Source organism: Kitasatospora sp. NPDC001547, from assembly GCF_042894165.1.
In the GTDB taxonomy this organism is placed as follows: Bacteria; Actinomycetota; Actinomycetes; order Streptomycetales; family Streptomycetaceae; genus Kitasatospora.
This window is the reverse complement of sequence record NZ_JBIAVL010000015.1, coordinates 125609-182140: the sequence shown is the minus strand read 5'-3', so window position 1 is coordinate 182140 and position 56532 is coordinate 125609. Positions and strand designations below refer to the sequence as shown.

The 56532-nt window shown below is 72.8% G+C and carries 51 protein-coding genes and 1 pseudogene (2 of these 52 only partly in view); 19 read left to right on the top strand and 33 right to left on the bottom strand.

Annotation, left to right across the window (positions count from 1 at the left end):
* The 3 genes in view from zwf to pgl are tightly spaced (each overlapping or abutting the next) and all read left to right on the top strand, a layout consistent with a single transcriptional unit that may run on beyond the window.
* Nucleotides 1-1359, top strand: the 3' portion of a protein-coding gene (gene zwf, locus ACFY0X_RS26090; RefSeq protein ID WP_387758004.1) for a glucose-6-phosphate dehydrogenase. It extends 198 nt beyond the left edge of the window; only the last 1359 of its 1557 coding nucleotides appear in the window; its start codon lies beyond the left edge, outside the window; it ends in the stop codon at nucleotides 1357-1359.
* The gene (gene opcA / locus ACFY0X_RS26085; RefSeq protein WP_387758002.1) at nucleotides 1356-2465 is read left to right on the top strand and encodes a glucose-6-phosphate dehydrogenase assembly protein OpcA; all 1110 of its coding nucleotides are present in this window, start codon (nucleotides 1356-1358) and stop codon (nucleotides 2463-2465) included. Before zwf ends, opcA begins: the two co-directional genes overlap by 4 nt.
* A complete protein-coding gene (pgl, locus tag ACFY0X_RS26080; RefSeq protein WP_387758000.1) occupies nucleotides 2462-3250 on the top strand; it encodes a 6-phosphogluconolactonase in 789 nt (262 codons plus the stop codon). Before opcA ends, pgl begins: the two co-directional genes overlap by 4 nt.
* Before the next feature lie 85 nt (nucleotides 3251-3335).
* Here the strand turns inward: pgl and ACFY0X_RS26075 are convergent, their stop codons facing one another.
* The 11 genes from ACFY0X_RS26075 to uvrA all read right to left on the bottom strand — a co-directional run bounded on the left by ACFY0X_RS26075 (nucleotide 3336) and on the right by uvrA (nucleotide 16401).
* Nucleotides 3336-3623: an RNA polymerase-binding protein RbpA gene (locus ACFY0X_RS26075; protein ID WP_223245297.1), complete on the bottom strand. Its 288-nt coding sequence runs from the start codon at nucleotides 3621-3623 to the stop codon at nucleotides 3336-3338.
* A gap of 205 nt (nucleotides 3624-3828) precedes the next feature.
* Entirely contained in the window at nucleotides 3829-4065 is a 237-nt protein-coding gene (secG, locus tag ACFY0X_RS26070; protein WP_380668215.1) for a preprotein translocase subunit SecG, read from the bottom strand.
* A gap of 87 nt (nucleotides 4066-4152) precedes the next feature.
* Complete coding sequence (gene tpiA, locus ACFY0X_RS26065; RefSeq protein ID WP_387757999.1) at nucleotides 4153-4938, bottom strand: triose-phosphate isomerase; 786 nt, start codon at nucleotides 4936-4938, stop codon at nucleotides 4153-4155.
* A 6-nt stretch (nucleotides 4939-4944) separates the two neighbouring features.
* Nucleotides 4945-6156 carry a phosphoglycerate kinase gene (locus ACFY0X_RS26060; RefSeq protein WP_387757997.1) on the bottom strand — a complete coding sequence of 404 codons (1212 nt, stop codon included), beginning with the start codon at nucleotides 6154-6156 and terminating at the stop codon, nucleotides 4945-4947.
* A 154-nt stretch (nucleotides 6157-6310) separates the two neighbouring features.
* Nucleotides 6311-7318, bottom strand: coding sequence for a type I glyceraldehyde-3-phosphate dehydrogenase (gene gap / locus ACFY0X_RS26055; RefSeq protein ID WP_030238422.1), 1008 nt, complete (start codon nucleotides 7316-7318; stop codon nucleotides 6311-6313).
* A gap of 348 nt (nucleotides 7319-7666) precedes the next feature.
* A complete protein-coding gene (whiA, locus tag ACFY0X_RS26050) occupies nucleotides 7667-8647 on the bottom strand; it encodes a DNA-binding protein WhiA (RefSeq protein ID WP_049649611.1) in 981 nt (326 codons plus the stop codon).
* Nucleotides 8638-9735 (bottom strand): uridine diphosphate-N-acetylglucosamine-binding protein YvcK, encoded by a 1098-nt coding sequence (gene yvcK / locus ACFY0X_RS26045; protein ID WP_387758043.1) that lies wholly within the window; start codon nucleotides 9733-9735, stop codon nucleotides 8638-8640. The genes whiA and yvcK overlap by 10 nt, the downstream gene beginning before the upstream one ends.
* A 63-nt stretch (nucleotides 9736-9798) precedes the next feature.
* Nucleotides 9799-10683, bottom strand: a complete 885-nt coding sequence (rapZ, locus tag ACFY0X_RS26040; RefSeq protein ID WP_037830760.1) for an RNase adapter RapZ — start codon at nucleotides 10681-10683, stop codon at nucleotides 9799-9801.
* 118 nt (nucleotides 10684-10801) lie between these two features.
* Nucleotides 10802-12841: an excinuclease ABC subunit UvrC gene (gene uvrC, locus ACFY0X_RS26035; protein WP_387757995.1), complete on the bottom strand. Its 2040-nt coding sequence runs from the start codon at nucleotides 12839-12841 to the stop codon at nucleotides 10802-10804.
* A gap of 84 nt (nucleotides 12842-12925) precedes the next feature.
* Nucleotides 12926-13369: a Rieske (2Fe-2S) protein gene (locus tag ACFY0X_RS26030; protein ID WP_387757993.1), complete on the bottom strand. Its 444-nt coding sequence runs from the start codon at nucleotides 13367-13369 to the stop codon at nucleotides 12926-12928.
* 122 nt (nucleotides 13370-13491) lie between these two features.
* Nucleotides 13492-16401 carry an excinuclease ABC subunit UvrA gene (gene uvrA / locus ACFY0X_RS26025; RefSeq protein WP_387757992.1) on the bottom strand — a complete coding sequence of 970 codons (2910 nt, stop codon included), beginning with the start codon at nucleotides 16399-16401 and terminating at the stop codon, nucleotides 13492-13494.
* A gap of 267 nt (nucleotides 16402-16668) precedes the next feature.
* Here uvrA and ACFY0X_RS26020 point away from each other — a divergent pair, with 267 nt between their 5' ends.
* The gene (locus tag ACFY0X_RS26020) at nucleotides 16669-17403 is read left to right on the top strand and encodes a maleylpyruvate isomerase family mycothiol-dependent enzyme (protein ID WP_387757990.1); all 735 of its coding nucleotides are present in this window, start codon (nucleotides 16669-16671) and stop codon (nucleotides 17401-17403) included.
* Nucleotides 17404-17448: 45 nt separating this feature from the next.
* Nucleotides 17449-18102 carry an MBL fold metallo-hydrolase gene (locus ACFY0X_RS26015; protein ID WP_387757989.1) on the top strand — a complete coding sequence of 218 codons (654 nt, stop codon included), beginning with the start codon at nucleotides 17449-17451 and terminating at the stop codon, nucleotides 18100-18102.
* 123 nt (nucleotides 18103-18225) lie between these two features.
* Here the strand turns inward: ACFY0X_RS26015 and ACFY0X_RS26010 are convergent, their stop codons facing one another.
* From ACFY0X_RS26010 to zapE, 6 genes are all read right to left on the bottom strand, one after another.
* Nucleotides 18226-19206, bottom strand: coding sequence for a TerC family protein (locus ACFY0X_RS26010; RefSeq protein ID WP_387757987.1), 981 nt, complete (start codon nucleotides 19204-19206; stop codon nucleotides 18226-18228).
* A 252-nt stretch (nucleotides 19207-19458) separates the two neighbouring features.
* Nucleotides 19459-20037: a TerD family protein gene (locus ACFY0X_RS26005; RefSeq protein WP_387757985.1), complete on the bottom strand. Its 579-nt coding sequence runs from the start codon at nucleotides 20035-20037 to the stop codon at nucleotides 19459-19461.
* A 278-nt stretch (nucleotides 20038-20315) separates the two neighbouring features.
* Complete coding sequence (gene uvrB, locus ACFY0X_RS26000; protein WP_387757983.1) at nucleotides 20316-22406, bottom strand: excinuclease ABC subunit UvrB; 2091 nt, start codon at nucleotides 22404-22406, stop codon at nucleotides 20316-20318.
* A 44-nt stretch (nucleotides 22407-22450) separates the two neighbouring features.
* Complete coding sequence (locus ACFY0X_RS25995; protein ID WP_387757981.1) at nucleotides 22451-22759, bottom strand: helix-turn-helix domain-containing protein; 309 nt, start codon at nucleotides 22757-22759, stop codon at nucleotides 22451-22453.
* Nucleotides 22756-22902 (bottom strand): hypothetical protein, encoded by a 147-nt coding sequence (locus ACFY0X_RS25990; RefSeq protein WP_387757979.1) that lies wholly within the window; start codon nucleotides 22900-22902, stop codon nucleotides 22756-22758. The genes ACFY0X_RS25995 and ACFY0X_RS25990 overlap by 4 nt, the downstream gene beginning before the upstream one ends.
* Nucleotides 22903-22965: 63 nt before the next feature.
* Nucleotides 22966-24009 carry a cell division protein ZapE gene (gene zapE / locus ACFY0X_RS25985; RefSeq protein ID WP_387758041.1) on the bottom strand — a complete coding sequence of 348 codons (1044 nt, stop codon included), beginning with the start codon at nucleotides 24007-24009 and terminating at the stop codon, nucleotides 22966-22968.
* A gap of 110 nt (nucleotides 24010-24119) precedes the next feature.
* On the opposite strand from zapE, the gene ACFY0X_RS25980 reads away from it, so the two are divergent.
* The 4 genes from ACFY0X_RS25980 to msrB all read left to right on the top strand — a co-directional run bounded on the left by ACFY0X_RS25980 (nucleotide 24120) and on the right by msrB (nucleotide 27391).
* Nucleotides 24120-24905, top strand: a complete 786-nt coding sequence (locus tag ACFY0X_RS25980) for a pyrimidine reductase family protein (protein ID WP_387757977.1) — start codon at nucleotides 24120-24122, stop codon at nucleotides 24903-24905.
* A 56-nt stretch (nucleotides 24906-24961) separates the two neighbouring features.
* Nucleotides 24962-25423, top strand: a complete 462-nt coding sequence (locus tag ACFY0X_RS25975) for an indole-3-glycerol phosphate synthase (protein WP_387757975.1) — start codon at nucleotides 24962-24964, stop codon at nucleotides 25421-25423.
* A 109-nt stretch (nucleotides 25424-25532) separates the two neighbouring features.
* Nucleotides 25533-26942 carry a UDP-N-acetylmuramate--L-alanine ligase gene (gene murC / locus ACFY0X_RS25970; RefSeq protein ID WP_387757973.1) on the top strand — a complete coding sequence of 470 codons (1410 nt, stop codon included), beginning with the start codon at nucleotides 25533-25535 and terminating at the stop codon, nucleotides 26940-26942.
* A gap of 41 nt (nucleotides 26943-26983) precedes the next feature.
* Complete coding sequence (gene msrB / locus ACFY0X_RS25965) at nucleotides 26984-27391, top strand: peptide-methionine (R)-S-oxide reductase MsrB (RefSeq protein WP_387757971.1); 408 nt, start codon at nucleotides 26984-26986, stop codon at nucleotides 27389-27391.
* On the opposite strand, the gene ACFY0X_RS25960 is transcribed toward msrB, so the two are convergent.
* The 9 genes from ACFY0X_RS25960 to ACFY0X_RS25920 all read right to left on the bottom strand — a co-directional run bounded on the left by ACFY0X_RS25960 (nucleotide 27338) and on the right by ACFY0X_RS25920 (nucleotide 35668).
* Nucleotides 27338-28150, bottom strand: coding sequence for an RNA-guided endonuclease InsQ/TnpB family protein (locus ACFY0X_RS25960; RefSeq protein WP_387757970.1), 813 nt, complete (start codon nucleotides 28148-28150; stop codon nucleotides 27338-27340). The genes msrB and ACFY0X_RS25960 overlap by 54 nt on opposite strands.
* Nucleotides 28065-28661 (bottom strand): RNA-guided endonuclease InsQ/TnpB family protein, encoded by a 597-nt coding sequence (locus tag ACFY0X_RS25955; RefSeq protein ID WP_387757968.1) that lies wholly within the window; start codon nucleotides 28659-28661, stop codon nucleotides 28065-28067. The genes ACFY0X_RS25960 and ACFY0X_RS25955 overlap by 86 nt, the downstream gene beginning before the upstream one ends.
* Nucleotides 28662-28809: 148 nt before the next feature.
* Nucleotides 28810-30003: a cytochrome P450 gene (locus ACFY0X_RS25950; protein WP_387757966.1), complete on the bottom strand. Its 1194-nt coding sequence runs from the start codon at nucleotides 30001-30003 to the stop codon at nucleotides 28810-28812.
* The gene (locus ACFY0X_RS25945; RefSeq protein ID WP_387757964.1) at nucleotides 30000-30557 is read right to left on the bottom strand and encodes an ATP/GTP-binding protein; all 558 of its coding nucleotides are present in this window, start codon (nucleotides 30555-30557) and stop codon (nucleotides 30000-30002) included. Before ACFY0X_RS25945 ends, ACFY0X_RS25950 begins: the two co-directional genes overlap by 4 nt.
* A gap of 100 nt (nucleotides 30558-30657) precedes the next feature.
* Nucleotides 30658-31011, bottom strand: a complete 354-nt coding sequence (locus tag ACFY0X_RS25940; protein WP_387757962.1) for a DUF742 domain-containing protein — start codon at nucleotides 31009-31011, stop codon at nucleotides 30658-30660.
* Entirely contained in the window at nucleotides 31008-31439 is a 432-nt protein-coding gene (locus ACFY0X_RS25935) for a roadblock/LC7 domain-containing protein (protein ID WP_387757960.1), read from the bottom strand. The genes ACFY0X_RS25940 and ACFY0X_RS25935 overlap by 4 nt, the downstream gene beginning before the upstream one ends.
* Nucleotides 31436-33385, bottom strand: coding sequence for an ATP-binding protein (locus tag ACFY0X_RS25930; RefSeq protein WP_387757958.1), 1950 nt, complete (start codon nucleotides 33383-33385; stop codon nucleotides 31436-31438). The genes ACFY0X_RS25935 and ACFY0X_RS25930 overlap by 4 nt, the downstream gene beginning before the upstream one ends.
* 88 nt (nucleotides 33386-33473) lie before the next feature.
* Nucleotides 33474-34484, bottom strand: coding sequence for an MBL fold metallo-hydrolase (locus ACFY0X_RS25925; protein ID WP_387757957.1), 1011 nt, complete (start codon nucleotides 34482-34484; stop codon nucleotides 33474-33476).
* Nucleotides 34485-34732: 248 nt separating this feature from the next.
* Nucleotides 34733-35668, bottom strand: a complete 936-nt coding sequence (locus tag ACFY0X_RS25920) for a GNAT family N-acetyltransferase (protein WP_387757956.1) — start codon at nucleotides 35666-35668, stop codon at nucleotides 34733-34735.
* 292 nt (nucleotides 35669-35960) lie between these two features.
* On the opposite strand from ACFY0X_RS25920, the pseudogene ACFY0X_RS25915 reads away from it, so the two are divergent.
* The 4 genes and pseudogenes from ACFY0X_RS25915 to ACFY0X_RS25900 all read left to right on the top strand — a co-directional run bounded on the left by ACFY0X_RS25915 (nucleotide 35961) and on the right by ACFY0X_RS25900 (nucleotide 39986).
* Nucleotides 35961-37348 (top strand): annotated as a pseudogene (locus ACFY0X_RS25915) (DUF692 domain-containing protein).
* A gap of 31 nt (nucleotides 37349-37379) precedes the next feature.
* Nucleotides 37380-38444 (top strand): TIGR04222 domain-containing membrane protein, encoded by a 1065-nt coding sequence (locus ACFY0X_RS25910; RefSeq protein ID WP_387757955.1) that lies wholly within the window; start codon nucleotides 37380-37382, stop codon nucleotides 38442-38444.
* 135 nt (nucleotides 38445-38579) lie between these two features.
* Nucleotides 38580-39362: a TIGR04222 domain-containing membrane protein gene (locus tag ACFY0X_RS25905; RefSeq protein ID WP_387757954.1), complete on the top strand. Its 783-nt coding sequence runs from the start codon at nucleotides 38580-38582 to the stop codon at nucleotides 39360-39362.
* Between the two features lie 69 nt (nucleotides 39363-39431).
* Nucleotides 39432-39986 carry a hypothetical protein gene (locus ACFY0X_RS25900; protein ID WP_387757953.1) on the top strand — a complete coding sequence of 185 codons (555 nt, stop codon included), beginning with the start codon at nucleotides 39432-39434 and terminating at the stop codon, nucleotides 39984-39986.
* 83 nt (nucleotides 39987-40069) lie between these two features.
* Here ACFY0X_RS25900 and hemQ read toward each other — a convergent pair whose 3' ends face one another.
* The 3 genes from hemQ to ACFY0X_RS25885 are packed head-to-tail and all read right to left on the bottom strand — an operon-like array spanning nucleotide 40070 to nucleotide 42847.
* Nucleotides 40070-40795: a hydrogen peroxide-dependent heme synthase gene (hemQ, locus tag ACFY0X_RS25895; RefSeq protein WP_387757951.1), complete on the bottom strand. Its 726-nt coding sequence runs from the start codon at nucleotides 40793-40795 to the stop codon at nucleotides 40070-40072.
* Complete coding sequence (gene hemG / locus ACFY0X_RS25890) at nucleotides 40792-42222, bottom strand: protoporphyrinogen oxidase (RefSeq protein ID WP_387757949.1); 1431 nt, start codon at nucleotides 42220-42222, stop codon at nucleotides 40792-40794. The genes hemQ and hemG overlap by 4 nt, the downstream gene beginning before the upstream one ends.
* A 34-nt stretch (nucleotides 42223-42256) precedes the next feature.
* Entirely contained in the window at nucleotides 42257-42847 is a 591-nt protein-coding gene (locus tag ACFY0X_RS25885) for a Uma2 family endonuclease (RefSeq protein WP_387757948.1), read from the bottom strand.
* Nucleotides 42848-42902: 55 nt separating this feature from the next.
* On the opposite strand from ACFY0X_RS25885, the gene ACFY0X_RS25880 reads away from it, so the two are divergent.
* Nucleotides 42903-43343: a DUF523 domain-containing protein gene (locus ACFY0X_RS25880; protein ID WP_387757946.1), complete on the top strand. Its 441-nt coding sequence runs from the start codon at nucleotides 42903-42905 to the stop codon at nucleotides 43341-43343.
* Nucleotides 43344-43426: 83 nt separating this feature from the next.
* On the opposite strand, the gene hemE is transcribed toward ACFY0X_RS25880, so the two are convergent.
* Nucleotides 43427-44530: a uroporphyrinogen decarboxylase gene (gene hemE / locus ACFY0X_RS25875; RefSeq protein WP_387757944.1), complete on the bottom strand. Its 1104-nt coding sequence runs from the start codon at nucleotides 44528-44530 to the stop codon at nucleotides 43427-43429.
* Between the two features lie 146 nt (nucleotides 44531-44676).
* On the opposite strand from hemE, the gene ACFY0X_RS25870 reads away from it, so the two are divergent.
* From ACFY0X_RS25870 to ACFY0X_RS25850, 5 genes are all read left to right on the top strand, one after another.
* Nucleotides 44677-45339 (top strand): DUF3000 domain-containing protein, encoded by a 663-nt coding sequence (locus ACFY0X_RS25870; RefSeq protein ID WP_387757943.1) that lies wholly within the window; start codon nucleotides 44677-44679, stop codon nucleotides 45337-45339.
* Between the two features lie 342 nt (nucleotides 45340-45681).
* Complete coding sequence (locus tag ACFY0X_RS25865; protein WP_387757942.1) at nucleotides 45682-46407, top strand: LuxR C-terminal-related transcriptional regulator; 726 nt, start codon at nucleotides 45682-45684, stop codon at nucleotides 46405-46407.
* 187 nt (nucleotides 46408-46594) lie between these two features.
* On the top strand, nucleotides 46595-47842 hold the full coding sequence (locus tag ACFY0X_RS25860; protein WP_387757940.1) for a ribonuclease D: 1248 nt from the start codon (nucleotides 46595-46597) through the stop codon (nucleotides 47840-47842).
* 281 nt (nucleotides 47843-48123) lie between these two features.
* The gene (locus tag ACFY0X_RS25855) at nucleotides 48124-49341 is read left to right on the top strand and encodes a thiolase family protein (protein WP_387757939.1); all 1218 of its coding nucleotides are present in this window, start codon (nucleotides 48124-48126) and stop codon (nucleotides 49339-49341) included.
* 2 nt (nucleotides 49342-49343) lie between these two features.
* Complete coding sequence (locus tag ACFY0X_RS25850; RefSeq protein ID WP_387757937.1) at nucleotides 49344-51491, top strand: 3-hydroxyacyl-CoA dehydrogenase NAD-binding domain-containing protein; 2148 nt, start codon at nucleotides 49344-49346, stop codon at nucleotides 51489-51491.
* Nucleotides 51492-51666: 175 nt separating this feature from the next.
* Here ACFY0X_RS25850 and ACFY0X_RS25845 read toward each other — a convergent pair whose 3' ends face one another.
* The 3 genes from ACFY0X_RS25845 to ACFY0X_RS25835 form a co-directional block, all read right to left on the bottom strand.
* Nucleotides 51667-53193 carry an ArnT family glycosyltransferase gene (locus tag ACFY0X_RS25845; protein ID WP_387757936.1) on the bottom strand — a complete coding sequence of 509 codons (1527 nt, stop codon included), beginning with the start codon at nucleotides 53191-53193 and terminating at the stop codon, nucleotides 51667-51669.
* A 208-nt stretch (nucleotides 53194-53401) separates the two neighbouring features.
* A complete protein-coding gene (gene dxs / locus ACFY0X_RS25840; protein WP_387757934.1) occupies nucleotides 53402-55309 on the bottom strand; it encodes a 1-deoxy-D-xylulose-5-phosphate synthase in 1908 nt (635 codons plus the stop codon).
* Between the two features lie 299 nt (nucleotides 55310-55608).
* Nucleotides 55609-56532, bottom strand: partial view of an ROK family protein gene (locus ACFY0X_RS25835; protein WP_387757932.1) — the 3' portion only. It continues 255 nt past the right edge of the window; 924 of the gene's 1179 nt are visible here — the last part of the coding sequence; the start codon falls outside the window, past its right edge — the gene reads right to left on this strand; its stop codon occupies nucleotides 55609-55611.

Here is a 56532-nt window from a genome sequence, read left to right as displayed (position 1 = left end):
TCCCTCGTCGGCTTCGCCCGCCGCGAGTGGGACGACGAGGACTTCGCCAAGGAGGTCCACGACGCCGTCCGGGACCACGCCCGCACCCCGTTCCGGGAGGAGGTCTGGCAGCAGCTCGCCAAGGGCATGCGCTTCGTCCACGGGACCTTCGACGACGACGAGGCCTTCGACAAGCTGCGCGAGACCATCGAGGACCTGGACAAGGCCCAGGGCACCGGCGGCAACTTCGCCTTCTACCTGTCCGTGCCGCCGAAGTTCTTCCCGACCGTCGTCCAGCAGCTCAAGAAGCACGGCCTGGCCGACCCTCCGCAGGGCTCCTGGCGCCGCGCGGTCATCGAGAAGCCCTTCGGGCACGACCTGGAGAGCGCGCAGGAGCTCAACAAGGTCGTCCACGAGGTCTTCCCCCGGGACGAGGTCTTCCGGATCGACCACTACCTGGGCAAGGAGACGGTCCAGAACATCCTGGCGCTGCGCTTCGCCAACCAGATGTTCGAGCCGATCTGGAACCGGTCGTACGTCGACCACGTGCAGATCACCATGGCCGAGGACATCGGCATCGGCGGCCGGGCCGGCTACTACGACGGCATCGGCTCCGCCCGTGACGTGATCCAGAACCACCTGCTCCAGCTGATGGCGCTCACCGCCATCGAGGAGCCGGCGTCCTTCCACCCCAAGGCGCTGGTGGCCGAGAAGCTCAAGGTGCTCAGCGCCGTCAAGCTCCCGGCCGACCTCGGCCGGCACACCGTGCGCGGCCAGTACGCCTCCGGCTGGCAGGGCGGCGAGGAGGTCGTCGGCTACCTGGACGAGGACGGGATCGACCCGGAGTCCAAGACCGACACCTACGCGGCCATCAAGCTGGAGATCAACAACCGCCGCTGGGCGGGCGTCCCGTTCTACCTGCGCACCGGCAAGCGCCTGGGCCGCCGGGTCACCGAGATCGCGGTCGTCTTCCAGCGGGCCCCGTACCTGCCGTTCGACTCCTACGCGACCGAGGAGCTGGGGCAGAACGCCCTGGTCATCCGGGTCCAGCCGGACGAGGGCGTGACGGTGCGGTTCGGCTCCAAGGTGCCGGGCACCTCCTTCGAGGTCCGGGACGTCACGATGGACTTCGCCTACGGCGAGTCCTTCACCGAGTCCAGCCCGGAGGCGTACGAGCGGCTCATCCTCGACGTGCTGCTCGGCGACGCCAACCTGTTCCCGCGCCACCAGGAGGTCGAGCTCTCCTGGCAGATCCTCGACCCGATCGAGAAGTACTGGGACGCCCACGGCAAGCCCGCCCAGTACGCGGCGGGGACCTGGGGCCCCGTCGAGGCGGACGAGATGCTCGCACGAGACGGCAGGAGCTGGCGCCGGCCATGAAGATCGACCTCACCAACACGACGTCCAGCAAGATCAACGCCGCGCTGATGGAGGCGCGCCGGGCCCGCGGTTCCGGCGCCGCCGGCATGGTGCTCACCCTGGTGATCGTGACCGACGAGGGCAGCGCCTACGACGCCCTCAAGGCCGCCAACGACGCCTCCCGCGAGCACCCGATGCGCACCCTCGCGGTGATCAAGCGCGCCGGGCGCTCGCCCCGGGCCCGCGCCGAGACCCGGCTGGACGCCGAGATCCTGGTCGGCTCGGACGCCGGCTCCGGCGAGACGGTCGTCCTGCGGATGCACGGCGAACTCGCCGCGCACGCCCAGTCGGTGGTCCTGCCGCTGCTGCTGCCGGACGCCCCGACCGTCGTCTGGTGGCCGGACAACGCGCCGCTGCACCCGGCGCAGGACCCGCTGGGCTCGATCGCCCAGCGCCGGATCACCGACGCCGTCACCGCCGAGTCCCCGGTCGGCCAGCTCGCCCAGCGCGCCCAGAGCTACACCCCGGGCGACACCGACCTGGCCTGGACGCGGATCACCGGCTGGCGCTCGATGCTGGCCGCCGCGCTGGACCAGCGGCCGTCCACCATCGTCTCCGCGGTGGTCGAGGGCGAGTCCTACAACCCCAGCGTCGAGCTGCTCGGCCTGTGGCTGAACAACCGGCTGCGCGTGCCGGTCGAACGGGTCGTCACCAACGGCCCGGGCATCACCGCGGTGCACCTGCGCACCAAGGACGGGGACATCACCCTGGACCGCCCGGACGGCCTGCTGGGCACGCTCTCCATGCCCGGCTCGCCGGACCGTCAGGTGGCGCTCAAGCGGCGCGAGACCTCGGAGCTGATCGCCGAGGAGCTGCGCCGGCTGGACCCGGACGACATCTACGCGACGGCCGTGCGCACGCCCGTCGACCGGCTGGACGAGCCGGCCAACGCGGAGACCGAGGCGGCCGAGAAGGTCGCCCGGGAGGTCTCCGAGGAGGCCGAGGACGCCGTCGAGCGGGCCGCCGAGGCCGCCGTGGCCAACCCGGACCGGGTCACCGTCGAGGCGACGGACAAGAAGCCCGCCCGGAAGGCCGCCGGCAAGCGCGGCAGCAAGGAAGGCGCATGACCAACGCGACCCCGCAGCTGGTCGTCCACCGGGACAAGGAGCTGATGGCCCAGGCGGCCGCGGCCCGGCTGATCACCCGGATCGTGGACGCCCAGGCCGCCCGCGGCAGCGCCTCGGTGGTGCTCACCGGCGGTCGCAACGGCAACGCCCTGCTGGCCGCGATCGCCGCCTCCCCGGCGCGCGACGCGGTCGACTGGGCCCGGCTGGACCTCTGGTGGGGCGACGAGCGCTTCCTGCCCGCCGCCGACCCGGACCGCAACGCCGTCCAGGCCCGCGCCGAGCTGCTGGACGCCGTCCCGCTCGACCCGGCGCGGGTGCACGAGATGCCCGCCTCGGACGGGGTGGACGGCTCGGACGTGGAGGCCGCCGCCGCCCGCTACGCCGAGGACCTGGCGAAGGCGGCCGGCCCGGCCGACCGGCTCGGCGTCCCGGCCTTCGACGTGCTGCTGCTCGGCGTCGGCCCGGACACCCACGTCGCCTCGCTCTTCCCCGAGCACCCGGGCGTGCGGGAGACCGAGCTGACCGTGATCGGCGTGCGCGGGGCCCCCAAGCCCCCGCCGACCCGGATCTCGCTCACCCTCCCGGCGATCCGCACCGCCCGCGAGGTCTGGCTGCTGGCCGCCGGCGAGGACAAGGCGGGCGCGGTCGCGCTGGCCCTGTCCGGCCCCGGCGAGCTCCAGGCGCCCGCCTCCGGCGCGTACGGCCGCAGCCGCACCCTGTGGCTGCTGGACCGCGCCGCCGCGGAGCGGATCCCGCCGCAGCTCTACCCGCCGGCCTCGGCCTGACCGGTACCGGCAACGCCGAAGGGCGCCACCGTCGTCGGACGGTGGCGCCCTTCGTGCTGTCGTGCCCGGACCGTTCGGCAGGTGCTCAGATCTCGCCGCGGAGCTTCGCCAGCGCCTCGGCCAGGATCGCCTCGCCGTCGGCGTCGGTGCGCCGCTCGCGGACGTAGGCGAGGTGGGTCTTGTACGGCTCGTTGCGCGAGGGCGCCGGCGGGTTGTGCTGGTCCTGACCGGCCGGGAAGCCGCAGCGCGGGCAGTCCCACGTCTCCGGGATCGCCGCTTCGGCCGCGAAGCTGGGACGGGTCTCGTGCTTGTTCGCGCACCAGAAGGAGATCCGGTTGCGCGGGGCGGACTCGCCGCGTTCCGCCTCGCCCATCGGGCCGGCCCCGACCCTGCTGCCACGGATGGCATTGCCACTTGCCACGGTCTGACTCCCTGCGTACTGGTGCGCCGACCCGCCGCGGTGCGCGTCGGTGGCGAAAGTCGTCCTAGTGTAAGCAGGTGTTAAGCATCCGCCACCATCGCCTCCGCACCCGACCGCTCCAGGATAGGCGCTCGGGCTACGGGGCGTCAGGAATACGTCAGACCGAGGACTTCATCAGCAGGCCAAGCACGATGATGGACGCGAACCATCCCACGCCCACGACGATGGTGATGCGGTCCAGGTTGCGCTCGGCCACCGCCGAGCCGCCGCCGGTGGACATCGCGCCACCGCCGAACATGTCCGACAGGCCGCCGCCCTTCCCCTTGTGCAGCAGCACCAGCAGGATCATCAGCAGACTGAAGATGATCAGGGCAATCGAGAACCCGAGAACCACGACGGGACCAACTCTCTCGTATCTTCGGCGAAGGGGCCGGGCCGCGTACGGCGGTCCGGCCCCAAAGCCTACGTTGCTGCGGCGGCGTTAGCCTACTGCCTGCTCACGGTAGCGCACGATCTTGACGAACTCGTCGGCGTCCAGCGAGGCACCGCCGACCAGGCCGCCGTCGATGTCGGGCTTGGCCATCAGGCCGGCCGCGCTCGACGACTTCACCGAGCCGCCGTACAGCACCCGGACCTTGCCGGCCAGCTCGGCGTCGTACAGCTCGGCGATCCGCCCGCGGATGGCGGCGCAGACCTCCTGCGCGTCCTCCGGGGTGGCCACCTCGCCGGTGCCGATCGCCCAGACCGGCTCGTAGGCGACCACGATCGACTCGGCCTGGTCGGCCGGGACGTCGGCCAGGGCGCCGTCCAGCTGGGCCAGGGTGTACTCGACGTGGGTACCGGCCTTGCGGATCTCCAGCGGCTCGCCGACGCACAGGATCGGGGTGACCCCGGCGCGGTAGGCGGCCTTCACCTTGGCGTTGACGATCTCCTCGTTCTCGCCGTGGTACTGGCGGCGCTCGGAGTGCCCGATCACCGCGTAGGTGCACTGGAGCTTGGCCAGCATCGGCCCGGAGACCTCACCGGTGTAGGCCCCGCCGTCGTGCTGCGAGATGTCCTGCGCGCCGTACTTGATCTTCAGCTTGTCGCCGAAGACCAGGGTCTGCACCGAGCGCAGGTCGGTGAACGGCACCAGGACGGCGACCTCGACGGCCTCGTAGTCCTTGTCGGCCAGCGCGAAGGCCAGCTTCTGGGTGTGCTGGATGGCCTCGAGGTGGTTGAGGTTCATCTTCCAGTTGCCCGCCATCAGCGGGAGACGGTCGGTCATGTGTTTTCAGTCCTCCAGAGCGGCGAGGCCGGGGAGGGTCTTGCCCTCCAGGTACTCCAGGCTGGCACCGCCGCCGGTCGAGATGTGCCCGAACTTCGTCTCGTCGAAGCCCAGGATGCGGACGGCCGCGGCGGAGTCGCCGCCGCCGACCACGGTGAACGCGTCGCTGTCGATCAGGGCCTGCGCGACGGCCTTGGTGCCGTCCGCGTAGTCCGGGTGCTCGAAGACGCCCATCGGGCCGTTCCAGAACACCGTGCCCGCGTCGGCCAGCTTGGCCGCGTACAGCTCGCGGGTCTCGGGGCCGATGTCCAGGCCCTCCTGGTCGGCCGGGATGGCGTCCGAGGCGACGGTCGAGGGGTTCGCCGGGGCCTTGGTCTTGAGGTCCGGGAAGTCGGCGGAGACCAGGACGTCCTTCGGCAGCACGAACTCGACGCCGCGCTGCTCGGCCTCGGCCAGGTAGCCGAGGACGGTCGGGATCTGGTCCTCCTGCAGCAGCGAGATGCCGACCTCGTGGCCCTTGGCCTTGAGGAAGGTGTACGCCATGCCGCCGCCGATCAGGATCCGGTCGGCCTTCTTCAGCAGGTTGTCGATCACACCGAGCTTGTCGGAGACCTTGGCGCCGCCGAGCACCACCACGTACGGACGGGCGACGTCCTCGGTGAGCTTCTTCAGCACGCCGACCTCGGTGGCGATCAGGTCGCCGGCGGCGTGCGGCAGCAGGGCCGGCAGGTCGTAGACCGAGGCGTGCCTGCGGTGCACGGCGCCGAAGCCGTCGCCCACGTACAGGTCCGCGAGCGCGGCCAGCTGCTCGGCGAAGGCCTTGCGCTCGGCGTCGTCCTTGCTGGTCTCGCCGGCGTTGAAGCGCAGGTTCTCCAGCAGCGCGACCTCGCCGTCGCCCAGCGCGGCCACGACGGCCTCGGCGCTGTCACCGACGGTGTCGGTGGCGAAGGCGACGTCCTTGCCGAGGATCTCGCCGAGGCGCTCGGCGGCCGGGGCGAGCGAGAACTGCGGGTCCGGCGCGCCCTTGGGGCGGCCGAGGTGCGAGGCGACGACGACCTTCGCACCGGCCGCGGCCAGCTTGGCGATGGTCGGCGCGACGGCGCGGATCCGGCCGTCGTCGGTGATCGTGTCGCCGTCCAGCGGCACGTTCAGGTCGGCGCGCACGAAGACGCGCTTGCCTTCGACACCGGCTTCGATGAGCTCTTCGATGGTCTTCACGGGGATTCGGTTTCTCCTGGGGAGATGGTTGATGCGCAGTGAGGCGGCACGGCGCAGGGGCCGCCTGAGAAGTCCTTGAGCGCGGAACGAGGGCCCGGTCGGCACCGTACGCCGTCCGGGCCCTCGCCCCTACATCACGTCAGCTCCCGCAAGGTCAGAGCTGCCCGCCGACGAGGGTGACCAGGTCGACGACGCGGTTCGAGTAGCCCCACTCGTTGTCGTACCAGCCGAGCACCTTGACCTGGTTGCCCTGCACCATGGTGAGCTGCGAGTCGAAGATGCAGGAGGCCGGGTCGTTCACGATGTCGGAGGAGACGATCGGGTCCTCGGTGTAGGCCAGGATGCCCTTGAGCGGGCCCTCCTGCGCGGCCTTCTGGAAGGCCGCGTTGACCTCGTCCTTGGTGACCTCGCGCTCCAGGGTGACGACCAGGTCCGTGATGGAACCGGTCGGGACCGGGACGCGCAGCGAGGTGCCGTCCAGCTTGCCCTTCAGCTCCGGCAGGACCAGGGCGGTCGCCTTGGCGGCACCGGTCGAGGTCGGGATGATGTTCTGCGAGGCCGCACGAGCACGGCGCAGGTCCTTGTGCGGGAAGTCCAGGGTGACCTGGTCGTTGGTGAACGCGTGGACGGTGGTCATCAGACCCTTGACGATGCCGAAGCTCTCGTTCAGCACCTTCGCCATCGGCGCCACGCAGTTGGTGGTGCAGGAGGCGTTGGAGATGACGTGGTGGTTGGCGGCGTCGTACTTCTCGTCGTTGACACCCAGGACGATGGTGACGTCCTCGTCGGTGGCGGGCGCCGAGATGATGACCTTCTTCGCGCCGGCGGCGAGGTGCTTCTTCGCGGCCTCGGCCTTGGTGAAGATGCCGGTGGACTCGACGACGATGTCGGCGCCCAGGGCGGCCCACGGGAGGTTCGCGGGGTCACGCTCGGCGGTCACCTTGAAGGTGTGGCCGTCGACGGTGATGCTGTCCTCGGTGTGCGAGACCTCGCCCGGGAAGGTACCCAGGGTGGTGTCGTACTTGAGCAGGTGAGCCAGGGTCTTCGTGTCGGTGAGGTCGTTGACACCGACGACCTCGATGTCCGCGCCCTGAGCCTTGACCGCGCGGAAGAAGTTGCGGCCGATGCGGCCGAAGCCGTTGATGCCTACCCGGATCGTCACGAACCGATCTCCTCGTTAGGTACGCCGGGGCAGGGCCCCGACGGGGGTGAGATTTGGGAAGTCCCCGACCGCCTATGACCCTACCCCTCCCGGGCCTGGGACGGCACATCGCGCCGCCTGCTGAGACTGGGCGTGGCGCGGCCGAAACCCGATTTCAGGCCGACCGGCCCTGAGCCGCCGGGCAGTTGGTCCCGGACCAGTGGTCTCTACCAATTCGGGAGTACCGGCGGGCTCGGAAGCCCGTTCGGGAGCCGTTCCGCGGGACCCTCCGGGAGCCGTCCGGGAACGCCGACGGCCGGCGCCCCGGGAGCGGGACGCCGGCCGTGGTCTCGTCACGGAGCGTGAACGTCAGTTCATCGCCATCTCGTCGGTGAGGCTGGCCTCGGTGCTCGGCAGGCCGAGCTCGGAGGCGCGCTTGTCGGCCATCGCCAGCAGCCGGCGGATCCGGCCGGCCACCGCGTCCTTGGTCAGCGGCGGGTCGGCGAGCGCGCCCAGCTCCTCCAGCGAGGCCTGCTTGTGCTGCATCCGCAGCTGGCCGGCCGCGGCCAGGTGCTCGGGCACCTCGTCGCCGAGGATCTCCAGCGCGCGGGCCACCCGGGCGCCGGCCGCCACCGCGGCGCGGGCCGAGCGGCGCAGGTTGGCGTCGTCGAAGTTGGCCAGCCGGTTGGCGGTGGCGCGCACCTCGCGCCGCATCCGGCGCTCCTCCCAGGCGAGCACCGACTCGTGCGCGCCGAGCCGGGTCAGCAGGGCGCCGATCGCGTCGCCGTCCCGGATCACCACCCGGTCCACGCCGCGCACCTCGCGGGCCTTGGCCGGGATGCCGAGCCGGCGGGCGGCGCCGACCAGGGCGAGGGCGGCCTCGGAGCCGGGGCAGGTGATCTCCAGCGAGGAGGAGCGGCCCGGCTCGGTGAGCGAGCCGTGTGCCAGGAAGGCCCCGCGCCAGGCCGCCTCGGCGTCGCAGGTGGCGCCGGAGACGACCGCCGGGGGCAGGCCCCGGATCGGACGGCCGCGGCCGTCGACCAGCCCGGTCTGGCGGGCGAGCAGCTCGCCGTCCTTGACCACCCGGACCACGAAGCGGCTGCCGCGGCGCAGCCCGCCGGGGGCCATCACCACCAGGTCCGAGGAATGCCCGAAGATCTCCAGCAGGTCCTTGCGCAGCCGCCGCGCCGCCGCGCCGGTGTCCAGCTCCGCCTCGATCACGATGCGGCCGCTCACGATGTGCAGCCCGCCCGCGAACCGCAGGATCGCCGACACCTCCGCCTTGCGACAGCAGGCCCGGGTGACCGGGAGCCGGCTGATCTCGTCCTTCACCGCTGGAGTCATCGCCATGGCCCGATCCTTCCATGTGTCCGGAAAATCCGGTCGTACGCTGCCGCCAACAGCTCGGGGTCGTGTCGCGGCGTCCCGTCGGTGCGGGCCACCGAGCCGAGCACCAGAGCGGCGCCCATCCGTTCGGCGGCCTTCTCCAGGCCGTCCAGGTCGGCCTGGCCGAAGGCCCCGCCGGTGACGGCGCGCTCGTCCACCAGGATCGCATCCACCGCGAGGCCGGGGGCGTGGTCGGCGATGACCTCCAGATGGCGCTGCGGGGTGAAGCCCTCGGTCTCCCCGGGCTGGGGGGCCAGGTTCAGGGTGAGCAGGCGGCGGGCGCGGGTCTCGGTGAGCGCGGCGGCGAGCTCGGGCACCAGCAGGTGCGGCAGCACGCTGGTGAACCAGGAGCCGGGGCCGAGCACCACCCAGTCCGCCTCCCGGACGGCGGTGACCGCCTCCGGGACGGCGGGCGGCTCGTCCGGCAGCAGCCGGATCGACTGCACGGTGCCCGGCGTCACCGCGACGTCGGCCTGGCCGCGGACGGCCGTGACCTCGCCGGGGCGGGCCGGGTCGTGGCCGCGGACGGTCGCCTCGATGTCCAGCGGCACCGCCGACATCGGCAGCACCCGGCCCTGCACGTTGAGCAGCCGGCCGACCCAGTCCAGCGCCGCCACCGGGTCGCCCAGCTTCTCCCAGAGCGCGACGATCAGCAGGTTGCCGACCGCGTGGCCGCCGAGCTCGCCGTTGCCGGTGAAGCGCTGCTGGATCACCTCGGACCAGGTGCGGCCCCAGTCGTCGTCCCCGCACAGCGCGGCCAGCGCCTTGCGCAGGTCGCCCGGGGGCAGCACGCCCAGCTCCTCGCGCAGCCGCCCGCTGGAGCCGCCATCGTCGGCGACCGTCACCACGGCGGTGACGTCGCTGGTGAGCCGGCGCAGCGCGGACAGCGAGGCGGACAGGCCCTGTCCGCCGCCGAGCGCGGTGATCCGGGGAGCCGGATTGGCGCGGGAGGGACTGCTGCGCGGGCGGCCCGGCGCCGTGGGCCGGGCCGGGCTCCCGGCCCGGTCACCGGTCCTGCTCTGCGGCTGCCGCCCGGGCACGTATCCCGCCACACTCACCTCGCGTTCCTCGGCCCGCCGACCACTCCGCCGGCGGGCCCGGCAGGGAGGCGGCGGTTACTCCCGTCCCATGTCACGGTGAACGAGCACCGTCTCGACTCCGTCGGCGATGAGACGCTTGGTCAGACGCTCGGACATGGCGACGCTGCGGTGCTTGCCACCGGTGCAGCCTACGGCAAGCGTCATGTAGCGCTTCCCCTCGCGGCGGTACCCCTCGGTCACGATCCGGAGTAGCTCGGCGTAACCGTCCAGGAACTCGTTGGCTCCGGGCTGCTGGAAGACGTAGTCGGCGACGTCCGCGTCGGTGCCGGTGCGGGCCCGCAGTTCGGGCACCCAGTGCGGGTTGGGCAGGAAGCGGCAGTCCACCACGAGGTCGGCGTCGACCGGCAGGCCGTACTTGAAGCCGAAGGACATCACGGTGGCGCGCAGCTCGGGCTCGTCGTGGTCGGCGAACTGGGCGTCCAGCTTGGCGCGCAGCTGGTGCACGTTGAGGTTGGAGGTGTCGATCACCAGGTCGGCCTCGCCGCGCAGGTCGCGCAGCAGGTCGCGCTCCTGGGCGATGCCGTCCACGATCCGGCCGTCGGCCTGCAGCGGGTGCGGGCGGCGGACGCTCTCGAAGCGGCGCACCAGCGCCTCGTCGGAGGAGTCCAGGAAGACGACCCGGAGCCGGACGCCGCGCTTCTCCAGCTCGTCGAGCGAGGTGAGCAGGTCGTCGAAGAACTGCCGGCCGCGGACGTCCACGACCACGCCGATCCGGGCGACGTTGCCCTGGGAGCGGGCGCCCAGGTCGACCATGGTCGGGATCAGGGCCGGCGGCAGGTTGTCCACCACGAACCAGCCGAGGTCCTCCAGGCACTTGGCGGCGGTGGAGCGGCCGGCTCCGGACATGCCGGAGATGATCACCAGCTCCGGCGCGTTCTCGGCCACGTCTGACACGGTCACTTCGGTTCCCCGCTCTCGGTCTTTCTGCTGGGGAGAACGCGCACGGCTCGGCCGCCCTTCCCCGGCCCGGGCAGGCGGGCGGGGCCGGGGCGCACCGGCTGACGGGCGGCGTCGGCCGTCATGGCGTCTCCTGGGATGGTGCGGTCTGGGGTGCTGCTGCCATCGGCTCGGTGGTCTCGACGACCCCGTCCTCGATGATCTCGCCGGTCGCGGTGTTGACCGCGGGTGCGGCGGGTGTACGGGACGACAACGCCTCCGCAACAGTCTGCGCGGTGCGGCGTCCGATGCCGGGTACCTCGCAGAGCTCGTCCACGGTGGCGGCCCGGAGCTTCTTCAGCGAGCCGAAGTGCTTGAGCAGCGCCCGGCGGCGAGTCTCGCCGAGGCCCGGGACGGAGTCCAGTTCCCCGGCGGTGAGTCGCTTGGAACGCTTGTTGCGCTGATAGCTGATCGCGAACCGGTGCGCCTCGTCGCGGACCCGCTGGAGCAGGTAGAGGCCCTCGCTGGAGCGCGGCAGCACCACCGGGTCGTCCTCGCCGGGCAGCCAGACCTCCTCCAGGCGCTTGGCCAGGCCGCACAGCGCGACGTCGTCGATGCCGAGCTCGTCCAGGGCGCGCCTGGCGGCGGCGACCTGCGGCTGGCCGCCGTCGACGACCAGCAGTTGGGGCGGGTAGGCGAAGCGCTTGGGGCGGCCGTCCTCGCCCCGGGCGCCGCCGTCGCCGGTGTCGGCGTCGTCCTCCTCGGGGACGGCCCACTCGCCGGTCTGCTCGCGTTCCTGGAGGTAGCGGCGGAAGCGCCGGCTGATCACCTCGTGCATCGAGCGGACGTCGTCCTGGCCCTCGAAGCCCTTGATCTGGAAGCGCCGGTACTCGCTCTTGCGGGCCAGGCCGTCCTCGAAGACGACCATGGAGGCGACCACGTCCTCGCCCTGGAGGTGGGAGATGTCGAAGCACTCGATGCGCAGCGGGACGGAGTCCAGCTGCAGCGCGTCGGCGATCTCCTGGAGGGCGCGGCTGCGGGTGGTGAGGTCGGAGGCGCGCTTGGTCTTGTGCAGCGCGAGCGCCTGCTGGGCGTTGCGCTGCACGGTGGCCATCAGGTCCTTCTTGTCGCCGCGCTGGGGGATGCGCAGGTCGACCTGGCTGCCGCGCAGGCCGCCCAGCCACTCGCGGACCGGCTCCACCGGCTCGGGCAGGGCCGGGACGAGCACCTCGCGCGGGACGGACTCGCCGCCGCCGTAGAGCTGCTGGAGGGCGTGCTCGACCAGGCCGGCGGTGTCGACGTCCTCGACCTTGTCGGTGACCCAGCCGCGCTGGCCGCGGACCCGGCCGCCGCGGACGTGGAAGATCTGCACGGCGGCTTCGAGTTCGTCCTCGGCGAGGGCCAGCAGGTCGGCGTCGGTGGCGTCGGCGAGCACGATGGCGTTCTTCTCCATCGCGCGCTTGAGGGCGCCGATGTCGTCGCGCAGCCGGGCCGCCTTCTCGTACTCCAGCTCGGCGGCGGCCTCCTGCATCTCGGCCTCCAGCCGGCGCAGGTAGTTGCCGGTGCGCCCGGCCATGAAGTCGCAGAAGTCCTCGGCCAGCGCCCGGTGTTCGTCCGCGGAGACCTTGCCGACGCAGGGCGCGGCGCACTTGCCGATGTAGCCGAGCAGGCAGGGCCGGCCGACCTGGCGGGCGCGCTTGAAGACGCCGTTGGAGCAGGTGCGGACGGGGAAGACGCGCAGCAGCAGGTCGACCGTCTCGCGGATCGCCCAGGCGTGCCCGTACGGTCCGAAGTAGCGCACGCCCTTCCGGTGCGCCCCGCGCATCACCTGGACCCGCGGGTACTCCTCGTTGAGGGTGACGGCGAGTTCCGGATAGCTCTTGTCGTCGCGGTACTTGACGTTGAACCGCGGGTCGAACTCCTTGATCCAGGAGTACTCCAGCTGGAGCGCCTCGACCTCGGTGCCGACCACGGTCCACTCCACCGAGGCCGCGGTGGTGACCATGGTCGCGGTGCGCGGGTGCAGCCCGGCCAGGTCCTGGAAGTAGGACGACAGCCGCGGCCGCAGGCTCTTGGCCTTGCCGACGTAGATGACCCGGCCGTGGGCGTCGCGGAACCGGTAGACGCCGGGGGAGGTCGGGATCGCACCGGGCGCGGGGCGGTAGGTGCTCGGGTCAGCCATGGGACCACCGTACCGAGTGGGGGCGGGGCCGCGGGGCGGAGATCGTCAGGGGGGACCGTGGCGGTCGGGAGGCGGTCAACTGGCTCAGCTCGGGGTCACCTTGAGGTTGCCGCCCTCGACCGTGACGGTGTACGCGGGCAGCGGGGTCGGGGCCGGACCGTCCTGCACGGCGCCGTCCGCGATGGCGAACCGGCTGCCGTGGCAGGGGCACTGGATCTGGGCGTTCTTCACCTGGTCCACGACGCAGCCGGCGTGGGTGCACTTGGCGCTGAACGCCTTGTACTGGCCGGCGGTGGGCTGGGTCACCACGATCTTCTGCTCGCGGTAGACCTTGCCGCCGCCCTCGGGAACCGCCGAGGCCGGGCCGAGGTCGACCGGGCCCTTGGGGGCGCCGGCGCCGGAGGAGGAAGAGGAGGACGAGCCGCAGCCGGCGACCGCGACGGTGCCGCCGGCCGCCAGGACGGCCGCGGCCCCGCAGAGCAGGGTGCGACGGGAGGCGGTGGGGCTGGTCTCGGGGGCCTCGGACATCGGTGCGCTCCTACGGTTGCTGCGGCTGCGAGGGACCACGGAAGTCTATGCCGCACCACGCCGCCGCTCCCGGGCCACCCGGACGGTACGGGTGGCGGGAGCGGCGGGGCGGTCGGACGGGACTACTTCTTGACGGCGGCCGCGCGCTTGCGCGGCGCCTTCTTCGCCGGGGTGGCCGGGGCGTCCGCGAAGCCGACCGGCAGGATGTCCCGCAGGAACTTGCCGGTGTGGCTCTCCGCGACGGCGGCGATCTGCTCCGGGGTGCCCTCGGCGACCACCGTGCCACCGCCGGAGCCGCCTTCGGGGCCCATGTCGACGACCCAGTCGGCGGTCTTGATCACGTCGAGGTTGTGCTCGATGACGATCACCGTGTTGCCCTTGTCCACCAGCCCGCTGAGCACCTTGATCAGCTTGCTGATGTCCTCGAAGTGCAGGCCGGTGGTGGGCTCGTCCAGCACGTAGACCGTCCGCCCGGTGGAGCGCTTCTGGAGCTCCGAGGCGAGCTTGACGCGCTGCGCCTCGCCGCCGGACAGGGTGGGCGCGGACTGGCCGAGCCGGACGTAGCCGAGGCCGACGTCGTTGAGCGTCCGCAGGTGGCGGGCGATCGCCGGGACGGCCTCGAAGAAGTCCAGCGCCTCCTCGATCGGCATGTCCAGCACCTCGGCGATGGACCTGCCCTTGTAGTGGACCTCCAGCGTCTCCCGGTTGTACCGGGCGCCGTGGCAGACCTCGCACGGCACGTAGACGTCCGGAAGGAAGTTCATCTCGATCTTGATGGTGCCGTCGCCGGAGCAGTTCTCGCAGCGGCCGCCCTTGACGTTGAAGGAGAACCGGCCGGGCAGGTAGCCGCGGACCTTGGCTTCCTGCGTCTCCGCGAAGAGCCGGCGGACGTGGTCGAACACCCCGGTGTAGGTGGCCGGGTTGGAGCGCGGGGTGCGGCCGATCGGCGACTGGTCGACGTGCACCACCTTGTCCACCTGGTCGGTGCCGGTGATCCGGGTGTGCCGGCCGGGCACGCTGCGGGCGCCGTTCAGCTCCCGGGCGAGGTGGGTGTACAGGATGTCGTTGACCAGCGTCGACTTCCCGGAGCCGGAGACGCCGGTGATCGCGGTGAAGGTGCCGAGCGGGAAGCCGACCGTGACGTCCTTGAGGTTGTGCTCGCGGGCGCCGTGGACGGTCAGCTGGCGCTTCTTGTCCCGCTCGCGGCGGGCGTCCGGGATCGGGATGAAGCGCTTGCCGGAGAGGTACTGGCCGGTCAGCGACTCCTTGTTGGAGAGCAGCTGCTTCAGCGAGCCGGAGTGCACCACCTTGCCGCCGTGCTCGCCGGCGCCCGGGCCGATGTCGACCACCCAGTCCGCGGTCTTGATGGTGTCCTCGTCGTGCTCGACGACGATCAGGGTGTTGCCGATGTCGCGCAGCCGCACCAGCGTCTCGATCAGCCGGTGGTTGTCCCGCTGGTGCAGGCCGATGGACGGCTCGTCCAGCACGTACAGCACGCCGACCAGGCCGGAGCCGATCTGGGTGGCCAGCCGGATGCGCTGGGCCTCGCCGCCGGACAGGGTGCCGGCCGCGCGGTCGAGCGAGAGGTAGTCCAGGCCGACGTCGACCAGGAAGCGCAGGCGCTCGTTGACCTCCTTGAGGACCCGCTCGGCGATCTGCTTGTCCCGGGCGTTGAGCTTCATCGCGCCGAGGAACTCGGAGCAGTCGCTGATCGACATCGAGGAGACCTCGGCGATCGACCTGCCCTCGACGGTGACCGCGAGCACCACCGGCTTGAGCCGGGTGCCCTGGCACGTCGGGCAGGGCACCTCGCGCATGTAGCCCTCGAAGCGCTCGCGGCTGCTGTCGCTCTCCGCCTCGGTGTGCCGGCGCTGGATGAACGGGATCGCGCCCTCGAAGCCGGTGCTGTACGAGCGCTCCCGGCCGAAGCGGTTGCGGTAGCGGACCTCCACCTGGTGCTTGTGCCCGTACAGCAGCGCCTTCCGGGCGCGGGCGGGCAGCCCGGCCCAGGGGATGTCGGTGCGGAAGCCGAGCTCCCCGGCCAGCGCGTCGATCAGGCGCTGGAAGTACTCCTTGGCGTGCCCGGCCGACCACGGGTGGATCGCGCCCTCGTCCAGCGAGCGCTCGACGTCCGGGACGACCAGCTCCGGGTCGACCTCCATCCGGTTGCCCAGGCCCGAGCAGTCCGGGCAGGCGCCGAACGGCGAGTTGAAGGAGAACGAGCGCGGCTCCAGCTCCTCGAACGACACGTCGTCGTACGGGCAGTAGAGGTGCTCGGAGTACATCCGCTCGCGCTCCGGGTCGTCCTCGGGGAGGTCGACGAAGTCGAGCACGACCATGCCGCCGGACAGCCGCAGGGCCGTCTCCACCGAGTCGGTGAGCCGCCGCTTGGCGCTGTCCTTGACGGTGAGGCGGTCGATCACCACCTCGACGGTGTGCTTCTCCTGCTTCTTGAGCTTCGGCGGCTCGGCGAGCTGGACCGTCGCGCCGTCGACGCGGGCGCGGGAGTAGCCCTTGGACTGGAGGTCGGCGAAGAGGTCGACGAACTCGCCCTTGCGCTCGCGCACCACCGGGCTCAGCACCTGGAAACGGGTGCCCTCGGCGAGCTCCAGCACCTTGTCCACGATCGCCTGCGGCGACTGCTTGGCGATCGGGCGGCCGCAGTGCGGACAGTGCGGCTTGCCGATCCGGGCGAACAGCAGGCGCAGGTAGTCGTAGACCTCGGTGATGGTGCCGACGGTCGAACGGGGGTTGCGGTTGGTGGACTTCTGGTCGATCGAGACGGCCGGGGAGAGGCCCTCGATGAAGTCCACGTCGGGCTTGTCCATCTGCCCGAGGAACTGACGGGCGTAGGAGGACAGCGACTCGACGTAGCGGCGCTGGCCCTCGGCGAAGATCGTGTCGAAGGCGAGCGAGGACTTGCCGGAGCCGGAGAGGCCCGTGAAGACGATGAGGGAGTCGCGGGGCAGGTCGAGCGAGACGTTCTTGAGGTTGTGCTCACGAGCACCGCGGACGATGAGGCGGTCGGCCACTGCTTCTGGCGCCTTTCTCCGGGGCAAGACGGCTTGCGATGAGAGTCGGTACTTCTTCCAGCATGCGGCAGCCAGCCTATAGCTCAGACGTTCGAATATCGACTCTGTCCAGCGGAGACCACCCGAACGAGTGAGGACGACCCCTGGACCGTCCGTATCCGGACCGAAAAAGGCCCTGCTCAGCGGCCGGATTCGGCGGTAGCGTCGCCTGGTCAACGAGCGAGGCCCCCACGGGCAACGCGCCGTCCCGCACAGAAGGCAGATTCGATGACCGACTCGCACTCCGCCGCCGCGCTGGCCGCCGGACGACTGGACCTGGTCGAGGCAAGCACCCGGCGCATGCTGGACACCGTCTCCGCGCTGAAGCCGGAGGCCGTCGCCGAGCCCTCCGCGCTCCCCGGCTGGACCCGCGGCCACGTGCTGGCCCACCTCGCCCGCAACGCCGACTCGCTGGTCAACCTGCTGACCGGCGTCCGCACCGGCACCGACATCCCGCAGTACGCCAGCGAGCAGGCCCGCGACCAGGGCATCGAGGACGGCGCCGGCCGCCCGCTGGACGTCCAGCTCGCCGACCTGCGGGAATCCCACGAGGCCTTCGCGGCGGCCGCCGCGCTGCTGCGCGACGAGGACTGGGCCGCCGAGGTGCGCCACCGCTCCGGCGCCGTCTTCCCGGCCGCGGACCTCGTCTGGAAGCGCCTCGCCGAGATCGAGTACCACGTCGTCGACCTCGGCGCCGACTACACCTTCGCCGAGTGGCCCGAGCCGTTCGCCGTGGCCGAGTTCGACCGCCTCGCCGACAAGCTGCACGGCACCGACCTGCCCGCCGTCCGGCTGGTCGCCGAGGACACCGGGCACCGCGGCCAGATCGGCACCGGCGAGCCCGCCCTGACCGTCGAGGGCCCGGTCCGCGCCCTGACCGCCTGGCTCTCCGGCCGCTCCGCCGGGGACGGCCTGCGCCGCACCCCCGACACCGCCCTGCCCCAGCTTCCCCCGCTGGGCTGACGGCGCGAGGATGATCCCAGGAGCCACTGCAGAGGGAGCGAACGGATGACGTACCACGGAGCGGTCAAGGTCGGCGGAGCGCCGGACGTGCGGGAGCTGGCCCACCTGATCATCACCAAGGTGGCCGTCGGACCGTACGACAACAACGCCTACCTGCTGCGCTGCCGGGCCACCGACGAACAGCTCCTGATCGACGCGGCCGCCGACGCCCCGACCCTGCTGGAGACCGTCGGCGACGACCTCGCGACGGTCGTCACCACCCACCGGCACCACGACCACTGGGGGGCGCTGGCCGAGGTGGTCGCCACCACCGGCGCCCGGACGGCCGCCGGCCAGTACGACGCCGAGGGCATCGAGGTCCCCACCGAGCTGCTGCTCGCGGACGGCGACGAGCTGCGGGTCGGCGACGTGGCGCTGACCGTGCGGCACCTGGTCGGCCACACCCCCGGCGCGATCGTGCTCGTCTACGACGACCCCCAGGGCCACCAGCACGTCTTCACTGGCGACTGCCTCTTCCCCGGGGGCGTGGGCAACACCTGGGGCGACCCGGAGGCGTTCCGGACGCTCTACCGCGACGTCACCGAGAAGATCTTCGACGTCCTGCCCGACGAGGCCTGGGTCTACCCCGGCCACGGCAACGACACCACCCTCGGAGCCGAGCGCCCGCACCTCGCCGAGTGGCGCGAGCGCGGCTGGTAGGCCGCGCCGCCGAACGGCCGGGGCCCCCGGGACCGGAAGCGGTCACGGGGGCCTCGGCGGTGCCGGGCGCCGGCGCCGGGCTCGGGGCACCGGCGCCGGGCGTCAGGCGTCAGGCGTCAGGCGTCAGGCGTCGAGCTTCTCGCGCTCGGCCTGCTCGGCCTTCTTCGACGCCCGCAGGCTGGTGAAGGTGGTGATCGCCAGGACCACCACGATGAAGGCCAGCGAGAACGGGATGCCGATCTCCGGGGCCCACTCCGCGCCCGCCTCGTGCGCGGCGTGCAGCACCAGCTTCACGCCGATGAAGCCGAGGATCACCGACAGGCCGTACGACAGGTGGACCAGCTTCTTCAGCAGGCCGCCGATCAGGAAGTACAGCTGACGCAGCCCCATCAGGGCGAAGGCGTTGGCGGTGAAGACGATGTACGGGTCCTGGGTCAGGCCGAAGATGGCCGGGATCGAGTCCAGCGCGAACAGCACGTCGGTGGTGCCGATCGCCAGCATGACGATCAGCATCGGGGTGATCAGCCGACGGCCGTTCTCCCGGACGAACAGCCTGGTGCCGCGGTAGTCCTCGGTGGCCGGGAAGCGGCGGGTGATCGACTTGAGCAGGCGGTTCTCCTCGAACTCCTCCTCGCCCTCCTCCTCGGCGCGGGCCTCCTTGATCAGCTTCCAGGCCGTCCAGATCAGGAAGCCGCCGAAGATGAAGAACACCCAGGAGAACTCGGAGACCAGCGCGGCACCGCCGGCGATGAACACCGCCCGGAGCACCAGCGCGATGATCACACCGAACATCAGCACGCGCTGCTGGTAGATCCTGGGCACCGCGAACTTGCCCATGATCAGGATGAACACGAAGAGGTTGTCGACACTGAGCGACTTCTCGGTGATGTACCCGGCGAAGAACTCGCCCGTCGGCTCCGCGCCGGAGTGCCACCAGAGGAAGCCGCCGAAGAGCACCGCCAGGGCGACCCAGACGGCCGTCCAGATCCCGGCCTCCTTGATCGAGACCTCGTGCGGCTTGCGCCCTCCGATGAAGAAGTCGGCCACGACCAGTGCGATCAGCACCAGGATCGTGGAGACCCACATGGTTACGGAAACGTCCACTACTGCTCCTCCGGCAGGTAGGCGAGACAGTCATCGTCACTGCCGGAGGTCTCTTCCGCCCATCGGGCCAGCGCCCCGGGGTGCCGCGACGGGCATCCGTGATGACGGGGTCGGCTGTCGAGGAATACTCCCCTCCGCTGTCAACGAGAGTAACAGGAGCTCCAAGGAAAGGTAAAGAAGGTAAAGACCGCGGAGCTGCCGGGGCCGGCCCGCGGGAACCACCCGGGCTGACGGGCCACCCGGGCGGCACGGCTACAGGAACGGGTCGATCGCCGGCAGCAGGTCCTGGAAGGTCCGCCCCTTGGCCGGCGCGCCGATCGCCTGCATCTCCCAGCCGCCGTTGCCGTCCCGGACCACCTTGGCCATGATCTGCCCCGTGTGCGGCCCGCCGCCGGCCAGCTCGTAGCGGGCCAGCTCCAGGCCGGTGGTCTCGTCCACCAGCCGGCAGTGCGCCCGCTCCACCTCGGCGAAGGTCTGCCCGGTGTACGAGCTCACCGTGAACACCACCTGGGTGATGTTCACCGGCACGTGCACCAGGTCGACCAGGATCGCCTCGTCGTCCTCGGCCCCGGAGCCGCCCTCCAGGTTGTCGCCGGTGTGCCGGACGGAGCCGTCGTCGCTCTCCAGGTGCGAGAAGAACACCACGTCGGACGGCGTCTTCTCGGCGTACAGCAGCGCCGAGGCGTCCAGGTCGATCTTCCGGGTGCGGCTGCCGAACAGCCCGCGCTTGGGGGCGGCCTGCCAGCCGAGGCCCATCCGGACCACGGTCAGGGCGTCGCCCTGACCCTTCTGGAGGCTGACCCGCTGCCCCTTGGCCAGGTTCACCGACACGACGTTGCCCTCTCTGCCGGCCGCGCGGTCACACCCGCGCGGCTCCACGGTGGAACACCCCGTCGCCGTCCCCCGGCTGAGGCCCCCTCTGCGTACGGCCCGCAACCCCGTCCCGAGGGCACGATGCCGCAGGCCAGCCTAGGGCCTGCGGCACCCCGGCCTCTCCCGGGTTTCCCCGTTTGTGGCAAGGCTGAGACACCCGCGGACTTGACCGGTGCCATTCCGGCCAGTGCCGGTCGCCGCGCGGGTCTCCCCTCCGGCGCGCCCCTCCGGTGCGACTACGCCACACCGGCCTCGCGCATCTGCCGCAGCTCCTTCTTCAGTTCCTTGACCTCGTCGCGCAGCCGGGCCGCGACCTCGAACTGGAGGTCGGCGGCGGCCGTGTGCATCCGCTCGGTCATCTCCTGGATCAGGTCCGCCAGCTCGGCGGCCGGGAGGGACTTGGCCGGCTTGCGCTCCCCGCCCAGCGCCGGCACCGGGGCCTTGCCCTTGCCCTGGTTGCGGTACCCGGTGGAGAGCAGCTCGTCGGTGTCCACGTCCTCGCGGGCGAGGGTGTCCAGGATGTCGCCGATCTTCTTGCGCAGCGGCTGCGGGTCGATCCCGTGCTCCTTGTTGTAGGCCTGCTGCACGGCCCGGCGGCGGTTGGTCTCGTCGATGGCCTTCTCCATCGCGGGGGTGATCTTGTCCGCGTACATGTGGACCTGGCCGGAGACGTTGCGGGCGGCGCGGCCGATCGTCTGGATCAGCGAGGTGCCGGAGCGCAGGAAGCCCTCCTTGTCCGCGTCCAGGATCGCCACCAGCGACACCTCGGGCAGGTCCAGGCCCTCGCGCAGCAGGTTGATGCCGACCAGCACGTCGTACCGGCCCGCCCGCAGCTCGCGCAGCAGCTCCACCCGGCGCAGGGTGTCCACGTCGCTGTGCAGGTACCGGACCCGGATGTCCAGACCGAGCATGTAGTCGGTGAGGTCCTCGGCCATCTTCTTGGTCAGCGTGGTGACCAGGACGCGCTCGTCCCGCTCGACCCGCTTGCGGACCTCGTGCACCAGGTCGTCGATCTGGCCCTCGGTCGGCTTGACGATCACCTCGGGGTCGATCAGGCCGGTCGGGCGGATGATCTGCTCGACCTGGCCGTCGCCGCGCGACAGCTCGTACGGGCCCGGCGTCGCCGACAGGTAGACGGTCTGGCCGATCCGCTCCAGGAACTCCTCCCACTTCAGCGGGCGGTTGTCCATCGCGGAGGGCAGCCGGAAGCCGTGCTCGACCAGGGTGCGCTTGCGCGAGGCGTCGCCCTCGTACATCGCGCCGATCTGCGGGACGGTGACGTGCGACTCGTCGATGACCAGGAGGAAGTCCTCCGGGAAGTAGTCGAGCAGGGTGTTCGGCGGGGAGCCCGGCTCGCGGCCGTCGAAGTGCATCGAGTAGTTCTCGACGCCCGAGCAGGTGCCGATCTGGCGCAGCATCTCGATGTCGTAGGTGGTGCGCATCCGCAGCCGCTGGGCCTCCAGCAGCTTGCCCTGCTTCTCCAGCCGGGCGAGCGTGCCCTCCAGCTCCTTCTCGATGCCGGTGATCGCGCGCTCCATGCGCTCGGGGCCGGCCACGTAGTGCGAGGCGGGGAAGACGTGGACGGAGTCGTCCTGGCTGATGATCTCGCCGGTGAGCGGGTGCAGGGTGTACAGCGCCTCGATCTCGTCGCCGAACATCTCGATCCGGACGGCGAGCTCCTCGTAGACCGGGAAGATCTCGATGGTGTCGCCGCGGACCCGGAAGGTGCCGCGGGTGAAGGCCACGTCGTTGCGGGCGTACTGGATGTCGACGAAGCGGCGCAGCAGGTCGTCCCGGTCGATCTCCTGGCCGACCTTGAGCCGCACCATCCGGTCCACGTACTCCTGCGGGGTGCCGAGGCCGTAGATGCAGGAGACCGAGGCGACCACGACCACGTCCCGGCGGGTGAGCAGCGAGTTGGTGGCCGAGTGGCGCAGCCGCTCGACCTCCTCGTTGATCGAGGAGTCCTTCTCGATGTAGGTGTCCGTCTGCGGGACGTACGCCTCGGGCTGGTAGTAGTCGTAGTACGAGACGAAGTACTCGACCGCGTTGTTCGGCAGCAGCTCGCGGAACTCGTTGGCCAGCTGCGCGGCCAGCGTCTTGTTCGGCGCCATCACCAGGGTGGGGCGCTGCAGCTTCTCGATCATCCAGGCCGTGGTGGCCGACTTGCCGGTGCCGGTGGCACCGAGCAGCACGACGTCCTTCTCCCCTCCCCTGATCCGCCGTTCCAGCTCGGCGATCGCCGCCGGCTGGTCGCCGTTCGGCTGGAAGGGGCTGACGACCTCGAAAGGCGCCACGGACCGCTCAATACTCGTGATGGGACGCACGCCTCCACCGTACGACCCACCACCGACAACCGGGGCGGCTACGGTCAGGCCGCGTGGGCCTCGAACCTTATGGCGGGCGCGCGGGCCGGGTCGATCCGGACCACGGAGTCGAAGGCGGCGGCCAGCATCTCGATCAGGGGGAGCGTCGGATCCACCCCGCTCTCCTCGATGCTCTCGACCGTCTCCTCGCTCAGTCCGGCCCGCTCGGCGAGCTGGGCCGGGCTCCATCCCAGCGCGGAGCGGCGGGCGTACACAGCCTCGGCCAGCGCCATCCGCCGCCCCGCCGCCCGGTACTCCTCACTCTCGCGGTGCTCCGGTGGCACGACCCACCGCGTGTGATAGCCACTGCTCACCGCTGCTCCTCCCGGTCGTAGACCTCGTGGTCGGCAGCACGTTCAGCGGCGCGATGTTCCGGGAGCGAGCAGTTCTGGAGCCAGATCCGGACCTCGGGCTCGATCTCGACCGAGTAGCCCGCTCCGGACCCTTCACCGGCCATGCGTCCCCCTTCGCTCCGCCAGGGAGCAACGCGTGACCGGCGTCGGGGTTACGGGCGCGGGTCCTACTTGGCGCTGTCCCGGGCGAGGGCGACCAGGCGGGAGATGGCGCGCAGGTACTTCTTGCGGTAGCCGCCGCGGAGCATCTCCTCCGGGAAGACCTGGTCGAACGGCAGGCCGGAGGCGGTGATCGGCAGCTCGCGGTCGTACATCCGGTCGGCCAGCACGACCAGGCGCAGCGCGGTGGACTGGTCGTCGACCTGCCGGACGCCGCGCAGGCAGACCGCGGTGACGTCGTCCAGCAGCGCGCCGTAGCGGCTGGGGTGGACGGCGGAGAGGTGGGCGAGCAGGGCGTCGAAGTCGTCCAGCGAGGCGCCGGGGGTGCGGGCCGCGGCCGCGCCGACGGCCTCGTCGGTGTACGGCGGCGGGGCGTCCGGCAGGCCGCGGTGGCGGTAGTCCTGGCCGTCGATCCGCATCGGGCGGAAGTGCGCGGACAGGCCCTGGATCTCGCGCAGGAAGTCGGCGGCGGCGAAGCGGCCCTCGCCGAGCTTCTCCGGCAGGGTGTTCGAGGTGGCGCAGAGCTTCACGCCGTTCTCGACCAGCCGGCCGAGCAGGGTGGAGACCAGCACGGTGTCGCCCGGGTCGTCCAGCTCGAACTCGTCGATGCAGAGCAGCGTGTGCCCGGAGAGGGTCCGCACGGCCTGCTGGAAGCCGAGCGCGCCGACCAGGTTGGTCAGCTCGACGAAGGTGCCGAAGGCCTTGGGGCCGGGGGCGGCGTGCCAGAGCGAGGCGAGCAGGTGGGTCTTGCCGACGCCGTAGCCGCCGTCGAGGTAGACCCCGGCCGGGCCGGTGGGCGCGGGCGCGGAGCGGCGGAACCAGCTGCGCTTGGGCGCGGAACCGTTTCCTCCGCCGAGGGTGGCCGCGAACTGCTCCAGGACCTGGACGGCCTCGTACTGGCTCGGCTGGGTCGGGTCCGGGAGGTACGTCCCGAAGCTCACGTCGGCGAACCGGGGCGGCGGGACCATCTCGGCGACCAGCCGCTCGGCGGGCACGACGGGGCGGCGGTCGGTGAGCGCGATCGGGGAGCCGGACACGGGTGCGGCGGCTATCGGCTCGGTCGCGGTTGCGGAGTGGGAGGCTGCGGGCACATCAGTAGAGGGTACGCCTGCCCCGTACGCGGTCCGAACGGCCCGCGGCCCCGCGGTGGAAGACTGGGTGCATGCAACAGTTGATCAGCCCGCTGAGCGGGCGGCTCGCCGATCCGGCCGCACTGGAATCGCTCGCCGCCGTGTACGCGTACCCCGAACAGGTGAATCAGGGGCGCCCCTGGCTGCGTGCCAACATGGTGACCGGTCTGGACGGCGGGGCCAGGCTGGACGGGCTGTCCGAGGGGCTCTCCGGGGACGCCGACAAGCGGATCTTCGGGGTGCTGCGGGCGCTGTCGGACGTGGTACTGGTGGGCGCGGAGACCGTCCGCGCCGAGGGCTACCGGCCGGCCCGGGCGCGCAGGGAGTTCGCGGCGGCCCGGACGGCGGCCGGGCAGGCGCCCGCCCCGGCGATCGCCGTGGTGACCCGCTCGCTGCAGCTGGACCTGACCGCGCCGCTGTTCACCGAGCCGCTGGTCAGGACGGTGGTGATCACCACCGAGGACGCCTCGGCGGAGCGCCGCCGGGCGGTCGCCGAGGTGGCCGACCTGGTGGTCGCCGGCACCGGCTCGGTGGACCTGCGGGCGGGCGTGGCCGCCCTGGCCGAGCGCGGCTGGACCCGGCTGCTGACCGAGGGCGGCCCGCGCCTGCTGGGGCAGCTCACGGCGGCCGGCCTGGTGGACGAGCTGTGCCTGTCGCTGGCCCCGCTGCTCACCGGCGGCGACGCGCCGCGCATCCTGCACGATGCCCGAATGCCGGACGTGCAGCGGATGCGGCTGGTCTCATTGATCGAGCAGAAAGGATTCCTCTTCACCCGCTACCTGCGTCACCCGGGTTCGGATGACCCCGTGACCCCCTGATCGTGATCCCGTTATGCGATGCCGGGGCCCGGGGGCCGGCCACTGGAAGGACTCACGTGTTCAAGACGGTACTGATGATCGAAAAGGCTCTCTCCGACGCGGACGTGGAGCTCGTCACCACGCTCCACGGCGAGGAGAAGGTGTCCTTCGTCGTCCTGATGCAGCCGCGCGGCAAGCAGGACGAGCTGCTGCGGGCGCTCGACGACGTCGCCCTCGGCCACCTCGACAAGGTGGTGCACGAGCACGACGAGTCCGAGACCGCGCCGACCGTGGCCAGCGAGTCGCTGGAGCACAGCCTGCGCCACCTGCGCTCGGCCGGCGCCGAGGCGGTGGGCGAGCTGGTCGAGGAGAAGCCGCTGGAGCGGCTGCGCACGGTCGTCGAGGAGCAGCGGGCGGACGAGGTGGTGGTGCTCACCTCGCCGCACTTCGTGGAGGAGTTCTTCCACCGCGACTGGGCCTCCCAGGCCCGGCACAAGGTGGGGGTCCCGGTGCTCCGACTGTTCGCCAGCGACTCCTGAGCGACTCCTGGCCCGGAGCGCCGGTGGTGCAGAATCGTCCTTGCGGTCCGCCCGCGAGGACGATTCCGTCCGCCCGACCTGTCTGCCCCCGCCCGTACGGAGCCACGCCTTGAACGACGCCGCGCACGACCTGCACGCCCCGCACTTCATCGGCATCGGCGGCGCCGGGATGTCCGGCCTGGCGAAGATCCTCGCCGTGCGCGGGGCCAGCGTCTCCGGCAGCGACTCCAAGGAGTCCGAGACCGTCCTCGCGCTGCGCGCCCTCGGCGCCACCGTGCACGTCGGCCACGCCGCCGAGCACGTGCCGGACGGCACCAGCAGCGTGGTCGTCTCCAGCGCGATCCGCGCCGACAACCCGGAGCTGGTCGCCGCCCACGAGCGCGGCATCCCGGTGGTGCACCGCTCCGACGCGCTGGCCGCGCTGATGGGCGGCCGCCGGGCGCTGGCGGTGGCCGGCACCCACGGCAAGACCACCACGACCAGCATGCTCGCCGTCGCCCTCGGCGAGCTGGGCCTGGACCCGTCCTACGCGATCGGCGGCGACCTCGACGCGCCCGGCTCCAACGCCCACCACGGCGCCGGCGGGATCTTCGTCGCCGAGGCGGACGAGAGCGACCGCAGCTTCCACAAGTACGCGCCCGAGGTGGCGATCGTGCTCAACGTGGAGCTGGACCACCACGCCAACTACGCCTCGATCGAGGAGATCTACGAGTCCTTCGAGACCTTCGTCGGCCGGATCGTGCCCGGCGGCACCCTGGTGGTCTCGGCCGACCACGACGGCGCCCGCGAGCTCACCTCCCGGGTGGCCGGCCGCGAGGACCTGAACGTGGTGACGGTCGGCTCCGCCGAGGACGCCGACCTGCGGGTCCTGTCGGTGGTCGCCCACGGCATGACCAGCGAGGTCACCGTGCTGCTGGACGGCACCGAGCTGGCCTTCACCGTCTCGGTGCCCGGCCGGCACTACGCCCACAACGCGGTGGCCGCGCTGGCCGCCGGCGTCGCGCTGGGCGTCCCGGCCGCCGACCTGGCCAAGGCCCTCGGCGCCTACACCGGCGTGCGCCGCCGCCTCCAGCTCAAGGGCGAGGCCGGCGGGGTCCAGGTGATCGACTCCTACGCCCACCACCCCACCGAGATGACCGCCGACCTGGAGGCCGTCCGCGAGGGCCTGACCGGCAGGGGCCGGGTGCTGGTGGTCTTCCAGCCGCACCTGTTCAGCCGCACCCAGCAGCTCTCCGAGGAGATGGGCCGGGCCCTGGCCCTGGCCGACGCCTCGGTGGTGCTGGACATCTACCCGGCCCGCGAGGACCCGATCCCCGGCGTGACCAGCGAGCTGATCCTCGACGCCGCCCGCCGGGCCGGCGCCGAGGTCACCGCCGAACACTCCTTCGCCGCCGCCCCCGCCCTGCTGGCCGGCCTCGCCCGCCCGGGCGACCTGCTGCTCACGATGGGCGCCGGGGACGTCACCAACCTGGGGCCGGAAATCCTGCGGCACCTCGCGAACGTTGCCTCCAACGTCTGACCCACGTCCGTCCGACGTACGCCGCGACCGGGAGCCGTGAGATGAGCTACGAGATCGAGAAGACCGAGGCCGAGTGGCGCGCCCAGCTCAGCCCCGAGGAGTACCACGTGCTCCGCGAGGCGGGCACCGAGCGCCCGTTCACCGGTGAGTACACCGACACCAAGACCGTCGGCGTCTACGGCTGCCGGGCCTGCGGGGCCGAACTGTTCAGCTCCGAGACCAAGTTCGACAGCCACTGCGGCTGGCCGTCCTTCTACGATGCGCGCAACTCCGATGCCGTGGAACTGCTGGAAGACAACAGCCTCGGCATGCGCCGGGTAGAGGTCCGCTGCAAGCGGTGCGGCGGGCACCTGGGCCACGTCTTCGAGGGCGAGGGATACGGCACGCCGACGGATCTACGGTATTGCATCAACAGCATCTCCCTGACTCTGAAGCCCGTTGGAGACTGAGCCGACCAGCGCTACTGCTTGACTCCCTCCCCGCTTCGACGAGCGAGGATTCCGGTCGCGTCCGCCGCATGCGGTGGACGCGACCGGCGGTTGGCGCTTCACAGACCGGGCAGCCCCGAGGCCTCCACGCCCTGGCACCGCATGCCCTGCGGCGCTGAGGATGTTCTTCGCGGCATTCACATCAGCGTGTTCGGCGTGTCCGCAGGCAGCGCATCGGAAGTCGGCTTGGCTCTTGCGCGACTTCCGGTCCAGATGCCCGCACACATTGCATTTCTGGGATGTGTACGCCGGGTTCACCAGCACGACGAGTGTGCCGGTGGTGCGCCCTTTGTTGCGAAGCGCGAGTTCGAACAGCTTCCAGCCCTTGTCAAGAATGGACCGATTGAGGCCGGCTTTCTGCCTGACGTTTCGGCCCGGTTCTTCACCGGTTCCGGACGCTCTGGCGGTCATGGACCTGATGCGCAGATCCTCCAGAGCCACCAGTGCGTTCCGGTTCGCGATCGTGTTCGCCGTCCAGGCGCAGAAGTCCGCGCGTCGGTTACGAGTCCGAGTCGTCAGAGCTCGGATCGCCACCACCGTTTCTCGGCGGCGGTTACTCCCTTTCCTCTGCCGCGCCAGTTTTTGCTGTAGCCGACGCAGTCTTGCGGTCTCGCCCGGCGTGACAAATGGTCGATCATAGAACTCGCCGTCCGATGTCGTTACGGCTACCTTCACTCCTCTGTCGATGCCGATGGCGCGACCAGGCAACGGGTGCCCCATCGGGGGTGGGCTGTCCGTCCTCGATCTGAAACGAGATGAACCAGTGCCGCCCCCGACGAGCAACCGTCGTCGACCTAACACAACCGCCAAGCGGTCGAGACCAGCGGAACCGAACCCAACCGAGCTTGGGGAACCGCACACGGCCCCATTTGCGGCCAATCCTCTCAACCGCGATCTGCTTCGCGTCCGGGAAGCGGAACGATGGCGACCACCGCCTCCTGGACCGCCACCGCACGCCGAATGTCCCGCGCTCCCGGCAGGCTCGTTCAAGGTCTCGCAGTGTCTGTTGAAGAATATGAGAGGGGGCCTCTGCCAGCCATGGGAACTCTCGCTTGGCCTCGGCCAGCTCCGCCGCCTGCGGCACGTAGTTCATCCATGCGTCGCGCCGCCGATACTCACGTCGCTGTTCCAAGGCAGTGTTCCACACGGCCCGACAGATATCGCCAAAACTGCCGCACAGCTCGACCTGGCCAGTCGTCAGCTCGAGTCGATATCGCCGCCCGAACAACATAGTCGCAGACCCCGTTCGAACCGTGAATCCGTAAGGTCGACCCCAATCGAGCCGACAAGGCACCCAGGCGGCACCGGCGATGGAAATCGCCCACGAACTGAACGCAAGTCACCGAAAATGTCCAACGTTGCGCTATCACGCCCCCGCCTCAACCATTCACCGGTTCGAAGCGGACCGGGAGGTGCGTCAGCGCCCGGTGGAAAGGGCCCGGGCGCCAGAGCAGCTCCTCGGCGGGGGTGGACAGTTCGAGGTCGCTGAGGCGGCTGCCCAGCTGCTCGATGGCGGTGATCGCGATCAGCAGGGCCGGATCCCGGGCCGGACAGGCGTGCGGCCCGGCCGCCCAGGCCAGGTGGGCGCTCTCGCCGCTGCGCAGGCCGCCGTCGCCGGTCGGCGGCGCGGCCTGGGAGTTGGCGGCCGCGTACGAGACCAGGACCAGCGTGCCCGCCTTGATCTCCCGGCCGTGGAAGGTGATGTCGTACCGCGGGTAGTGCGCCGAGAGGTTGGCCATCGGCGGCTCGTGCCAGAGCACCTCGTCGATCGCCTGGTGGGCGGTCATCGCGCCGCCGAACAGCGAACCGGCGTAGCGGGCGTCGGTGAGCAGGCGCAGCAGGGCGTTGCCGATCAGGTTGGTGGTCGGCTCGTGCCCGGCGATCAGGGTCAGGGTGATCTGCCGGATCACCTCGTCGTCGTCCAGGCCGACCGGGTGGGTGACGTACCAGGAGGCGAGGTCGTGCCGGGGGCGCTCGCGGCGCTCGGCGACCATCGCGGTGACCACCGCCAGGAGCTTGCCGTACGAGGCGCCGGCCTTCGCGGTGGACTCGATCAGCCCGGTGATCGCGGCCACCACCTCGGCCCGCTGCTCCTCCGGCACACCGAACCAGGTGGTGAGCACGAAGGCGGGCAGCTGGCGGGCGTACTCGGCGATCAGGTCGGCGTGCCCGACGGCGGCGAAGCGGTCGATCAGCCGGTGCGCGGTCTCGGCGACCTGGCGCTGGAGCCGGTGCGGTTCGAACAGCGCGAGGGCGTCGGTGATCACCGCCCGGTAGCGGGCGTGCGTCTCGCCGTCGCTGAACAGCGCGGTCGGGCGGTAGCCGAGCACCGGCAGCAGCGGGGAGTCCGGCGGGACGGTCCGCTGCCAGGCCCGGGAGTCCTTGGAGAAGGTGTCGGTGTCGCGCAGCAGGTCCAGCGCGGCCTGGTAGTCGGTGACCAGCAGGGCGTCGACGCCGGGCGCGACCTCCACCGGGGCGACCGCGCCGTGCCGCCGCAGCCGCTCGTAGACCAGCTGGGGGTCGGCGGCGAAGGCCGGGCCGTGGATCGGGGTCGGGCGGGACTCGGCGGTCACGGCTGCTCCGGGGTGGCGGGGGCGGCGGGCAGGGCGTCCAGGACGTGCTCGGCCAGCGCGATCAGCGTGTCCAGGCTGCTGTCGCGGTCCCGGGCGTCGCAGAGCAGCAGCGGGGTGGCGGCGTGCAGGTCCAGGTGGGTGCGCAGCACCTCGACCGGGTGGTCCGGTGCGTCCGGGAAGCGGTTGACGGCGACGGCGTACGGCAGGCCCTGCTCCTCGACCATGTCCATGATCTCGAAGGAGTCGGCCAGCCGGCGGGTGTCGGCGAGCACCAGGGCGCCCACGGCGCCGCGGGCGATGTCCTGCCAGAGCGGGAAGAAGCGGCGCTGTCCGGGGGTGCCGAACATGTAGAGCACGACGTTGCCGGGCAGGGTGAGCCGGCCGAAGTCGACGGCGACCGTGGTGGTGCTCTTCCCCGGCAGGCCGGCCAGGTCGTCCACCGGGCGGCCGGTCTCGGTCATCGCCTCCTCGGTGTGCAGGGTGGCGATCTCGGAGAGGGTGCGGATCAGGGTGGTCTTGCCGACCCCGAACGGGCCGGCCACCACCAGCTTCATCAGCGTCTGGTCCCGGTCGGGCAGATAGCCGACCCGGCCCGGCTGCTCCGCCCCTGCGGGCCGTCCTGTCTGGTCTTCCGGGCCCGGCCGTCCGGCCGGGTCACCGGAGCGCACGGAGTCCAACGAGGAGCCTCTCGACGATGGAGCGGTCGGTCTGCTGGGCACGCGGGATCGGCGCGCGGGCGTGCAGGCAGCCCGCCTCGACCAGGTCGGCCGCGAGGAAGACGGTGGCGCTGACCGGCAGGCGCAGGTGCGCGGCGGCCTCCACCACGGTCAGCGCGCCGGGGCGCAGCAGCTCCCAGAGCCGGCGGTGTTCGGGTTCGAGGGCGTCCGGCGGGTCGGCGCGGTCGGCGAACAGCACGGTGAGCCGCTCGAAGCCCTTGGTGCCGGGGCGGCTGCGGCCGCCGGTGGCCAGGTAGGCGGGCACCATCCGCCTGCGGGGGGCGGCGGTCATGACCGGTCGTCGTCGTCCTGCCGCCGGGCCGGGCTCGCGAGCGCGCGACCGAGGGCGGCGACCTGCAGCTGCATCTGGTAGGCCACGTTGCCGAGCTGGGCGTCCGGAGAGGTGAACACCGCGAGCGAGGTGTTCTCCCCGGCGGGCACCACGACGGCGTAGCCGAGATCGGACTCCACCACGGTCTGGGCCAGCCGGGGCCGCTCGGCGGCGGTGAACGCGGCGGTGAAGGCCCGGGCGGCGGCGTGCACGGTGGCGGTCATCGCGGCGACCCGCTCGGCCGAGGCGCGCTCCAGACCGCCCGAGGCGCCCTCGACCAGGCCGTCCCCGGTGGCGATGACCGCGTGCAGCACCCCCGGCAGCTCCAGCAGCGGGGTCAGCACCCACGAGATCTCGTCGGTGGCGGTCGGGCTGGGCGTGCTGCTCACTGCTCGGCTCCTTCTGAGGTCGGACCGGCGCCGCGGTCGGCGGGGGCGCGGCCGGCGGTGGTGTCGCCGGAGGTGGCGGGGGTGCCGGTGGTGCTGTCGCTGCTTGCGGGGGTGCCGGTGGTGCTGTCGCCGCCTGCGGGGGCGGCCGGGCCGGGCGCGGCACCGGCGGCGGCCTCCTCCCGGGCAGCCCGGGCCACGGCGGCCCGGCCGGAGTCGGTGCCCCGCTGCAGCGCCTGCCAGTGGGCGGCGGCCTGCTCGGGGGTGCGTTCGGCGGCGGGGACGGCGGGAGCGGGCTCCCCGGCGGCCGGCCGTTCGGCGGTCAGCGGACGGCGGCGGCGCCGGGTGGGCAGGCCGGTGCCGTCGTCGGCCGCGGGGGTCTCGGCCACGGGAGTGCCCGTCCCGGGGGTTTCGGGCGCGGGGGTTTCGGGCGCGGGGGTCTCGGGCGCGGGGCCGTCCGCCGCGGGCCCGTCCGCGACCGGATCGGGGACCACGCGGATGGCCGGCGCCGGGTGCGGGCCCGGCTGGTCGTGGCGGTCGGCGAGCCGCGGGCCGTCCGGCTCCTGCGCGTCGCGCATCGGCGGGACGGCCGCGACGGTGGGCGCCGGGGCCGGCCCGGCACCGGCCCGCAGCGGCAGCGGGGTGAGCACCGACAGCGGCTGCTCGTCGTCCACCACGGTCACCAGCGCCGCCGGGATGCGCAGGATGGTCCGCATGCCGCCGTACGGCGAGGGCTCGATGTGACAGGAGAAGCCGTACTGCCGGGCCAGCTTGCCGATCACCGCGAAGCCGGTCTTGGGCGGGTTGCCGAGCTCGGTGAGCAGCATGTCCGGCGGGCCGGCCAGCAGCCGGCGGGCGCGGCGCAGCTGGTCCTCGTCCATGCCGATGCCGCTGTCGTCGATGATCACCAGCGCGCCGCGGCCGCCCTGCTGGACGGTGACCGGGACGTCGGTCTCCGGGTGGGAGTACGCGGTGGCGTTGGCGAGCAGCTCGGCGAGGGTGACGGCGACAGGCTCGGCGGCCCGGGCGACCACGGCGAGGCGCTGCTCGCGCAGGTGGTTGGCGACCTTGATCCGGGCGTAGCCGGGCACCCGGGAGAGCGCGCCGACGACCACCTCGGCGAGCGGCGAGTCGGTGCGGGCCAGGCCCGGCCAGGCCTCGCAGAGCACCGCGACGGTCTGGATCCGGCGCAGCGCGACCTCGTTGCGGAAGTCGACCTCCAGCAGCCGGGGGTCGTCGTTCTCGTGCTGGAGCTGCTGGACCAGGCTCTGGATCTGGTACAGCAGGGTCTGGATCCGGGAGGTGGCGCCGCGCATGGCGGCGCGGGCGGCGGCGTCCACTCGTTCGCGCTCGTCGGCGAGCGCGGCCTGGGCGGCGTCCAGCACGGCCTGCAGTGCCCGGACGGCCTCGGGGCCGACGGCCTGCGGGTCCAGCGGGCCGACCAGCGGGGCGTTGGTATGGGTGAGCCGTACGGCGGTGGCGGCGATCCGCTCCTGGGCGAGGTGGCCGATCTCGGCGAGCAGCGCGGCACCGCGGGCCTCGGCCTCGGCGAGCAGCGCGGCCCCCCGTGCCTCGGCCTCGGCGAGCGCGCGGTCGGCCTGCTCGGCCCGGGCGGTCGCGGCGGCACCCTGCCGCACGGCGTCCCGGGCGGCGTCCTCGGCCTGCCGGGCCGCCTCCCGCGCCTCGCGGGCGCCGTCCTCGGCGGCCCGGGCGCGCTCCTGCGCCCGCCGGGCCTCCTCGGCGGAGCGCCGGGCGGCCTCCTGCGCCTCGCGCTGCTCCTGCTCGGCGCGGGCGAGCCGGCCCTCGGCGGCCCGGGTGCGCTCCTCGCCCCGGTCGAGCGCGGCCTCGGCGGCCGTCGCCCGGGCGACGGCCCCGGCCCGGCCGCGGGCGAGCACGGCCGCGGCCACGGCGGCGACCAGCGCCAGGACGATCAGCGCGATCTGCGTCATCGGAGTCCTCGGGAGTGCTTGCTGCGGGTCGGACCGGGCGCTGCGGCCGGGCCCGCCGGGCTGGTGGTGGGGAGGGGCGCGGACCGGGTCAGTTCCGGACGGTGCGCGGGCGCGGGGCGCGGGCGGCGTCCTCGGCCAGCTCCCGGGCCACCAGGGCGACCTGGCCCAGGGCCTCCAGGGCGCCCGGGGCCGCCGAGCCGTCCAGGTGCCGGTACTCGGCCGCGACGGTGAGCACCAGCCGCTCGGGCAGGCCGAGTTCGGGGTGGCGCTGCTCGGCGATCACCCGTCGGGCGGCGTCCAGGGCGGGTATCCCGGCGGCGTGCAGGGTGTGGGCGCGCTCGCGGACGTAGGCGAGGTAGCCGATGTGCTGCCGGACGCCGTCGCGGTCGAGCACCGGGCCGTGGCCGGGCACGAAGGTCTCCGCGCCGGTGGCCAGGGCCTGCTCGCAGGCGCCGATGACGTTCTCCAGCGGTCCGGCCCAGTGCGAGGGGTGGTCGCCGGGCTGCTCGGGCGTCGAGGAGAAGATCACGTCGCCGGTGAACACCGTGCGCTGGTGCGGGAGGTGGACCAGCAGGTCGCCGCCGGTGTGCGCGGCGGGCAGGCTGGTGATCCGCACCGGGTAGCGGCCGACGGTCAGCTCCAGCTCGCCGGTGAAGACGGTGTCGGGGCGCACCGGCTCGGTGCTGGACCAGTCGAACCGCCCGAAGTGCTCCTTCAGGTAGCCGCCGAGCGGCGAGTCCGGGTCGCTGTTGGCGACCAGCGCGTGCTGCTGCTGCGGGGTGGGCTCCCAGTGGATGTGCTCCAGCGCCTCGCGGGTGGCGATCACCTCGGCGTCCGGCAGCACCCCGGCGCCCCACAGGTGGTCCCCGTTGGCGTGGGTGACGACCACCCGGTCGATCCCGACCCCGTCGGGCAGCAGCCGCCGGCTCGCGGCGAGGAACTCCCCGGCCATCGAGGGGTCGTACGGCGTGTCGATCCAGAGCGCGGTGGTCTCCGAGACCAGCAGCCCGCAGTTGGCCAGGCCCCACCCCCGCTTCGGCGGGAGCCACACGTACAGGTCCTCGGCAATCGCGCTCACGTTCGCACGGCTGATCGTCATGTGCGCGATTATCCCCATCCGGTGACAGGAATGGAGCAAAACCATTGCGGTTCAAGCCACTTCACGCCCGGAGCAACCCGGACCGTCCCGATTCGTCCCACCTGGTCTGGACCACATCTGGCCGAAGTGGCTCGGCCCGCCGGCCGCGGGCTGGCACGGGCCGGTCCCTCCCCGGCCGCGGCCCTTCCCCGCCGCGGCTGTCCCCGCCCGCGGCCGGGCACGCCCGCCCGGCCCGCCGGGCCGGCGCGTCAGCCCTCCTGCGCCGACGGCCGCTCCAGCCGCTTGACGCCCTTGCGCTCCCCCGCGCAGCGCTCGTACCCGAGCCAGGCGTTGATCGCCAGCATCGGCCCGTTGGTCGTGTCGTTGCTGGTGTACGCGTACCGGTGGCCCGCCGCCGCGGCGAGCCGCAGCGACTCCAGCTTGGCCAGCTTGGTCAGCCCCCGGCCGCGGAACTCCCGGCGGCAGGCGGTGAACGCCGACCAGTAGCGGCCCTCCCCGTCGGTCTGCGCCATGCTGAACGCGGCCGGCCGACCGTCCACCACGGCCACGACGCTCAGCGCCAGGTCCCGGTCCGGCCGGGACCAGTCGTCGCGCAGCCAGTCCTCGTACTCCAGGGCGTCCATCGGCACCTCGCTGCCGGGCTCGTCCAGGATGGCGTCCGCCTCGACCAGGAACACCGGGTGCGGGTCGGCCGCCCAGTCGGCGGCCGGGCGCAGCTCGACACCGGCCGGCCGTACCGGCGCGGGCGGCAACGGGAGCGCCAGGTCCCGTCCGGCGAAGTGCATGGCGCGCCCGAGCCGGTAGCCCCGGGCGGTGGCGAAGGCCAGCGAGGCGGGCTCGTCGTCCAGCCAGGTGTGCAGTTCGGTCACCCCGTGGCCGGTCAGGTGCCGTTCGGCCGCGGCCAGCAGCGCCGAGGCCGCGCCGCGCCGCCGGAATCCGGGCAGCACGCTGCCGTTGGCGTAGCCGACGCCCGCGGTCGTCGTCCCGAGCACCACCCCGCAGCGCACCGCGCCGACCACCCGGCCGTCCAGCTCGGCGACGAAGGTGCGGAAGTGCTCCTCGGGACTGGGCCGGGCGTTCAGCCAGACCAGGGCCTCGGCGGAGAGCACCAGGTGCTCGCGCCCGGCACGGTGGGCCGCGACCACGGCCTCGGCGTCCCCGGGCTGGAAGTCACGGACCGTCAAGGAAGAAGAAGAGGAAGAAGTCATGGATTCCCACGCTAGCCCCGCCCGCCCGCCCGACGCCTCCGATTTTCCCGCCCGGAAGGGCGCCCCACCTGCGCGGACGACCCGGGCTCGGGACCAAAGTCCCTCACCCCCGGGCCGACATGCTCAAATAATGCTCTGAGAAGACCGGGTGAGGCTTGGCAGCCACCCCGCCCGGGGACATTCTCAGCAGCACGGCCGCGCGGTTCCGGCGACGACGCCCGCACCGGTCGACGGCCCTCCCACCCGGCCCTCAGAAGGGGGCGAACCGATGACTTCCCCTGCCCTGGAACTGCCCGGCTCCGCCGCCGTGCCCGTGAACGGCGCGCCCCGAGCGGCCGCCGGCCGCGAAACGCCGTCCCGACTGGGCGTCGGCCTCGGCTGGCGCGGCGAGATCGACACCGTGGTCGAACGCCAGCCCGGCCTGGACTGGGTCGAGGTGGTCGCCGAGAACATCTGCGCCGACCACCTGCCCGACTCCCTGACCGTGCTGCGCGAACGCGGCGTCACCGTCGTCCCGCACGGCGTCGGCCTCGGCCTCGGCGGCGCCGACCTGCCCGACCCCGGCCGCCTCGACCGGCTCGCCGGGGCCGCGCTGGCGCTCGGCTCCCCGCTGGTCACCGAGCACCTGGCGTTCGTCCGGGCCGGCGGCCTGGAGGCGGGCCACCTGCTGCCCGTCCCCCGCACCCGGGACTCGCTGCGGGTGATCGCCGAGAACGTCCGGATCGCCCAGGACCACCTTCCGGTGCCGCTCGCCCTGGAGAACGTCGCCGCCCAGCTCGCCTGGCCGGACGACGAGTTCACCGAGGGCCAGTTCCTCGCCGAGCTGGTCGAGCGCACCGGTGTCCGGCTGCTGATCGACGTCGCCAACCTGCACACCAACCGGGTCAACCTCGGCATCGACCCGGCCGCCGAGCTCGACCGCCTGCCGCTGGAGGCGCTCGCCTACGTCCACGTCGCGGGTGGCACCCTGGTCGACGGCGTCTGGCACGACACCCACGCCCACCCCGTCACCGAACCGGTGCTGGAGGTGCTGGCCGAACTCTGCGCGCGGGTCGCCCCGCCCGGGGTGCTGCTGGAGCGGGACGCCAACTTCCCGCCGCCCAGCGAGCTGGCCGGTGAACTGGACGCCGTCCGCCGGGTGCTGGAGGGGAGCACCCCGCGATGAGCGACCTGACGACACCGGCACGGCGGGACGCCGACCGGGCCCCCGCCGCCGAGCAGGACACCGCCGCCGCCCGGCGGCGCCTGGCCCGGCGCCAGGAGGAGCTGCTGGCCGCCCTGGTGGCCGGCGGGCCCGTCCCGCCCGGCTTCGACGAGCGCCAGGTCCGCGCCCAGTCCACCGGCCTGGCCGCCAAGCGGCGGGACACCACCGCCAAGGTGGCCCCGGACCTGCCCCGCCTGCTCGGGGCGCGGTACGGGCCGCTCTTCCTCGGCTACGCCCGCTCCCACCCGCAGACCGGCGGCTACCGCGCCGACGCCCGGGCCTTCGCGCAGTGGGCGCTCACCGACGGCGGCCCGCTCGCCGCCGACCACCGCCGGGCCCTGGAGCAGTGGCTCCGCCCGGCACCGGCACGACCGCCGGGCCCGCTCGCGCGCCTGCGCCGGGCCCTGCGCCGGCAGCCGGCCACCGGCGGCCACGGCGCCATCGCACCCTGACCAACCGTCACCATCCCGGGGGAAACCGCCCATGTGGCACAACGACTACTTCATCGTCCCGGCCGCCCTGCTGGTGGCCGCCGCCCTGTACGCCGCCCAGACCCGGCAGCGCATCGGCCGGGTCCGGTACGCCAAGGGCCTGCCCGGCCGCGGCCTGCCGCTGCTCGACACCGCGTTCCTGTCCGGCGGGCCCGGGCGGGTGGTCGACACGGCCCTGGTCCGGATGCACCTGGCCGAGCAGGTCGTGATCAGCCGCTCCGGCCTGGTCACGCTCACCGGCGGCAAGCCGTACGACGCCGTCGACCAGGCCGTCCAGGACGCCGTCGGCCCGACCGGGAGCCGCCAACTCGGCCCGCTGCGGCGCATGGTGATGCGCTCCGCCGCCGTCCAGGAGATCGGCGACCGGCTCGCCGACCGCGGCCTGCTGCGCCGCCCCGAGCGGCTGCGGCGGGCCCGCACCGCCCGCCGGCTGCTCTGGCTCGCGATGCTCGTCGTGGTGGCCTCGGCCGCGGCCGCCCTGCTGCTCGACGACGGCGCCGCCGGCCACGAGCGCCCGAACCTCTGGGTTCCGGGCCTCCTGCTGGCCGGGGGCTTCGTCTCGCTGCTCGCCACCCCGCCGGTCAAGGGCCGGATCACCCCGGCCGGGCGGCGCCAGCTCTCCCTGATGCAGGGCCGCCCGTGGACGCCCAACTCCGGGATGCCGCCCCGGCTGGCCGGCGGCGCGCTGCTGGGCGCGCTCGCGCTCGGCGGCCTGGCCGCCGCCGGGTTGGAGAACCCGGAGCTGGAGGCCGCGATGCTGGCCGCGTCGGCCGAGGAGGAGGCCGTACGGCAGGCGGTCACCGCGAACGCCTCCGCGTCGTCCTCGTCGTCGTCCTCGTCGTCGGGCTCCTCGTGCTCCTCCGCCTCCTGGTGCGGCTCCTCCGACTCCGGCTCCTCCCACTCCGGCTGCGGGTCGTCCAGCGGCGGGTCGTCCTCGTCGAGCTGTGGCTCCTCGTCCTCCTCCAGCTGCGGGTCCGGCTCCTCCAGCTCCTCCAGCTGCGGCTCCTCGTCCTCCTCGAGCTGCGGTTCCAGCTGCGGCGGCGGCTGCGGCTCCTGAGGCCCGCCGGGCCGGCCGGAGGCGCTCGGCGGCCCGGTTCCGCGCACCTCCGACGCCACCGCCGGACGTCACAGTTCGGTATCGCGGACCGGGAAGGCGTTCCGCGCGCCGTCGACGCAGGCATACAACAAGCCCATGTGGTTGCTGTTCCTCATACCGGCCTGTGTCGCGGCGGTCCTGTCCTGCCTCCGACTGGTCCGGATGACCGCCACCGCCGACGCCCTCACCGACCAGAGCGGTCTGCGGCCCCCCGAAGCCGTCGGCATCGGCCTCTACGAGACCGCCTACCTGGCCGGCGGCCCGGACCGGGTGGTCGAACTCGCCCTCGTCCTGATGGCCGGCCGCGGCCGGCTCCACCTGGCGCACACCGGGTGGACCACCGTGGTCGACCCCAAGGGCCGCAGCCGCCTGGAGCGGGCGGTCATCGCCACCGTCGGCTCCGAGGGCCAGTGCCGGACCGACGAGCTGCGCCGGGCGATGGCCGAGCACCCCACCGTGCTGGAGATCGGCGCCCGGCTCGCACTGGCGGGCCTGGCCACCCCGGCCCTGGTGCAGCGCAACACCGTGGTGGTGATCCGGCAGGTCCGGCACGCACTGCTGCTGGGGCTGGTCCTGCTGGCCGCCTCGCTGGCCCTCGGCGGCCTCACCGGCGGTGACACCCTCGCCCCGCTCGCCTGGTTCTCACTGCCGCTGGTGCTCACCTCGGGCACCCTGCTGATGGCCCGGGTCGACGTCTACCCGTACACCCGCTGGGCCTCCCCGATCGGCCAGGAGGTGCTGCGCGAGGTCCGCCCGGCCCGCCAGCGCGGCCTGGCCGACGACGAGGAGCGCGAACTGCTCACCGCCGTCGCCATGAACGGCCCGGCCGTCCTGCCCGACGCCCGGCTCCGCGCCGCCCTGCGCCCGCACCGGACCTGAGCCCGCACGCAGGAGCCGTCCCGCGAAAGGCGGCTGCGCCACCCCGCCGACCAGGGCAGACTTCCGCCCATGGACCAGGGTGACCACGACGTGCTCGACCGCGCCCGCGCCGAGGGGCGGCTCGTCCGGCTGCGCCGCGCCATCCCCGGCGCGGACCGGCTGGAGGGCTTCGTCCTCGGCACCGGCCCGGTCTGGACCCTGCTCGCCGTCTGCACCGACCACCGTCTCGACGGCTGGACCGCCGTCCGCACCGCCGACCTGCGCACGGTCCGCGACCGCGGCGGCCCGGAGGGCCTGACCGTACGGGCGCTGCGCCGCCGCGGCCTGTGGCCGGCCCACCCGCCCGGCGCCGACCTGCCGCTGGACGACCTGCCTGGCCTGCTCACCGCCGCCTGCGCCGAATACGGCCTGATCGCCCTGCACACCGAGCACCGCGACCCCGACGTCTGCCGGGTCGGTACGGTCACCGCGCTGCGCCCCGCCTCGCTGCGGCTGCACGAGGTCGACCCCGAGGCGCGCTGGCACCCGGAGCCGACGAAGGTCCGCTTCGCCGACGTCACCCGGGTCGACCTCGGCGACTACTACACCGCCGTGCTGCGCGAGTTCGCCGGGCCGCGCCCGTAGGGCCCTGTCCGACAGCGGCCCCGGGGAACGCCGGAGGCCGGCTCCCCACCAGGGGAACCGGCCTCCGGGAACCGCGGGTCCGCTCAGACCAGGCCGTTCAGCAGCTCGCCGACCGGCTTGCGGCGGCCGGTGAAGAACGGCACCTCCTCGCGGACGTGCAGCCGGGCCCGCGACGGGCGCAGGTCGCGCATCAGGTCGACGATCCGGTGCAGCTCGTCCGCCTCGAAGGCGAGCAGCCACTCGTAGTCGCCGAGCGCGAACGAGGCCACCGTGTTGGCCCGCACGTCCGGGTAGCCGCGCGCCATCATGCCGTGCTCGGCGAGCATCGCGCGCCGCTCCTCGTCCGGCAGCAGGTACCACTCGTAGGAGCGGACGAACGGGTACACGCAGACGTAGTCGCGCGGGCGCTCGTCGGCCAGGAAGGCCGGGATGTGCGACTTGTTGAACTCGGCCGGGCGGTGCAGCGCCATGTTCGACCAGACCGGCTCCAGCAGCCGGCCCAGGCCGGTGCGGCGGAAGCGGTTGTACGCCTCCTGGAGGTCGTCCGAGTCGGCGGCGTGCCACCAGACCAGGATGTCGGCGTCCGCGCGCAGACCGGAGACGTCGTACGTGCCGCGCACGGTCACGTCCTTGGCGTCCAGCTGGGCGAACAGCTCGTCCACCTCGGCGGCCAGCGCGGTGCGGTCCTCGGGCAGGGCGCCCTTGAGCTTGAACACCGACCACATGGTGTAGCGGATGACCTGGTTCAGGTCGCGCGCCTTCTTCTTCTCGGGCCGCTGCTCCGGCTCCCGCTCAACGCTCTCAGTCATGCGCCCATTGTCCTCTCCGTGGAACCTTCCCCGGTCGCCGGGGTCAACAGTCTGTCGACGGCCGCGGCGGCGGCCGCCGCCGAACCGATGCACGCCGGGATGCCCACCCCGTCGTACGCGGCGCCGCACAGCGCCAGCGCGCCCACCCGTCCGGCCGCCGCCCGCACCCGGGCCACCCGGTCCAGGTGCCCCACCGGGTACTGCGGCAGACCGGCCGAGAAGCGGGAGACGAAGGTGTCGTACGGCCTGGCGGTCAGCCCGACCGCCTCCTCCAGGTCCGCCAGCGAGCGGGCCACCAGCTCCTCGTCCGCCAGCCCCAGCGCCTCCTCCTCGCGGTACCGGCCCAGCGAGGTGCGCAGCAGGAACGCGTCCGGCGCGGAACGCTCCAGCCAGCCCCACTTGTTGGAGGAGAACGTCGAGGCCTTGATCCGCCGCCCGTCCACCGGCGGCACCAGGAAGCCGCTGCCGCTCGGGAGTTCGGCCAGGTCGGCGCGGCGGAAGGCGAGGGTCACCAGGGCCATGCCCGCGTACTCGACGGCGTCCAGCTCGGCGGCGGCCGCCGGGGCGTCCTCGCGCAGCAGCCGGGCCGCGGCGGGGGCCGGGACGGCCAGCACCACGGCGTCCGCGTGCAGCACCTCGCCGCCGGTCACCACCCGCCAGCCGCCGGGGGTGCGGCGCAGCTCGTCCACCGGGGCGTCGGTGCGCACGTCCACCCCCGCCTCGACGCAGGCCGCGGCCACCGCGCCGGGCAGGGTGCCGAGGCCGCCGCGCACGCCCTGGAACACCGGGGTGCCGACCACCTTCGGCCGCGAGGCCAGCTCGTGCACCCCCTCGACCAGCGAGCCGCCGCCGCGCGCGATCGACAGCAGCTGCGGGACGGCGGCACGCAGCGAGATCTCGTCGGCGCGGCCGGCGTAGACGCCGCCGAGCAGCGGCTCGACCAGCCGGTCCACCACCTCCTGGCCCAGCCGGTCGGCGACGTAGCGGCCGATCGCGACGTCGTCGCCGACCTCGGTGGCCTGCTCGTGCCGGGCCCGCTCCAGTCCTTCGTCGGTCAGCACCCCGGAGGCGGCCAGCGCCGCCAGGTCACCGGGGACGCCCATCACCTGCCCGCCGGGCAGCGGCCGCAGCGCGCCGCGGGTCCAGATCGCGGCCTTCGCGGTGGTCGGCGGCTCCAGCGCCTCGCCGAGCCCGACCGCCCGCGCCAGCTCCACCGCCTCGGGCCGCCGGGCCAGCACCGACTCGGCCCCGAGGTCCACCCGGACCCCGCCGACCTCACCGCCCCACAGCTTCCCGCCGACCCGCGCGGACGCCTCCAGCACCGTCACCCGCGCCCGCGCCGGCCCCCCGGCCGCCCCACTCAGGAAGGCGGCCGCAGCCAGCCCCGCGATCCCACCACCGACGACGACGACCTGTGCATCCGACATGCTCCGCAGTCTCGCAGGTCCTTACGCCGAACCCTCAATCCCCCGCACGCCTGCCGCCCGGCACCAGCCCGTCCAGATCGATCGTGAGCGGGAACGGCACCAGGCGTTCGAGCTTGCCGCGGAAGATCCCGGCCGGGGCGTAGGAGGAGGTCACCGTCTCCAGCTCGAAGGCGTGCACGACCGGCAGGCCCTCTTCCTCCTCCACGATCCAGTAGTGCGGGATCCCGGCCTCGGCGTACTTGCGGACCTTGACCGTACGGTCGCGGTGTGCGGACTCCGGCGAGACGACCTCGACGGCGAGCACCACGTCGGCCACGTCGAACCACGTACGGTTCGCGTCGTAGTCCGCCGAAGCAACCACCACGTCCGGCTCCGGCCGGTTCCATCGGTCGAGCTTGACCGTCATCTGGTCCTCGACCATCATCCCGTCCGGCAGCAACGACTCCAGAGCAGCGGTCAGATTTCGCACGACCCGGCCGTGAAACGAACGCTGCGGCGACATCATGAAGACCAGGGCTCCGTCGATCAGTTCGGTGTGCCGCGGTGCCTGCGGCAGGTGGTCGAGGTCGTCGGCAAACCAGCCCTCGTCTCTGGGCGCGTACATCCAGTCCGGCAGCTCGCTCATAGTGCCAAGATAGCGAGTTCGAGACCGCCGCGAGGTTCCACTTAATCTGTGTGCTGTGGAACCGATCGTGGTGAGCGCGTGTCTGGCCGGGATTCCCTGCCGGTACGACGGGCGGGCGAAGACCTCCGACGGCGCCGTGCGGCTGGTCGGGCAGGGGCGGGCCGTGGTGGTGTGCCCGGAGGGGGCGGGCGGGCTGCCGACGCCGCGGCCGCCGGCGGAGATCGTGGGCGGGGACGGCGCGGACGTGCTGGACGGGCGGGCCCGGGTGGTGGACGCCACCGGCACCGACTGCACCGAGGAGTTCCTGGCCGGCGCCCGGGCGGCGCTGGCCGCCGCCGAGGAGGCGGGGGCGCGGCGGGCAGTGCTGATGGCGCGCAGCCCGTCCTGCGGCTGCGGGCAGGTCTACGACGGGACGTTCACCGGGCAGCTGCGCCCCGGCGACGGGGTGACGGCGGCGCTGCTGCGCCGGGCCGGGATCGACGTCGCGGCCGGATAGGGCCTGCCGTCGTCCCGCGGAGGCGGGTCCGAGGGCAGGCCGGGTGGCGGGCCCCCGGCTCCCGGGGGCCCGCCACCGGGAGGTCAGCGCGCGCTGGCCTCGTGGACGAAGGCGACCAGGCGGCTGAGCGCGTCCGGGTCCATGGACGGCAGCACGCCGTGGCCGAGGTTGAAGATGTGGCCGCTGGTGCCGAGCGCCTGGGCGGCGTGCAGCACCTCGCGGGCCTTGGTCTCCACGACCTTGGTGGGCGCGAACAGCACCGCCGGGTCGAGGTTGCCCTGCAGGCCCTTGCCCGGGCCGACCCGCTCGGCGGCGACGTTGAGCGGCACCCGCCAGTCGACGCCGACGATGTCCGCGCCGGCCGCGCCCATCAGGCCGAGCAGCTCGCCGGTGCCGACGCCGAAGTGGATCCGCGGCACGCCGTAGCCGGCGACGGCGTCGAAGACCTTGGTGCTGGCCGGCATCACCGAGCGGCGGTAGTCGTCCGGTGCGAGCGCGCCGACCCAGGAGTCGAACAGCTGGACCGCCGAGGCGCCGGCCTCGATCTGCACCTTGAGGAAGGCCGAGGTGATGTCCGCGAGCCGGTCCACCAGGGCGGCCCACAGCTCGGGCTGGCCGTACATCATGGCCTTGGTGTTCTCGTGGTTCTTGGACGGGCCGCCCTCGACCAGGTAGCTGGCCAGCGTGTAGGGCGCCCCGGCGAAGCCGATCAGCGGGGTCTCGCCGAGCTCGTCCACCAGCAGGCCGACGGCCTCGGTGATGTAGGGGACGTCGTCCGGCTCCAGCGGGCGCAGCCGCTTCAGGTCCTCGGCGGTGCGGATCGGGTCGGCGATCACCGGGCCGATGCCGGGCTTGATGTCGACGTCGATGCCGACGGCCTTGAGCGGCACCACGATGTCGCTGAAGAAGATCGCCGCGTCCACCTTGTGCCGGCGCACCGGCTGCAGGGTGATCTCCTTGACCAGCTCGGGCCGCATGCAGGACTCCAGCATGGGGATGCCCTCGCGGACCTTCAGGTACTCGGGCAGCGAGCGGCCGGCCTGGCGCATGAACCACACCGGGGTGTGCGGCACGGGCTCGTGCCGGCAGGCGCGCAGGAACGCGGAGTCGTACGCGGCGCCGCGGCGCGCGGGGGTGGTCGGGCCGTCGTGGGTGGCCGCCGTCGTGTCTGCCGTAGTCTCGCTCACGCGTCAAATCTTCGCACGCGTGCCGGGCCCGGTTTCCCGGCCGGTCTCGTCGGTTCCTCCAAGATCTGTCCGGGTTTGCCGTTCCGGCACGCCGCTGGGAGAGAAGTTGCGGCGATAACCCCGCGCTTCGACCTAGTCTTCGGGGCATGGCAGCGGTCGGAGGGCACCCCGCGCAGGGTGGCGGAGCAGGTGGCGGAGCGGGTCGCGAGGGGGCGCCGAGCGAGTTCCGGGCGGCCGTGGCGGCCCTGGACGGGGCGCGGCTGCGGCCCGAGGTGCAGCTCTCCCCCGCGCCGGCCCCGCGCCGGCCGGCCCCGTACTCGTTCGCGGTGACCGCCTCGGTCGAGGTGGACGGCGAGGAGCTGGCGGACGGCCGGCTGGTGCTGCTGTACGACCCGGCCGGACAGGAGGCCTGGAACGGGGAGTTCCGGGTGGTCACGATGACCAGGGCGGAGCTGGAGCCGGAGATGGCCGGCGACCCGATGCTCTCGGAGGTCGGCTGGGCCTGGCTGCTGGACGCCCTGCAGGCGCACGGCGCCGGGTACGCGGAGCCGTCCGGCACGGTGACCCTGGCCGCCTCCCAGTACTTCGGCGGTCTGGCGGACCGCCCGTCCTCGACCGAGATCGAGATCCGGGCATCCTGGACCCCGGCCGACGGCCGCTTCGAGCGGCACCTGGCGGCCTGGGCGGACCTGCTGTGCATCAGCGCCGGACTGCCGCCGGCCGCCCCGGCCCCGCAGGGGCCCGCCGAGGTTCCTTCACTCGGTGGAGTGGTCCCGATGCCGGCCCGGCGACGCCCCCGGTCGCACTGACGGGTGGCGTGCGGTCCGGACGGCGCCCGGACGGCCGGACGCCACCCCCAGGGCTGACGGGACGCCCCCGGGGCTGACGGAGTGTGACTTCGGACCCCGCTCTGCGTCAATTCATCGGTCGATACTGACCAATCGGCACCAAATCTGATCGATTTTGTACGAATACCGGGCATGTCGCATCAATCATTTGCGCGATTTGTCCGTATTGTTACTCACTAGATCGTGATCTTTCGCTAAAGCCGGGCGCGGTTGCTGCCGAAGCAGACTGTGACCCTTTCCGAACGCGGAACACTCCGACCGCCCCCATCGGGGTTCCGTCCGCCACTCCCCGCAGGAGGCCTGGTGTCGGTCCTTCTTGAGCACCCCGCAAACGTGGTCGCCTACCGGCCGACCAAGCCCACCGCCATGGTGGTCATCGCCGATCCCCGCGTCCGAAACACCGTCACCCGCCACCTGTGGGCACTCGGTGTCCGGGACGTGATCGAGGTGTCCTCGATCGCCGAGGCCCGCCCCCGGGTCTCCACCCCTCGTGACATCTGTGTCGCCGACGTCCACCTCCCGGACGGCTCCGGGCTGACCATCCTCGCCGAGACCCGCGCCGCGGGCTGGCCCAACGGCCTGGCGCTGTCCGCCGCCGACGACATCGGCGCGGTCCGCAGCGCGCTGGCCGGCGGCGTCAAGGGATACGTGGTGACCGGCACCCGGACGAACGTCGCGATGACGGGCCGCCCGGGCCTGCCGCTCGGCGCCGCCGGGCTGGCCGGCCGGATGCGCCGCCCCGGGATGCCGGGCATGCCGGGCGCGGCCGGTGCTCCGGGCGCGCCCGGAGCCCCCGGAGCCCCCGGAGCGCCGGGCGCACAACAGGCCGCCTACCGCGAACTCTCCGGCCGCGAGGTCGAGGTGCTGCGACTGGTCGCCGAAGGGCAGTCCAACAAGGCGATCGGCGTGGCGATGGGCCTGTCGGCACTCACCGTCAAGAGCCACCTCGCCCGGATCGCCCGCAAGCTGGGCACCGGCGACCGCGCCGGCATGGTCGCGGTCGCGCTGCGCACCGGCATCATCCACTGAGCCGGACGCTCCGGACCGCTGCGGCGGCCGAGGAGGAACGTTTCCTCCTCGGCCGCCGCAGCGCTGTCCCCGGCGCCCGCGACACGCGGGCCGCACCGCCGGGACGGGCGGGCGTGCCCCCGGCCGGGTGGCAGTCTGACCAGTCCGACAACACTCCCGGCCGCGAGGACCGTCGTACCCTTGGGGGGTGACCGACGCCGTAGCAGCCATCCCAGAAGAAGCAGCCCCGGTCCCGCTCCTCGAGCCGAGGGAGGGGATCCCGCCCGTGGTGGCGGACGAGCAGGCGCTGGCCGATGTCGTCGCGGCCTTCGCCGCGGGCACCGGACCGGTGGCCGTCGACGCCGAACGGGCCTCCGGCTACCGCTACGGGCAGCGCGCCTACCTCATCCAGTTGCGCCGCGCGGGTTCCGGCTCCGCCCTGATCGACCCGATCGCCTGCCCGGACCTCAGCGCCCTCGGCAAGGCCGTCGAGGACGCCGAATGGGTGGTCCACGCGGCCTCCCAGGACCTGCCCTGCCTGGCCGAGGTCGGCATGAGACCCCGGCGGCTGTTCGACACCGAGCTGGCCGGGCGGATCGCCGGCTTCGCCCGGGTCGGCCTCGGGCCGATGACCGAGAACGTGCTCGGCCTGAGCCTGGCCAAGGAGCACTCCGCGGTCGACTGGTCCACCCGCCCGCTTCCCGAGCCGTGGCTGCGCTACGCCGCTCTGGACGTCGAGGTGCTGGTCGAGCTGCGCGACGCACTCGAACAGGAGCTGGACGCCCAGGGCAAGCTCGGCTGGGCGCTGGAGGAGTTCGCCGCGATCGCCGCCGCGCCCCGCCCGGCCCCGCGCACCGACCCGTGGCGCCGCACCTCGCAGCTGCACAAGATCCGCCGCCGCCGTCAGCTGGCCGTGGTGCGCGAGCTGTGGCTCGTCCGCGACCGGATGGCGCAGGACCGCGACGTCTCCCCCGGCCGGGTGCTCGCGGACGCCGCGATCGTCAACGCCGCGCTGGCCATGCCGCTGAACATCGCCGCCCTGCAGGCCGTCCAGGGCTTCGGCCCGCGGGTGCACCGGCGCCAGCTGGAGCAGTGGCTGGCGGCCGTGCAGCGCGCCCGGGAGATCCCGGAGAACCTGCTGCCGCCGGCCGCCGCGCCGCACGACGGACCGCCGCCGCCGCGGGCCTGGGCCGAGAAGGACCCGGTGGCCGCCGCCCGGCTGTCCGGCGCGCGCAGCGCGATCAGCGAGCTGGCCGAGCGGTACCACCTGCCGGCCGAGAACCTGATCACCCCGGACCTGGTCCGGCGGGTCTCCTGGCAGCCGCCGGCCGACCCGGGCCCGGAGGGCGTGGCCGCCGCGCTGCGCGGGCTCGGCGCCCGGCAGTGGCAGGTGGACCTGGTGGCGCCGGCGGTGGCCGCCGCGTTCGCCGCGGCCGCGGCCGCGACCCAGGACTGACCACCCGGGTCCGGCGCGGGGCCGCCGCGGTCCGGGCCGACCCGGCAGCAGCACGAAGGGGATGTCGTCCGTACGGGCGACATCCCCTTCGTCGTCCCCGCGAACGGCACTGCTGGTGGGACGGGGCGGGAACGTGTCCGGGGACACATGGTCGGATCCCTCCGAGGGGCCTGGGCAGGTTGGTTACCGGCGGGTAGCATGGCCGTGATGCGGCGCCGCTCGGGTCTTCGACGGCGGCAGCCCGCCCACCTCAAATGTTGGTCCCTGGGAGGAGAGCCCCCGTGCCTCGTACCGCGAGGGACGTCGTCTTCGTCGATGGCGTCCGCACCCCGTTCGGCAAGGCCGGCCCGAAGGGCATCTACCACGAGACGCGCGCCGACGACCTGGTCGTCAAGTGCATCCGGGAGCTCGTGCGCCGTAACCCGAACCTGCCCGTCGAGCGAATCGACGAGGTCGCCGTCGCGGCCACCACGCAGATCGGCGACCAGGGTCTGACCATCGGGCGCACCGCCGCCCTGCTGTCCGGCCTGCCGAAGTCCGTCCCCGGCTACGCGATCGACCGCATGTGCGCCGGCGCGCTGACCGCCGTGACCACCACCGCCGGCGGCATCGCCTTCGGCGCGTACGACGTGGTCGTGGCCGGCGGCGTCGAGCACATGGGCCGCCACCCGATGGGCGAGGGCGTCGACCCGAACCCGCGCTTCGTCTCCGAGAAGCTGGTCGACGAGTCCGCCCTGTTCATGGGCATGACCGCGGAGAACCTGCACGACCGCTTCCCGCACCTGACCAAGGAGCGCTGCGACGCCTACGCCGTGCGCTCGCAGGAGAAGGCCGCCAAGGCGTACGCCAACGGCGACATCCAGCCGGACCTGGTGCCGATCTCGATCCGCAACACCAACCCCGAGGTCGGCGAGACCGGCTGGGGCCTGGCCACCGTGGACGAGCCGCTGCGCCCGGGCACCACGATGGAGAGCCTGGCGGGCCTCAAGACCCCGTTCCGCCCGCACGGCAACATCACCGCGGGCAACTCGGCCGGTCTGAACGACGGTGCCACCGCCTCGCTGCTGGCCGCCGAGGACGTCGCCGAGGAGCTCGGCCTCCCGGTCAAGATGCGCCTGGTCTCCTTCGCCTTCGCGGGCGTCGAGCCCGAGGTCATGGGCATCGGCCCGGTGCCGGCCACCGAGAAGGCGCTGGCCAAGGCCGGTCTGACCATCGACGACATCGGCGCGTTCGAGGTCAACGAGGCCTTCGCCGTCCAGGTCCTGGCCTTCCTCGACCACTACGGCATCGCGGACGACGACGAGCGGGTCAACCCGTACGGCGGCGCGATCGCCTTCGGCCACCCGCTGGCCTCCTCCGGCGTGCGCCTGATGAACCAGCTGGCCCGCCGCTTCGAGCAGCGCCCGGACGTCCGCTACGGCCTCACCACGATGTGCATCGGCTTCGGCATGGGCGGCACCATCATCTGGGAGAACCCCCACTTCGAGGGTGGTAAGTGACGATGAGCAACACCACTGAGCTGCTCCAGCGCGGCGCCGAGCTGTTCCCGGGCGAGGTCGTCACGACCGCGCACGTCCGCCACCTGGACCTGCCGCTGCAGGCCGGCAGGCTGGCGCTGATCACCCTGGACAACGGCTTCGACCACACCAAGCCGACCACCTTCGGCCCGGGCTCGCTGCTCAAGCTGGACGAGGCGCTGGACCAGGTCGAGGCCGAGGCCGCCGAGGGCAGGATCGTCGGTGCGGCGATCACCGGCAAGCCGTTCATCTTCGCGGTCGGCGCCGACCTCAAGGGCGTCGAGGTGCTCCAGCAGCACGCGGACGCGCTGGCCATCGGCAAGGGCGGCCACGAGGTCTTCAAGCGGATCGCCGCGCTGCCCGTCCCCACCTTCGCCTTCTACAACGGCGCGGCGATGGGCGGCGGCGTCGAGGTCGGCCTGCACTGCGACTACCGCACGGTGTCGGCGGGCGTCCCGGCGTTCTCGCTGCCCGAGGTCTTCCTCGGCCTCGTCCCCGGCTGGGGCGGCTGCACCATCCTGCCGAACCTGATCGGTGCCGGTAAGGCCGTCAAGGTCATCGTCGAGAACTCGATGAACCAGAACAAGCAGCTCAAGGGCAAGGACGTGTTCGAGCTGGGGATCGCCGACGCGATCTTCGAGCCGGCCGACTTCCTGGAGCAGTCGCTGCTGTGGGCCGCCAAGGTCCTCAAGGGCGACCACGTCGTCGAGCGCGAGGCGATCGACCGCGGCAAGGCCTGGGACGACGCCGTCCTCTGGGGCCGCATGGTCGCCGACGGCAAGGTGCACGGCGCCGCCCCGGCCGCCTACAAGGCGCTGGACATCATCGCCGCCGCCAAGGACTTCGACCTCGCGGACAAGGCCGGCCTGCAGGCCGGCTTCGACGCCGAGGACGCGGCCCTGGCCGACCTCATCATGAGCGGCGAGCTGCGCAGCGGCATCTACGCCTTCAACCTGGTGCAGCGCCGGGCCAAGCGCCCGGTCGGCGCGCCGGACAAGTCGCTGGCCCGCCCGGTCACCAAGGTCGGCGTCGTCGGCGCCGGTCTGATGGCCTCCCAGCTGGCGCTGCTGTTCGCCCGCCGTCTGGAGGTGCCGGTGGTCCTCACCGACATCGACCAGGAGCGCGTCGACAAGGGCGTCGGCTACGTCCACGCCGAGATCGACAAGCTGCTCGGCAAGGGCCGGATCGGCAAGGACAAGGCCAACCGCCTCAAGGGCCTGGTCTCCGGCTCGCTGGACAAGGCCGCCGCCTTCGGCGACGCGGACTTCGTCATCGAGGCCGTGTTCGAGGAGATGGGCGTCAAGCAGGCCGTCTTCGCGGACCTGGAGGACGTCGTCTCGCCGACCTGTGTGCTGGCGACCAACACCTCCTCGCTGTCGGTCACCGAGATGGCCTCGAAGCTGAAGCACCCCGAGCGGGTCGTCGGCTTCCACTTCTTCAACCCGGTCGCGATCCTGCCGCTGCTGGAGATCGTCCGCGGCGACTCGACCGACGACGCCTCGCTGGCCACCGCCTTCGCGGTGTCCAAGAAGCTGAAGAAGACCTCGGTCCTCTGCAAGGACCGCCCGGCGTTCGTGGTGAACCGGATCCTGACCCGCTTCATGGGCGAGATCCAGAGCATCATCGACGAGGGCACCCCGATCGCCGACGTCGAGAAGGCCGTCGAGCCGCTCGGCCTGCCGATGTCCCCGATCGTGCTGCTGGAGCTGGTCGGCCCGGCCATCGCCCTGCACGTCTCGGAGACCCTGCACGGCGCCTTCCCGGAGCGGTTCACCGTCTCGGAGAACCTCGCCAAGGTGGTCAAGGCCGGCAAGCGCGGCTTCTACACCTGGACGGACGGCCAGCAGGTCCTCGACCCCGAGGTGCTGGAGCTGCTGACCTTCGGCGACTCGGTGCTCACCGAGGAGCAGGTCCGCGCCCGCGCCCTGGACGCCGTCGCGCAGGAGATCGGCCTGATGCTGGAGGAGGGTGTCGTCGCCGAGGCGCAGGACATCGACCTCTGCATGATCACCGGTGCCGGCTGGCCCTTCCACCTGGGCGGGATCACCCCGTACCTGGACCGTGAGGGCGTCTCGGAGCGGGTGAACGGCAAGCGCTTCCTCGCCCCCGGCGTGGCCTCGGTGCCCGCGTAAGGCACACCCGGCCCGTACACGGGAGAGCCCCGGTGACCGCATGGTCGCCGGGGCTCTCCCGTGTGTACGGAGCTGCCGCCCGGGTGCCCTGTGTACGAGCCGGATGTCCGTGTACGGAGCCGCCGAGCGGCGGGCGTGTACGGAGTGGTCGCCCGGCCGGCCGCGGACCGAGGTCTCAGTGCTTGAGGCGGTAGACCACGGTGTCGGCGAAGACGCCGACCATCTCGTAGTGGGTGTCCAGCAGGTTCTCGATCCGCGGGACCATCACCGGCTGGTACGGGGCGATGCCGGAGTCGTCGACCACGACCTCGGGCAGGCCGTTGGCCAGCTCCTTGTCGAAGGTCTGCCAGGCGTTGGCGACGCTGAACTGCTCGCCGACGTTCTGGTTGCCGTCCTTGCCGCCGCTGTAGTTGGTGAGGAAGCCGGCCGTCAGGTAGCGGGTGGCGGGCTTGCGGTCGGCCAGCCAGTACAGCTCGGGGTGCATCCCCCAGACCAGCAGGGTGTCCTTGGGGGTGGTCTGGGCGGCGATGGCGGTGGCGACCTCGGTGGTGCGGTTGAGCCGCTCCCCCGGCCAGGCCAGCGCCAGGCCCCAGAACACCGTCGCGGCGGCCGTGGTGTACACCAGGACGGGCTTCCAGCGGACCGCCGAGGTGGCGACCGCCCCGGTGCCCAGCAGCACCAGCGGCGGCATCAGCTGGAGGTAGTAGTGGCCGAAGAAGTGGAAGCCCACGCTGACCGCGACGACCGAGGAGAGCAGCCAGACCCACAGGTCGGTGGTCGAGCCGTGCTCCTCGCCGGCCACCGGCAGCGGGCGGTGGCGGCGCTTGAGCCAGAGCCGGCGCCCGACCGGGAGCAGGAAGCCCAGGCCGGCCCCGGCCAGGATGGCCGAGTTGCCGAGCGCCCGGCCGACCATCTGGAGCCAGGCGCCGCCGAAGGAGGCGTAGTCGCCGCTGCCGGTGACGACCCAGAAGAGGAAGCCCTTGGGCTTGGTGAGGATCACCGCGACCAGCGCTATCGGCAGGATGAAGCCGAACCCGATCTTGAACAGCGCGGGCGGCCAGCGCACCCCGCGCCGGCGGGTGTCCTGGAACAGCATCCAGAGCACCGGCAGCAGCACCGCGCCGCCGGTCTGCTTGGTCAGTGAGCACAGCGCGACCGCGATGCCCGCGGCCAGCCAGCGGCGCCGTTCGGCGTACCGGAAGGCGGCCACCATCGCGGGCAGCATGAAGACCTCGAAGGTCGCCGCCTGGGTGTCCTCCGGGGAGAGCCCGATGGAGACCAGCAGGTAGAGCAGCCCGGCCCCGGCGCCGGCCCGGTTGCCCCAGCGGCCGCGGGCGATCGAGGCCAGCAGGATCGCGGTGACCAGGTGGGCCACCACCGCCAGGGTGCGCAGCGGCCAGAGCGAGGCGGAGCCGAAGACCGCGAAGCAGGCCTGGTAGAGCCAGGGCAGCAGCGGCGGCTTGCGGTCCACCACGGTGTCGTACAGCACTCCGCCGTCCGCCAGCATCCGGGCCTGGGTGGCCAGGAAGCCCTCGTCCGGGCTCCAGACGGGCCGGGCGAAGGAGGGGATGTGGGTGAGCAGCGCGACCAGCGCGAGCACCGGCACCAGCCTGGTCCAGTACCCGGTGAGCACACGGGTGCGGACGCGCTCGGGCAGGCGCTCGGCCAGTCCGGTGAGGCGGAGGCGGGTGGGGGTCGGCACGGGTGACAACCTACCGGGCGGGATCGGCGCCGGTGGCGCCGGTCCCGCCTTTCAGTGCGATTGTCAGCTTGTTTCGTGACGAACTGTTACGAAGTTACGACGAACAGTCGGCGGCGGAACGGGTGACCGGTCCGACACGAACGGACCGCCGGTCCCTTCGGCGTGCCCGGTGCGGGCCTTCCACCGGCGCTTTCGCCCGCCGTGTCCGTCAGGCCTCGACCGGCGCCGCGTCCAGCTTGGCGACCAGGGTCTCCACCTTCCGGGCGATGTCCGGCCCGTTCAGGCCGATCTCGGCCAGGATCTCGGCCCGGCTGGCGTGGTCCAGGAACTCCTGCGGGATTCCGAAGTCGCGCACCGGCAGGTCCACGTCCGCGTCCCGCAGCGCCTGCGCCACGGCCGCGCCGACGCCGCCCACCCGGCCGTTGTCCTCGATCGTGACGACCACCCGGTGCTCGGCGGCCAGGCCCGGCAGGGCCGGGTCCACCGGCTTGACCCAGCGCGGGTCCACCACGGTGGCGGTGATGCCCTGGGCGGCCAGCAGGTCGGCGACCTCCAGGCTGGTGGGGGCCATCGCGCCGACCGAGACGATCAGCACGTCGGCGCGGTGGGCGCCGGAGGGCTCCTCGGCGGCGCGCAGCACGTCCATGCCGCCGATCCGGCCGACCGCGGGGACGGCCGGGCCGACCGTGCCCTTGGAGTAGCGGACCACGGTCGGGGCGTCCTCGACCTCGACGGCCTCGCGCAGCAGCGCGCGGACCTGCTCGGCGTCGCGCGGGGCGGCCAGCCGCAGGGTCGGGATGATCTGCAGCATCGACATGTCCCACATGCCGTTGTGCGAGGCGCCGTCGTCGCCGGTGACCCCGGCCCGGTCCAGCACGAAGGTGACGCCCAGCTTGTGCAGGGCGACGTCCATCAGGACCTGGTCGAAGGCCCGGTTCAGGAACGTCGCGTAGACCGCGAAGACCGGGTGCAGGCCGTTGGTGGCCAGGCCGGCGGCGCTGGTGACGGCGTGCTGCTCGGCGATGCCGACGTCGAAGATGCGGTCCGGGAAGGCCTCGGCGAACGGGGCCAGGCCGACCGGGTGGAGCATGGCGGCGGTGATGCCGACGATGTCCTCGCGCTCGTGGCCGAGCGCGACCATCTCCTCGGCGAAGACCGAGGTCCAGCTCCTCCCGCCGCCGCTCTGGATCGGCAGGCCGGTCTCCGGGTGGATCTTGCCGACCGCGTGGAAGCGGTCCTCGTCGTTGTTCTCGGCGGCGTGGTAGCCGCGGCCCTTCTCGGTGAGGCAGTGCACGATCACCGGGCCGCCGAAGCCGCGCGCCTTGGTCAGCGCGGACTCCAGGGCGGTCAGGTCGTGGCCGTCGATCGGGCCGATGTACTTGAGGCCGAGGTCCTCGAACATGCCCTGCGGGGCGATGAAGTCCTTGAGGCCCTTCTTGGCGCCGTGCAGCGTCTCGAACAGCTGCTGGCCGACCACCGGGGTGCGCTGCAGCGCCTCCTTGCCCCAGGACAGGAAGCGCTCGTAGCCCTGGGTGGTGCGCAGGGTGGCGAGGTGGTTGGCCAGGCCGCCGATGGTCGGCGAGTACGAGCGCTCGTTGTCGTTGACGACGATGACGAGCGGGCGGTCCTTGGCGTCGGCGATGTTGTTGAGCGCCTCCCAGGCCATGCCGCCGGTGAGCGCGCCGTCGCCGATCACCGCGACGACCGGGTCGCTCTTGCCCAGCAGCTGGTTGGCCTTGGCCAGGCCGTCGGCGTACGAGAGCACCGTGGAGGCGTGCGAGTTCTCGATCACGTCGTGCTCGGACTCGGCGCGGGACGGGTAGCCGGACAGGCCGCCCTTCATCCGCAGCCGGGAGAAGTCCTGGCGGCCGGTGAGCAGCTTGTGGACGTAGCTCTGGTGGCCGGTGTCGAAGAGGATGCGGTCGCGCGGCGAGTCGAAGACCCGGTGCAGCGCGATGGTGAGTTCGACCACGCCGAGGTTGGGGCCGAGGTGTCCGCCCGTCTTGGAGACCTCGGTCACCAGGAAGGTCCGGATCTCCTGGGCCAGTGCGGCCAGCTGTCCGGGCGTGAGCCGGTCGAGATCGCGCGGTCCCCGAATGCGGGTCAGCAGGGCCACCCGTTCCTCCTCGTTCAGTGTTCGCGGACCACGGACGGTCCGACGGGCGTCGCTGCCCGGTCCGGCGGCAGGCCGACGGTCCCGGCCGGTGCCGACCGGTCGAGTCTAATGTCCGCCTGCCGGACACCGAGCGGCGCGCCCGGTGCCACGGTTCGGTTACCGCCATTCCGGGAGGTCGGGCCGGGGCGGCGGGTCACCCCGGATTGACGGACGGACGTTCGGGCTCGCTCATCCGGTCGGCGCGGCTGTTCGAGCGCGACCCCGGGCGGCCGCCTCGGCCGGCCGCGCCGCCGCCGGCCTCAGGCGCGGCCCAGCGCGCCGGACTCCCCCATCTCGCTCATCACCAGGGCCAGCGCGCCGAGCACCTCGGCCCGGCCGCCGAGGGTGCCGGGCACGACCGAGAGCTGCCGGGCGGCGCTCGGGATCGCGTAGCGGGCCACCGAGTCCCGGATCGGGGAGAGCACCAGCTCACCGGCCTCGGCGAGGTCCCCGCCGAGGATCACCCGGCGGGGGTTGAGCAGGTTGCACAGGGTCGCGACGCCGGTGCCGATCTGCCGGCCCGCGTCGGCGATCACCCGCCGGCAGCCGAGGTCGCCCTGGTGGGCCAGCTCGACCACCCGGGGCAGGCTGAGGTCCGGGCCGAGGGTGGAGACGAGCAGCGAGAGCAGGTAGCGGGAGCCGACGAAGGTCTCCAGGCAGCCGCGGTTGCCGCAGCGGCAGACCGGCCCGGCCTCGTCCAGGGTGATGTGCCCGATCTCACCCGCGGTGCCGCCCGGGCCGCGGTAGATCTGGCCGTTCACCACCAGCCCGGCGCCGACGCCGCTGGCGACCTTGATGTAGGCGAGGTCGCTCAGCCCGCGGCCCGCGCCCCAGACCAGCTCGCCGAGCGCGCCCAGGTTGGCGTCGTTGTCCACGTGCACCGGCATGCCGAGCCGCTCGGCCAGCTCCCGGCCCGGGGCGATGCCCGTCCAGCCGGGCAGGATCGCGGTGGAGCCGAGCGCGCCCGTCTCCACGTCGATCGGGCCGGGCACGCCGAGGCCGACGCCGATCACCTTGTCGGGGCGGAACCCGGCCTGCGCCAGCAGCCGCTCCACCATCGCCTCGGCGCGGTCGAAGCCCTGCTGGGCGGAGACGTCGACGTCGATCGGGGCGCTCTCCTCGGCCAGCACCCGGTGGGCCAGGTTGCCGACCGCGACGCGCAGGTGGGTGTGGCCGAAGTCGAT

What these genes read in the sequence shown, in the direction of transcription:
- opcA (WP_387758002.1), top strand. Translation starts at nt 1,356, where the DNA reads ATGAAGATCGACCTCACCAACACGACGTCCAGCAAGATCAACGCCGCG.
- pgl (WP_387758000.1), top strand. Translation starts at nt 2,462, where the DNA reads ATGACCAACGCGACCCCGCAGCTGGTCGTCCACCGGGACAAGGAGCTG.
- ACFY0X_RS26075 (WP_223245297.1), bottom strand. Translation starts at nt 3,623, where the DNA reads ATGGGCGAGGCGGAACGCGGCGAGTCCGCCCCGCGCAACCGGATCTCC.
- tpiA (WP_387757999.1), bottom strand. Translation starts at nt 4,938, where the DNA reads ATGACCGACCGTCTCCCGCTGATGGCGGGCAACTGGAAGATGAACCTC.
- whiA (WP_049649611.1), bottom strand. Translation starts at nt 8,647, where the DNA reads ATGGCGATGACTCCAGCGGTGAAGGACGAGATCAGCCGGCTCCCGGTC.
- uvrC (WP_387757995.1), bottom strand. Translation starts at nt 12,841, where the DNA reads ATGGCTGACCCGAGCACCTACCGCCCCGCGCCCGGTGCGATCCCGACC.
- ACFY0X_RS26030 (WP_387757993.1), bottom strand. Translation starts at nt 13,369, where the DNA reads ATGTCCGAGGCCCCCGAGACCAGCCCCACCGCCTCCCGTCGCACCCTG.
- ACFY0X_RS26020 (WP_387757990.1), top strand. Translation starts at nt 16,669, where the DNA reads ATGACCGACTCGCACTCCGCCGCCGCGCTGGCCGCCGGACGACTGGAC.
- ACFY0X_RS26015 (WP_387757989.1), top strand. Translation starts at nt 17,449, where the DNA reads ATGACGTACCACGGAGCGGTCAAGGTCGGCGGAGCGCCGGACGTGCGG.
- ACFY0X_RS25990 (WP_387757979.1), bottom strand. Translation starts at nt 22,902, where the DNA reads ATGGCCGGTGAAGGGTCCGGAGCGGGCTACTCGGTCGAGATCGAGCCC.
- ACFY0X_RS25980 (WP_387757977.1), top strand. Translation starts at nt 24,120, where the DNA reads ATGCAACAGTTGATCAGCCCGCTGAGCGGGCGGCTCGCCGATCCGGCC.
- msrB (WP_387757971.1), top strand. Translation starts at nt 26,984, where the DNA reads ATGAGCTACGAGATCGAGAAGACCGAGGCCGAGTGGCGCGCCCAGCTC.
- ACFY0X_RS25960 (WP_387757970.1), bottom strand. Translation starts at nt 28,150, where the DNA reads ATGGGGCACCCGTTGCCTGGTCGCGCCATCGGCATCGACAGAGGAGTG.
- ACFY0X_RS25955 (WP_387757968.1), bottom strand. Translation starts at nt 28,661, where the DNA reads ATGTTGTTCGGGCGGCGATATCGACTCGAGCTGACGACTGGCCAGGTC.
- ACFY0X_RS25945 (WP_387757964.1), bottom strand. Translation starts at nt 30,557, where the DNA reads ATGAAGCTGGTGGTGGCCGGCCCGTTCGGGGTCGGCAAGACCACCCTG.
- ACFY0X_RS25940 (WP_387757962.1), bottom strand. Translation starts at nt 31,011, where the DNA reads ATGACCGCCGCCCCCCGCAGGCGGATGGTGCCCGCCTACCTGGCCACC.
- ACFY0X_RS25930 (WP_387757958.1), bottom strand. Translation starts at nt 33,385, where the DNA reads ATGACGCAGATCGCGCTGATCGTCCTGGCGCTGGTCGCCGCCGTGGCC.
- ACFY0X_RS25925 (WP_387757957.1), bottom strand. Translation starts at nt 34,484, where the DNA reads ATGACGATCAGCCGTGCGAACGTGAGCGCGATTGCCGAGGACCTGTAC.
- ACFY0X_RS25910 (WP_387757955.1), top strand. Translation starts at nt 37,380, where the DNA reads ATGTGGCACAACGACTACTTCATCGTCCCGGCCGCCCTGCTGGTGGCC.
- ACFY0X_RS25905 (WP_387757954.1), top strand. Translation starts at nt 38,580, where the DNA reads ATGTGGTTGCTGTTCCTCATACCGGCCTGTGTCGCGGCGGTCCTGTCC.
- ACFY0X_RS25900 (WP_387757953.1), top strand. Translation starts at nt 39,432, where the DNA reads ATGGACCAGGGTGACCACGACGTGCTCGACCGCGCCCGCGCCGAGGGG.
- hemQ (WP_387757951.1), bottom strand. Translation starts at nt 40,795, where the DNA reads ATGACTGAGAGCGTTGAGCGGGAGCCGGAGCAGCGGCCCGAGAAGAAG.
- hemG (WP_387757949.1), bottom strand. Translation starts at nt 42,222, where the DNA reads ATGTCGGATGCACAGGTCGTCGTCGTCGGTGGTGGGATCGCGGGGCTG.
- ACFY0X_RS25885 (WP_387757948.1), bottom strand. Translation starts at nt 42,847, where the DNA reads ATGAGCGAGCTGCCGGACTGGATGTACGCGCCCAGAGACGAGGGCTGG.
- ACFY0X_RS25870 (WP_387757943.1), top strand. Translation starts at nt 44,677, where the DNA reads ATGGCAGCGGTCGGAGGGCACCCCGCGCAGGGTGGCGGAGCAGGTGGC.
- ACFY0X_RS25850 (WP_387757937.1), top strand. Translation starts at nt 49,344, where the DNA reads ATGAGCAACACCACTGAGCTGCTCCAGCGCGGCGCCGAGCTGTTCCCG.